Consider the following 55,014-nt stretch of genomic DNA (forward strand, 5'->3'; position numbering starts at 1 on the left):
ACCTCCGCCGGAGCCGCTATCGGGCCGAGCACTTCTCTGACATAGTTTATGAGCTCCTTCTTCAGCCCCTCAGTTGGGGCGTAGCCTTCCTTTAGTATGACGAAGGCCACCGGAACCTCACCCTTTATCTCGTCGGGCCTTCCTATTGCAGCCGCTTCCGCAACAGCTGGGTGAAGAACGAGGGCGTGCTCTATCTCGGCAGTTCCGATCCTGTGGCCAGAGACGTTGAGAACCTCGTCGGCCCTGCCGAATATCCAGAAATAGCCGTCCCCGTCCTTCATTGCATAGTCGGCCGGATAGTATACCCAGACTCCCTCTTCCGGCTTGCTGAAGCGCTTCCAGTAGGTTCTTATGTAGCGCTCGTCGTTGCCCCAGATGCCGAGGAGCATTCCCGGCCAGGGCTTCTTAGTGACGAGGTAGCCCCTCTCACCTGGCTTCGCTGGTTCGCCTTCCGACGTGAAAACATCTGCATCAACGCCGAGGCCGGGGAAGGTGGCTGAACCGGGCTTGAGCGGTGGAAGCTGTATTCCGGCAGATGTGTATATCATGTAGCCGCCCGTCTCGGTCTGCCACCATGTGTCTATTATCGGGCAGCGTCTTCCGCCGACGATCTCGTAGTACCACTTCCAAGCACCGGGGTTGATCGGCTCACCGACTGAACCGAGCAGGCGGAGGGAAGAGAGGTCGTGCTTTTTCACCCACTCGTCTCCGTAGCGCATGAGCATCCTTATCGCCGTCGGAGCCGTGTAGAATATCGTGACTCCGTGCTTCTCTATCAGTTCCCAAGGTTTATCGGGCTTGGGGTAGTTCAGAGCCCCCTCGTACATCATAACGGTTAATCCGAGGGTAAGCGGGCCGTAGACGAGGTAGCTGTGGCCGGTGATCCAGCCTACATCTGCAGTATTCCAGAAGAGGTCGCTCTCGGTTATTCCCCACGCCCACTGCATCGTCTTGGCAACATAGACGAGATAGCCGCCTGTGGAGTGGACGATACCCTTCGGCGTTCCGGTCGTTCCGCTCGTGTAAAGGATGAAGAGCGGGTGGTTGCTCTCGACCGGGACTGGTTCAACGTACCTCTCGGCCCCCTCAAGGAGGTTCTGCCAGTAGTAGTCCCTTTCCTCAACCATGTTGACATCGTTTTCAGAGCGCTTGAGCACCACAACGCTCTCGACGCTCGGGGTTTCAAGGAGGGCCTTGTCAACTATCTCCTTGAGGTTTAGGGTCTTTCCACGCCTGTAGAGGTAGTCGGCGGTTATGACAACCTTGGCCTTTGCGTCATTTATTCTAGTAGCCAACGCTTCAGCCGAGAAGCCAGAGAACACAACGCTGTGGATTGCTCCAATCCTCGCGCTGGCCAGCATCGCTATTACAACTTCAGGAACGAGGGGCATGTAGATGACTACCCTATCGCCCTTCTCAACGCTTAGGTTCTTGAGGACTGATGCAAAGCGGTTCACCTCGCGGTAGAGCTCGTAGTACGTGAGTGTCCTCGTTTCTCCCTTTTCGCTCTCCCAGATTATTGCCGCCCTGTTCCTCTTTCCCGCCTTGATGTGCCTGTCGAGGGCGTTGTAGCTGGCGTTGAGCTGGCCTCCAACGAACCAGCGGAAGAGAGGAGCCTTCGAGTCGTCAAGGACTTTCTCCCACGTCTTGAACCAGTCGAGAATTTTCGCCTGTTCCCCCCAGAACTCCTCGAGGTTCTCAATGGACCTCCTGTGCTCCTCCCTGAAGGACTGCAGTGGGATGTACTTCTCCTCTAGAAACCCTTCTCCTACCTGCACGGGTTATCACCTCCCCAGGTTAAGAGTTAGGTTTCCTTAAATTTCTTTCGGCATTCGTCAAAATGATAATCGACGAAAAACGGAAAAGAGTTAGGACTGGCTAATTAGCCAGAAAGCGAAAGTAGAATAGCCGTTTGTCGAAACAGGGGGCGATGAAGAACATTATTGCGTCAAAAAGGTCAAAAATTTGAAAAATTTTGCGGTAAGATAAGCAAGTGTCCGTAAAAATTTTGGAAGGAGGCGTCAGAACGTCAAAGCTAGGACAAATGGATTCATCCAACTATCGACTTCCAGAGCCTCTCAATCTGCTCGATGGGCTCAACCTCTCTGCCGCTGAGGCTGTCAACGATGAAGTTCTGGTCGAAGGGTATGATGACGTCGGGCTTAACCGGCAGTTTTTCCTCAACACCTGGAATGGCCTTGTTGAGGACAAGGATATGCTTCAGGCCGAGGCTCTCGCTGAGATCGGCTATCTTCTTCGACAGCTCAATGGACTCCAGGGATGGCTCGGCCACGTCAACTACCACATCAACGTGCTTGTCAACGCCCCTGCCGAAGTGCTCTATTCCCGCCTCTGTATCGACGATAATAACCTCGTTCTCCTTGAGCTTTATTCCCTCAAGGAGCTTTCTAGCGAGAAAGCCGTAGGGGCAGGCACAGCCCTCCTCGGCCTCCTCGATCTTCCCGATGGTCAGAACCGCAAGGTTGCCTTTCCTCGCAAGTATCTCCCCGGGAACCTCGTTAAGAGTCCATTTGAAAAGCTCCTCGTCGAGTTCTCCCTCTCCTTCAGCCGCCATGAGTATCTTGGCCCTCTTCTTTCCACCGAGGTGTTCTGCCAGAGTCTTGACCTTCGGGAGGCCGAGCATTCTGTAGAGACCCGGGTTTGACTCATCGGCGTCTATGATGAGGACGCGGTAGCCCTTTTCAGCTAGGTATTTGCCGAGCATGGCACTGATGGTGCTCTTCCCACAACCACCTTTTCCGGACACGAGGATCTTCATGCGTATCACCAGTTTGAAGAATGATAGCACGATTTATAAATTGTTGGGTTTCCGATTGTTTTCAACCTTTTGTTCAGAAAAGCCGTATAAGTCCCCTTTCCAACTTAAAAGTGGGGATAACATGATAATTTCAAAACCATGCGCCACAATGAGGGGAATCGTAATAAGTGGCTACTCCTGGGAGAAGCCGATAACGGTGGACCTAACGAAAACGGCCCAGTGCCTTAGGGAGAGAGGATACACTGTGAAGAAGCTTCTTCCGGCGATGATGCTCATCGTCGAGATGGAGGGCTACGAAGTCAGCGTTTATCCGAGCGGGAAGATAATAGTTAAGCTCCTTGACGATGCAGAGCTTGGGAAGAAGATGGCCGAAACGGTTTACGACTGTGCTGGGGTTCTGGAGGTGGTCGCATGAGGATTCCGGACGATGTTAGAAAGGACATCCCGCTCACGAAAGAGGTCATATACTTTGACAACACTGCAACTTCTCTCACTCCAAAGCCCGTTGTTGATGCAATGGACGAGTATTACCTGAAATACCGCGCAAACGTCCACAGGGGTGTCCACAGGCTCTCCCAGATAGCGACACACAAGTACGAGGAGAGCAGAAAAGCCGTTGCAGATTTCATAAACGCGAAGTTCGAGGAAGTAGTCTTCACGAAGAACACGAGCGAGAGCCTCAACCTCGTTGCCCTCGGACTGGAGCACCTCTTTAAGAAGGGGGACAAGATAGTGACGACACCCTACGAGCACCACTCGGATTTGCTCCCCTGGCAGAGGTTGGCGAGGGAGAAGGGCCTCCGGCTCGAATTCATTGAAGGCGATCTGGAGGGCAACCTTGATCTGGCAGATGCAGAGAAGAAAATCAAAGGCGCTAAACTCGTAGCCGTCCAGCACGTCTCGAACGCCCTTGGCGTCATCCACGAGATCGAGAGGCTGGGGAAGATGGCGAAGGAGGAAGGTGCGATATTCGTTGTTGACGCCGCTCAGAGTGCCGGTCACATGGAAGTGGACGTTAAAAAGCTCCACGCAGACTTTCTGGGCTTTTCCGGGCACAAGGGGCCGATGGGGCCGACTGGGATTGGGGTACTTTACATCAACAGTGAATTCTTTGACATCTTCGAGCCGCCACTCATAGGTGGGGGAACTATCGAGGACGTCGACCTCTATTCATACAAGCTGACGGAGCCTCCGGAGCGCTTTGAGGCTGGGACTCCAAACATAGGAGGAGCCATAGGACTTGCCGCAGGAGTACGGTACGTCGAGAAGGTTGGGGCGGACAAGGTCGAGAAACAGGAGGGCAAGCTTGTCAAGCGCATCACAGAGGGTCTTGACGAGCTTGAAATTCCCTGGTATGGACCGAGAGACTTAAAGAAGCATGCTGGCGTCGTCAGCTTCAACGTCCCACCATTGCACCCGCATGACGTTGCTGCAATCTTAGACGAACACAACATACTGGTAAGGAGCGGCCACCACTGTGCTCTCCCAGTTATGAAGAAGCTCGGAGTGGAGGGGACAGTTAGGGCCTCATTCCACGTCTACAACAGCGTTGAGGAGGTCGAGACGTTCCTCGGAGTTATGGAGGGGCTGGTAAAAGGTTTGAGGGGTTAAAGGGACATCCTGCCCCACTCAACGTTTATTGTTTCAGGGGTGCGGTAGATGAAGGCACCCTCTCCCTTGTGGACGTGCTTCCTCGTGGAACCCGGAGGAACACCACTGGTCTCGTAAACAAGGCTCTGGACGTCGGGGTCGTGGTAGAGGAGCAGAAGCGGACCGGCCAGGTTGAGGAGGGAATCGAGGGCGTACTCGCTGGCAACAACCGTGATCCTCTTCAGCATCGGCCTCGTGAGAAGCGGCAAACCTGCGCCACCTGCTGACGTGTAGGTCAAAACTGCCGCATCGTTCAGGCAGATCATTGTTTTCCTCCTCTTTTCGAGGGCAGCCGCAAGAACGAGGAAGGCGGTGCCGACGAGCGTTATGCTGTGGGGTTCCCAAGGTTTATAAGGACGCTTTCGCCGAGTTCCGGAACGTCACCGGAATAGAGGAGCTGATCTATGGCCGTGTAGCTCTCGGCTATTACTTCGGAGTACTCCTCACTGGCCTTAAGGGCCCCGGGGACGCTTTCGACCTTGCCGGAGAGGATGTCGGAGTAGAGCCTCTCCGTGAGCGCCCTGTCTAATCCGTAAACCGTCTGTACTATTGTGGTGGCCGTGTAGGGATCGAAATAACCCTCAATCGCAAACTTTATGGGGTCGAGGCCGCTAGGCTTAGTGTCTTCAACTTTCAAAACGGTGTCGAAGCCCTCTCTGGGAAAGGTGCCCTTCGTATCAAAGACTGTCACGGAGTAGTCTTTATCCCGGTAGGCTCTGGCAAAATAGCCCACAGCATTATCAGGGAAGTCATCCATTCCGAAGACCTTTAGAGTTCTTCCGTGATAAACGGGATCGTAGAAAACGTCCCCCCTTCTCTCTCAAAGAGCCTGACCGCTACCCGCTGTGCTTCATGGAACCACCGTGCAGAATTAGGAGGGCATCATATAAACGGCTTCCGGTGTGAAAAAAAGAGGAAGAGATCACTCCTCCGGCTTCGGGAGGTGGCCCCCTCATCAGATTCCCTGAGGACAGCATTCATTGAAGGTCTTAAGGTAGCTAACCTTCTGTTTGTGCTTTGAAGTACTCTTCCGCCCGCTTAATGAGGAACTCGTCCTCAACCTTTTCTCCAATGCGCTTGAAGACCACCTTACCTGGGCTGAACCAAGTCTTGTCCTCCAGCAAGTCCTGATAGCACTCCTCATCCACTAAGTCACTCCCCCTCACTGAAACGAGGATCTTGTACTCACCCAGGCTTTTTATTAGAACTTACTCCCTTTCATCATCCACATCAATCAACTCGTACAACCCATTCTCTAAGGTTAGAAAGTCGTTCCTGACAATGGTAACGCCTGAAGGGAGTATTCTCTTCCTCTCTTCAACGATGGAGACGAACTCCATGAGGAGGAGGTGCAAGTCATCCTCCTTCAAACCAACCATGGTGAGATCAGTAGTATCATTATATCCAGCAATCATGAGGACCCCCCACTTCAGGAAGGGTTTTAAAAACTCCAACAACTCGCTGGACTTCACAAACGTCCACGAGTACCGTGAGTGCGGGTTGAGTTCCAAGAGAGAATAACTCCCGACCTTGAACAGTTTTAGGTCAAAGTAATCCACGGATCTACGGTTCACGTCTGCAGCAGTTTTTAAGGGCTCGTTCGGCCATAATCCTCCTTTCTTGATTAGGATTACCGGGTATTTCAAGAGCCCAGCCTTTTGAAATTCCCGCCATTCTAACTTCATTCTCTCCCTGTCAAAATAGTCCGGTTCCCTAAGCCTGACTTTAAAATTCGAACTAACGAACCGCTCAACCTCCTCTGGAGTCTTGTCAAAAACAAAACAGAGAAAGTACTCCACCCCCATCAGCATCACCTCTAAGTAAATTCTGAATCATGGTACTCGATTGAAACTTCAACCCCGTATTTCATCTTCGCCTCTTTAACAGCTTTTTCGCGAGCTCTTTAATCCTATCCAGTCCCGTCAGGTAAGTCTCATCCTTCGTCCCCTTCAGGTACCCCTCAAGGAACTCTAGTGCAGCTTTCACGTATTCTCTGACTTCGACCCTCTCCCTGCCAACCAATCGGTCGTCCTCAAAGGCCTCAATGAGCAGGTAATCGCCCTCTTTCTTGAACACCACAGGAGAAATCGGCTCGTAAGTGCCGAAACTCACCCTGAGTTCCCTGTCCCTGCAGTTCTCCCATATTCCCCTTCTCTCATCCTCCTCAAACTTTTCAAGCACGTAGGGAATTCCATCACACGATGCCACCGCGAAGGTTGCTGTGGCGAGGATTGCCGCCAGAGCTTGCACAATGTAGCAGGCGGCCCACACAATCCGCTTTCCATTCACCTCTATAATGATCCAGGCCCCAAATCCTTCTGATTCCTTCAACTCTTCAAGAGGGAAATCAACTGAAAATCTAACTGGCACTAAGATCACCCCTGCCTGTTCTCTTTAAAAAATTTAAAGGTGTAGTCGATTAGTCCAAGTATGCTGTAATGAATTTGTAAATTCCACGCACCCTATCGTACGATAGGATGACTCTAACCTTTCTGCCTACCCATTTGCCCTTGAAATATCCAAACCTCTTTTCGATTACAAACTTTTGGGGAGTATGCTGAGGGTCACTACAGTCTATTTTTCCGTTCGTTACAGTCTCTGCAATCAAAGAAAGGATGAATTCTGCACTCCAGTCCGAGGGGAAGAGTGTGGGATCTCTTTCCCATGGCAGTTTTTTGCCTAGTATATGACGTCCTATAAAGTGCTTGGCTCCATATCTATCATTGCCTTTCTCGATTATGACATCCCCTTCTGGGAAGTAGCTAACTTTTTGCATTGACTTTTCACTTTAGGGCATATCTCATCATTATCTTTAACCACTGAACCCTGGGGCGTAAGACTCCTAGCACGGTGTGCATCTTCAAGATTTCTTCAACATTGTGGATTCCACTCAAGAGATCATTTTTAATGTTGTCCACGTATTCATTGGCATTTATATGGATGGTTGTCTTATTATCAGATGATTTTATTTCGAGAACGTTTCCTTGCTTGTGGAGGAAATATGTTCTTGTTGGCTCAAACGTCCCAAAGAGCAATTTGAGAGAACCATTTCTGAACATTGATCTCTCTATGTCAACAGTTTTTAACGGATTAATATCCAAAGGAAAAGCCGAGAGGCTTTTAATGCCGTTCTTTCCCTTTTTGACATACACTAAGGACAGGATAACGTCTTCGAAGAAGTGAAATAAATTCCCAATAGCAGGGGCTATAAGCTCGACATCCTCAATTTTCAGGCCGTATCTAACTCCATATTCAAATCCCCTTAAAATAATGTCTCCCAGGAGCTTGTTGAAATCTTCTTCGTCTCCTTCTTTTACGGACTTGCTATAAGTTTCAACGGTATCTAAAAGTGATGATAAAACAGCTTCCCTTAGATAGCTAGTATCTGGGAGAGTGTACCAGAGCTTAACTCTCGCCTTTGTCATGACAACACCTCTAAGATTTACTGTTCGGCCTCAATTCTGCTTTTCAGGTTTTTTAGAAGACTTTTGTAATCATTAATAAGTTCTCTGTACTCTTGAATGCCATTTCTATCAAATATATGGGCGCAAGACTCTAACTCTCTAATCGCATCATTGGCAACTTTAGTTGTAACATTTAAGAATTTCCCAAGGGAAGATTGCATACTTTCCTGTAGTCAATGTTCACAAAATAAACGTATCCATCTTTTTTAAACGCGTAGACAACTACCGTTGGATCGTAACTTCCAAGAAAAGATCTCAAAAACAATTTGGAAGTTAATTCAGTAAATTCTTGCCCTAATAACTGTTTTAACACTTTAATCTCCTCATAAAGCCAGTCTGGAAGCTCTTCTAAGCTGTTAAAGCTCCATCCATAGGATTTCATATTCTTGGGAACTTCTCCAGTTATAGTATAAAATGCAAATCTAAAAAGCTCGTAGAGGAATTCATTGAAGTTAACGGTTGCATTAAAGATCTCTTTCCCTTGGCAGTATATAAAAACATCGTACTCGCTAAGGGCCATCTCGATTATTGACTCATTTGGATATCCATATTCTTTTCCTTCTGTTATTGCTTCTTTCACCATCTTTTCTAATGGTCCAAAGGGTTCGTCAAGTCTGAAAGTGATTTTGAATTCTACCATCCGCATCATCCCTTGTGGTCGTGTAACAAAAATAAAAATTTTAGTAGTTTAGGTACCATTCAGTCCCAATCTACTGGATGTGCTGTCACTATCCTGTAAAGATTATCGGACACCTTTCTAATAACCACCCGTAGCTTGTTCTTAGCGCCGAGCCCATAGTAATACTTTTCGAGGACTACCTCATTTGGTGGATTGCTTCTGCCGCAGTTTATTTCGCTAGTTTCAATGGTCTCTTTGAGCATCTGAAGTAGCATGTCTGCGGTTAGGTACTTAAATTTTGACTTGTATTGCCATTTTTCTTCTAAGATGTGCCTTTCAATTATGTGCTTTGCTCCATTCTTGTCAATAATGACGTCCCCCCTGGGAAGTAGCCTCCGCAACTGTATCTTCCTTTGAAGCGGACCCTAAAACTTTTGTACTCCCTGTCAAACTCCTCTGCAAGCTTTTTAGCATTGTTAGCGTCCCAGCCATTTAAGTACGCTTGTGCCAAGAGCACTCCATATTCCTTCGGTGAAAACAAGTCTTCTACAGCCTTGACGTCGTCCCTGTTTATTTTTATAACGGGGACTACGATCACTGCCTCTTTTTTAAGACCCCACCATTCTTTCTTAATATACCCATAGCCGATTTCTGCTTCGCTTCCCCAGAAGTTTGTCTTAACGCCCTTTGCAAGCTCCTGCCCATTGTAATTAATCTTATCTGGGAGCTCACTTACAAAGCCTTCAGTGAACTCACTGACAGGTTTTGAGTACAGGTACTTGGCAATCATGGCCAAGATGCTCCCTACTGCAACTATCCAGCCTATGCCGGGTACAAAAGCACCCACAAACGGTTCTACTACGACTGTGGCTCCTCCAAACTGCAGTCTAATTTCCTCTCCCGGCTTTACCCCTGGTTAACTCCTGGCGGAATCCCAACGTCACCAGCTGGAGGTTTAACCGGCTGCACAACGCTCGCTACAACGCTCGCACTGCTGACCGTTAAGCCCAGGATCAAAAACCCAAAGAGGAGAGCAAGGGCTTTCTTCCACATTCCATACACCTCCAGACATGTGCATTGAATAATTATGCCAGGATCTTAAAAAGTTTACTGTGTAAAGTTTAACATAAAGATGGCAACAGAGTTTAAATCAAACTTCTAAAAGTTCAAAAAATACAACCCTCACAAACAGGATATTCCTGTGACATGGAAACTTGCTTAAAGAAACCCCTCAGTGAGACCTCAAGAAACTACGCGGTATTGAAAATTTCAGAAAAGGTCAAAAAGAGAAAATCACTCCTCCGGCTTCGGGAGGGTGACGTCAACACCGAGGGTCTTCCACATGGCCTTGATCTGCTCGCGCATCTCGTCTATCGCTTCCGGCCTCTTGAAGAGGTGCTTAAACCTGCCCTGCGGCTTGAGGTACTCCTCGATGGGCTTCTTGAACTCGATGGCGACTATTCTGCCCCCCTCGCGCTTGACCTTGGCGCCTCCTCCAGGCGGCTGGATCTTGATGTTGAAGAAGTCGCCGTTCTCGATCTCGAAGAGCGGCCAGATGCCGGTCTCGATGGCGAGCCTGGCTATCTCGACGCCCTTTTCGAGCGGGGTCTTCCATCCGGTCGGGCAGGTGCAGTGCATCTGGACGAACGCCGGCCCGTCAACCTTAGCGGCTTTCTTGACCTTCCTCACAAGGTCGAAGGGGTTGCCTATGCTCGCGGTGGCGACGTACGGAACCTGATGGGCGGCGGCGATAAGTGCCACCCACTTCTTGGGCTTGTCCTCACCGATTGAGTACTTTCCGGGCGGGGAGGTGGTTGTCCAGGCACCGTAGGGGGTCGAACTTGACCTCTGGATTCCAGTGTTCATGTAAGCCTCGTTGTCGTACATGACGTAAACGACGTTGTGCCTCCTCTCGAGCATACCGCTGAGAGCCTGCATACCGATGTCTGCGGTTCCACCATCTCCACCGAAGGCAAGAATCTTGCCCTTCCTGCCGAGCTTCTTCCAGGCTGCCTCAATACCACTGGCTGCAGCGGCTGCGTTCTCGAACGCCACGTGAACCCATGGAGCTCTCCAGGCGGTGTAGGGGAAGACCGCACTAACAACTTCCATACATCCGGTGGCGTGGGCTATGGCGAAGGCGTTCGGATCTCCAAACTTCTCCTCCATGGCCTCGCTGAAGGCCTTGGTGACGAGTTTCATACCAGTGGCACAGCCACAGCCCGCACAGGCGGCGTGACCCGGTGCCCAGTACTCGCGAGTGGTAATCGGGGGTTTCCTAACGGCCATTTTCCTCACCTCACAGTATCTCCTTCCTGAGGCCTATCCAGTTGACCTCATCAACCTTTTCACCGTTGAGGGCTTTTCTGCTTATCTCAAGGACTTCGTCAAGGTTCTGGAACGTGACGTCCCTTCCACCGAGTCCGAGTATAAAGTCGAGGATTATTGGCTTCTCCTTTTCGTTTATGAGGGCCCTGCTGAAGTCTTGGAAGAGTGCCCCGCCGACGCTGAAGGTTATGTTCTTCTCAAGGAGGGCGAGGACCTTCGCCTTCTTTGCCAGCTCTCTAACTTCCTCGGTCGGGAACGGCCTGTAAACGGTGAGCTTCGCGGCGCCGGCCTTGATTCCCTGCCCGCGGAGGCGGTCAACATAGTCCTTAACTGTCCCGGCGAGGGAACCCATCGTGACGAAGATTATCTCGGCGTCATCAGTGCGGTACTTCTCAATCTTCTGGTATTTCCTCCCGAAGGTCTTCTCAAACTCCGCGAAGACCTCGTCGATGACCTCCTTGGCGTTCTCGTTGGCCTGCCAGACTGTGTATCTCGCTTCCATGTAGTGGGCCGGGAAGGCGAGGGTGCCCTGCGTTATCGGCCTCTCCGGGTCGAGGTAGGCATACTTCGGCTCGTACTCGCCGAGGAACTCGTCAACGACCTCCTGGTCGGGTATCTCAACCGGCTCGACCGTGTGGGTGAGGATGAAGGCGTCGAAGCCGACCATGGCCGGTAGGAGAACGCGCTCGTCCTCAGCCACCTTGAAAGCCGCGAGGATCAGGTCAAGGGCCTCCTGGTTGTTCTCGGCGTAGAACTGGAGCCACCCAGTATCCCTCTGGCTAATGCTGTCCTGCCAGTCGTTCCAGATGTTGATTGGGGCGCTGAGTGAGCGGTTTCCAACTGCGACCACTATCGGAAGGCGCATTCCCGCCGCTATGAAGAGAACCTCGTGCATCAGGGCAAGACCCTGGGAAGCAGTTGCGGTGAATGTCCTAACTCCAGCAGCTGAGGCACCGACACAGGCGGAGATGGCGGAGTGCTCGCTCTCAACCTTAATGAACTCCGCATCGAGCTCTCCGTTGGCGACGAACTCACTTATCTTCTCGGGAACGAGGGTCGAAGGTGTAATCGGGAAGGCCGCTATGACCTTGGGCTTGGCGAGCTTTGCGGCCCAGGCGGCAGCCTCGTTCGCTTTCATAACGGTTCTTATCGGCATTTTCACCACCTCACTTGCTCTCCCTAACCATGACTATGGCATCAACCGGGCACTCGTTGGCGCAGATGCCACAGCCCTTACAGTAGTCGTAGTCGAAGACCGGGTAGTTCTCCTCGTCAAGGTATATAGCCGGCTCCGGGCAGTAGATGTAGCAGAGAAAGCACCTAGTGCACTTGTCCCTGTTGAACTCCGGCATGAAAACTCTCCAGGAGCCGGTCTTGTTGATTACGCTGCTTCCCGGGATGGTTGCTATCGCACCGGGCGTCATCTTTTCGCTGTACTCCTTAGCAACCCTCTCTATGTTCTCCTTAAACGGGCTCTCAGCCATATGTATCACCTCTAGTGAGTTATGGAACGGAAACTTAAACTTTACGTGGACACGAAAGTGTAACAATGAAAAGGCTCAGCCGAAGACCTCGGCGAGCTTCCTAAGCTTCTCCCACTCGTAGTTCACCCACGACTGGAGGGTCTCGATATCCTCCTTCGTCATGTACTTGAACCTGCCCTGATACTTGAGGAACTCCTCTATCGGCTTGGGCTCCCTCTTGGTCGATGGCATGTTGATCTTGTACTTGCCATCCTTGTACTCGAAGAGCGGGAAGTAGGCAGTCTGAACGGCAAGTCTGGCTATCTCGATGCTCTTGTCGGTTGGGCTCCTCCACCCGGTCGGGCACGGGCTGAAGAGCTGGATGAAGCTAGGGCCGGGGGTCTTCTGTGCTGTCTTGAGCTTCCTTATGAAGTCCTCCGGGTAGGCGACGCTAGCGGTCGCCGCGTAGGGCGGGTTGTGGGCTATGACTATGTCGATGACCTTCTTCTTCTGCCTCTTCTCGAGGAAGTGCCTCTTTCCGCCGGGCGTGTTTGTAGTCCAAGCTCCGAAGGGGGTTGAGCTCGACCTCTGGATTCCGGTGTTCATGTAAGCCTCGTTGTCGTACATGATGTAGACCGCGTCGTGGCCCCTCTCTAAGAATCCGGAGAGAGCCTGAAGGCCTATGTCGGCGGTTCCACCGTCACCGGCCCAGCCGACGACCATAACTCCATCTTCGCCCTTGACCGTATATCCCTGGGCCTTTAATCCAGCCTCTATACCACCCATGACCGCACCGGTGGTCTCAAAGGCGGTATGGAAGAGGTTGGCGTCGAGGGTGTTATAGGGCCAGGCTCCGGCTATGATGGTCGAACAGCAGGCTGGAATGGTGACTATCGTTTTCCTCCCGTATGCCTTGAGGACGTATCTGAGTCCGAGTGATGCACCGCATCCCTGGCAGGCGGTGTGTCCCGCATAGAAGTGCTCCTCAGCGGGGAGGGTGAGTTTTTTCTTAACGTTTTCAGGAATCTCCATCTTTCTCACCTCTTAAGGTGGTACCAGACCACCTCTTCCTCAACCTTGCCCTTTTCAAGGGTCTTCTTCATGTCCTTCGCTATAGCCTTGACGTCGTTCACCGTGAAGTCCCTTCCTCCTAGACCGACGATGTAATCCTTCATGAGAGGCCTCGCGTCGGTGTTGAAGAGCACTCCCTTGGACTCGTTGAATAGTACTCCCTCCTGCCCGAATGAGAAGTTCCTGTCAAGGACAGCTATGCCTTGGACGTTCCTGGCGAGCTCGTAGAGCTCCTCCTTCGGGAACGGCCTGAACCAGCGCACCTTAGCCGCTCCAACCTTGTAGCCCTCTTCCCTGAGGATGTCAACTGCCTGCTTAACGGTTCCCATAAGGGAACCCATGCCCATGAAGACTATCTCGGCATCGTCCGTCTTGTAGAGCTCTATCATGTCGCTGTAGTCCCTTCCAAACATCTCGCCGAACTCCCTGCCGACTTCCTTGATTACTTCCTTGGCCCTTTCCATTGCCATAGCCTCTTTGTAGCGGAACTCGTAGTAGTCGTTCGGAGTTGCAAGGGCACCGACGGAAATTGGGTTCTCAAAATCTGTCAAGGTGTAGAGCGGATCCCTCGGCGGGAGGAACTCATCAACGAGCTCCTGCGGAATCATGTTGACGACGTCGTAGGTGTGGCTCAGGATGAAGGCGCTCTCAACCACCATTGCAGGGAGGGAAACGCGCTTGTCCTCCGCTATTTTGAATGCCATGAGAACTCCGTCGTAGACCTCCTGGTTGTTCTCCGCGTAGAACTGCATCCATCCGGTGTCCCTCTGTGAGAGAGAATCGGTCTGCTCGTCCCATACACTCCATGGGGGGGCCATAGCCCTGTTCGCGTTCACCATGACTATCGGCAATCTCGCACCACTCGCCCAGTGGAGCATCTCGTGCATCAAAGCGAGACCCTGGGCAGCCGTGGCAGTGAATGCCCTTGCCCCGGTTGCGGAGGCACCTATGCTTGCCGCCATAGCTGAGTGCTCGCTCTCAACTGGAACGTACTGGATGTCAGCCTCTCCGTTGGCTATGAACTCTGCTATCTTCTCGATGATACTGGTCTGTGGGGTGATCGGGTAAGCTGCAACGACCTGAACTCTCGCGTGAAGGGCAGCGTAAGCGGCCGCGTAGTTCCCACTCACGACCTTCCTGATCGGCTTGTACTCCATCTCCACCACCTCACTTCTCCTCCTTCTCCATTGTTATAGCGTTCGTCGGGCACTCGTTAGCGCAGATACCGCAGCCCTTACAGTAGTCGTAGTCAATAGCGACGTACCCGTCTGGCTTGATGTATATTGCCGGCTCGGGGCAGAACTTCCAGCATATGTAGCACTTGACGCACTTGTCCTCGTTTATGACGGGAATGAACGTCCTCCAGTCGCCGGTGTGGTTGCTCAGGGTAGTGCCGAGCGTAACCGGAGCCTCGGGATACTGGTCAATTGAGGTAAAGACCAGTTTTTTGGCTTCCGCCTTTTTTTCTCCAAACAGCGTGTTCAATCTCCTCCCCTCCTTAAGGTAAGATGAAACAAGGAATCAAAGCAAAATTAGAGCTCATAGATAACGGTCTTGTTGAAGGACTCCTCGGCGGCCTTGGCGTTCTTCTCCCCGAGGGCTCCTGAGAAGGTCTCCTTGATGGCCTCCTGGACGTTTTCGAGCTTGACGAGGCCGGTGGCCTTGGCGACGGCACCGAGGATGGCCGTGTTGGTAATCGGGAGTCCAAGGACGTCGAGGGCTATGCCAGTGGCGTCGACGATAGCCAACTTGCCTGGCTTCTTCTTGAGCTTCTCAAGGACCTCTTCCTTGCTCTTCTCGGTGTTTATTATGACGATTCCACCGTCCTTGAGACCGGCGGTGACGTCGACCGTGTCGAGAAGGCTCGGGTCGAGGACGACAACGACGTCCGGCTCGTAAATCTGTGTCTTTATTCTGATTGGCTTCTCGTCAATCCTGGTGAAAGCCGTAACCGGTGCTCCACGTCTCTCAACGCCGAAGAACGGGAACGCCTGGACGTATTTTCCTTCCTTGAAGGCTGCTGAAGCTAGAATGTTGGCTGCAGTAACTGCACCCTGTCCACCTCTACCGTGAAAACGAATCTCAATCATCCTTCATGCCTCCTTGAGGTTTTTCAATTTTCATTCATCCAAAGCATTTATTTAGGTTTCGGTATTTCCTAAATCCCCTTCCGACGGGTGCCGGTGGGTAAAGGTGAACAGCCCCGGGCGTCGATGTTTTTTTGGGGGCAGAGTTCCCGAAGAATTTTCCATGCCAGGCAAAGTTTTTAAATAGACTATCCACCACAATATAGTCTATATAGTTAAGGGGAACGTGGAAGCAGTGGCAGTTGCATGATGGCAGTGGCTTTCTACATTGCATGGAACATATAGGTTCAAACGATTCAGCCAATGCAAATGGGCACTGCCGTGGGTGCTGGAATACTCAGCTTCCGCCAGGCAACGTTAACGATAGCTATTTCCACACTTCTTGGAGCTTACTTTTTTCTTTTGAAAGCCTCGTCCTTTAGGGCGGGGAGGAGGTCAACTCACTCCATCACCGCCACAACTCCTTTCCACCTCTTTCCAAAGCACTCTCTCGCTAAGACGTGCTTCCCGGTCAACTCTTCGAGGAACTTCACGGCAGAATCGCACTTCTTGAACCCCGTTGCTATGCCAACCATGATGCCATCTATCTCCCTTGCTCCCGCCCTCTTCTGGCCGTCAAGCTTCTCCCTTAATTTGTCTCCGTACTTCCAGAGTATTCTCCTTGGGTCAAGAAGGAGGTCTTCTTCGACACCATTTAGCACATCCTCAAAGTCCCAGATGAACCCCCCCTGTTTTTCCCCTTCCCCTTCAAAGAGAGTAAACCTCCCTGTCTGCCACTCCCTCAGGAACCAGCGAGCGGTCTCCGCGATATCGACCTCGCCACCGGCCTTTATGAAACCCCTCCTTTCACCTATCTTTCTCAGGATCTCCTCTTCGCTTTCGAACTCCTTGATTCCAAACTTCTCGGTTATTGCTTCCTTCCTTGTTTCTAGTATCCTCCCGATGAGCTTTAGGGCGGGTTTTACGGGCTCTTCAATCTTGTCCGCCGGAAAGCCGCCCCTGATAACCAGTTCGTCGAAGTCGTCTATCGGAATAACCCCTGGACTGTCGAGGAGCCATACCTTACTGCTCAGCTTTACCAGGTGTTTTCCCCTAGTGTAGCCCGGGATTGGGGCGGTTTTTACGGCTTTCCTTCCCTTCAGCGTGTTGATTATTGTGCTCTTGCCGACGTTGGGGTAGCCTATGAATACCACCTTAACCCGCTCTTTCTCATCCAGGAGGGGCTTTGCGAGCTTTTTTATTTCTTTTCTAAGTATTCCAGTCCCTTTCCTCTCCCTCGCGCTTATAAACACCATCTGGATCTCGCTCTTCATTTTGTATTCCTCGGCCCATTCCTTCGGGACAAGGTCGATCTTGTTCATCACTATGAGTAGGGGTTTTCCCTCCTCTTGAATTAACCTCTCAAGCGTTCTGTTTCTTGTCCCAATTGGGTCGCGAGCATCAACTACCTCTATGACAATATCAGCCTCATCGATTACTTCTCTCACAACTCTCCAAGCTTTTCTCGCCTTCATCATACCACCACCAATGGGTACCTCCAGAGGATTAATAACTTTCCGGAGCTATGCAGGAAAGAAAAACCAAAATTCTGAAAGGTAGAATGGCTGTATCGGGAGATTCCAATCCTCAAGGCATCAGTTTTAACTGTTCCGCAGGAGATACCGAAATCTAAATAAAGCTTGAAGTTCAAAGAGTAGCAGGTTTGAAAGAACGTTACAATAACGGTTATGGTGGTGTTCACGGTGGCCGAAGATATAGAAGCGAAGATTCGAAGGTTAAGGGAACTGGGCAAGGTGAGTGCCGAGCCCGAGTCTCCTCCAGCCCCCTCTCCCGCACCCTCCCCAAGGGCAAAGCCCCCCAAGCGGCCGAGGCGCATAGGAAGTATAAGGGAGCGCGAGAGGAGAAAGAGAATAATCATAGGCGCTTCTCTCATAGTCCTGATACTGCTCGGCGTTGCTTACGGCGTCTACGTGTGGCAGTCAAATAAGAGCAAGGAAGCACTGAGGAATGCAAAAATCCAAAAAATCCAGGAGCTCAACGCTCTCTTCAAAGGACCCGTTCTGAACACGAGCTACGGAAAAGCTGAGTACCAGAAGCTCTGGAACGAGATACAGGCCGCAAAGTCCATAAACGAGGTTAATAGCATAGATATCAAAGCCGCTTACAACCAAGTTTACCAGAAGTACCAGCAGGAACTGGCCGAGAAAGAACGCGAGAAACAACTTAAACTGCTAAACGAGGCAAAATCTCAGAAGAAAGCTGAGATAGAACTGGCGTTCCAGTCCATTCTCGCCCAGCCACTTCCTGATAATATAAGGCAGCATGTACTCCAGGTTGAGAACACCCTCCTTGAGACCGTTGACAACGCGACAATAACAGACCAAGTTAACGCCGTTAACCCCACGCCCTACCTCACCAGTCTCTGGAGGGAGTACTACACGTATAGGATAGACTCCATACCGGGGGACTACGTTGTCATTGAATACAACGGAGAAAAGGGAATCTACACAAAGGATGACGCAAAAGCCCTTATCTATACGATATCCAACTACACTGAGATTATGAAATACCGCGTGGAGAAGGTCGAGTTCGTAAAGGTGGCGCTTCTCCTGACGAGAGACAGGATAGTTGGCGGGTTTATCCAACCGAACTCTGAAATAATCATATACGCCCAAAACTCAACACAGGGCGGCTACAAGAAGATAGCCGAGTTTGGATACATAGATAAGGTTCTCCTTCCAGCGGAGGCAGGCATCATCAACCTTAACGAGCAGCAGGGTAGCAGCAGCTCAAGTAGCAGTTCCTCCAACAGCCAAGACTCCCAGAGCTACCAGAACTCAGCCAGCGCCGGAGGCACTACAGTATCGAACAGTGGAAGCTCCTCAACCTCCCAGAGTTCAAGCAGCAGCACCTCACAGTCCTCAGCAGCAAGCTACTCCTACTCAGTAGACCTAGGCCAGATAATGCGGGCCATCTCCTCCGGAAAGATAGCGGGCTCTGAAGAGGCCATTAAACAGCTTCAGAACTACGGTGACAAACTGCTCGCCCTCGAATCCTCCCTACAGTTAGAGAACGTTCCCAACAACGTTCCGTTCCTGGTTATAGTTAAGGTACCCTCCGTGTACGTCCCGGACATCCTCAGCCACATCAACACCGTGTACATCGGAGAGGTCGTTGGCAGCAGCTGAGGGGTGGTACCATGGTGTCAAGAAAGGCGCTCTCCCTTGCAATGGTTTCGTTGTTTCTTCTCTCCATTTCCCTCAACGCTTTAGCAGAGGACTACAGTCTCCCAGGAGGGGACTACAACAACATCGGGCTGAAGGGAGAGCTCGTGATGTGGGTGAACGTCACCCTGGTTAATCTCGCCCCGTATCCAAAGTTCGTTGTGGTGAATCCCCTCTATGACTTTCAGGTATACAGGTTCGGCGGAACGGAGGCCATGAGGGGGGTTAAAAACGAGACTACTGGAAGTACGGTTCACTACCTGCCCCCCGACCTCTCGAAGAACACCCTCAACTACCGCGTCGGCTTCTGGGTGTACGCATACGAGACCGTGAAGGTCGCCTTCAGAATAACCGAGGCCCGACACTACACCCTTCCGCTTAAGGACTACTCCGACGACTGCTCCGGCTCAGTCGGCATAAGCGTGCTCCGCTACGAGAACGGCACCCTCGTTGGCGGCAAGATAAACTCCGTCCATGACCTCAATCAGCCCGTGTGCGGCGTCATCTATCCCCAGCTCCTCAACTCACCCGTTGTTATCAGGTTAAATGATATACTGCCCTCCATGGATGGATACGTGAAGATGCTGAAATACGAGGGAAGTGTTGAGTTTAAGATAACGGACGTCCCGGACAGCGCGGGAGTTAACGACACGTCGGAGAAAGAGTTTCCCCTCCTCTTCGCAGTTTCGGAGCCCCTCCTGTTTGCAAACGCAACCTCCTACGAGTATGAACCACCGTACTCAATGAACTACACGGACTACATGGACTTTATCCTTAAGTACCGCGGCCTCTCCATGAAAAAAGAATCACATGCCATCCATCAAACAAGCGAAGGGAACGGACTGTTCCCGCTTACCAACAGCCTTATATCCGGCGTCAGCGTCCCAGAAGTTCAAAAGACGGAACCGACCATAAAACCCCTAGACTTCCCCATATGGATCGTTTACATGGGACCCGGAGTTAACACGCTTGAAATAAGATACCGCGTGAAGTGGGAGAACTATTCCGGGTGAGACGCGTGGCCGAGGAGAAGAAGAAAAAGGGCCTCTCCGGATCATGGATAGATGAAATACTCGGGGGAAAGAGCGATCCCCTAGCCAGCGTTTTTGATAAGGAGAAAAAAGGAGAGAAAAAGGAGGAGAAGCCTCTCCCGTTTTTGAGTGAAGAGAAGTCTCCACTGGAGAGCATTCTAAGCGAGGACAAGAAAAAGAAGGAAGGCGGCATTATAAGCACCGTCAAAAAGGAGGAGAGCCCAAAGCCCCCTCGGCGGGGACCTGGCCCCCTCCAGAACATCCTCGTGGCTGCCAAGGAAGAGGAAAAGAAAGAGGAAAAGGAGACAAAAGGGAAATCCGAAGAAAATCTGGGGCTCCCCAGCGTTGGGTCGCTCAGCAATATCCTCTCCAAACCAGCCGAGAAGAAACCCGAAAAAACCTCCAGCGGGGCGGACCTCCTCGGCCAACTGCTCGGCAGAGGAGCATCTTCGGCCGGAAGTAATCCGGCAGGGGCAGCGAGGCCAAGGCAACCGCTTCCGAAGCCCAAGGGGAAACCCTCTCTCGGTCTCCAGAACCTTTTAAGCGAGACCAGAACGGAAGAAATGTCCTACGCGGGGAGGGCAAAGGTTCTTGATGCTTACGGGAACGTTAGAGTTCTCAAAGTGAAAGGGGAGCCAGTGCCAATTTACGAGATACGGCTTCCAAAACTAAGCAAAGATGAAGAGAACCTAATAAAACAGGTTAGGGAGAGGGCCATAACTGAAATCCAGATAGATCCAACGCTTATACCTAATTATGAGGAAAGGAGGAAGATATTCTTAAGGGAAGTCAAGAGGATGCTGAAGGAAGCAGCGCCCACATACTCTGAGGGGAGGATAGAGCTCCTCGCCGAGCTTATAGTCCAGCACATGCTCGGATACGGTCTGCTAGACCCACTCGTCCGCGACGACAACCTCGAGGAAATCATGGTGATAGGAACAAACAAGCCCGTATACGTGTGGCACAGGCGCTTCTACATGTGCAAGACCAACATCGTGTTCAAGGAGGACAGGGACATACTGAACATAATAGAGCGCATAGCAAGGGAAGTCGGAAGGAGGATTGACCAGCAGAGCCCACTCTTGGACGCCCGCCTCCCAGATGGAAGCCGTGTGAACGCCACGATTCCGCCTATAAGCCTGGAAGGGCCTACGATAACAATCCGTAAGTTCAAGAAGGACCCACTGACGATCATAGACCTCATAAAGTACGGTACAATGAACACCGACGTTGCCGCGTTCCTATGGATACTGGTGGACGGACTGGGTGTCAAACCCGCCAACATACTGGTCGCAGGTGGAACGGGTTCGGGAAAAACCACCACCCTGAACTCACTGGCCATGTTCATCCCTCCAGGAGAGCGCGTTATATCAATAGAGGACACGGCAGAGCTTCAACTGCCTGTGGAGCACTGGATAAGGCTCGAAACGAGGCCCGCTAACCTAGAGGGAAAGGGCGAGGTTACGATGGACGACCTCGTAAAGAACACCCTCCGTATGCGCCCGGACAGGATCATCGTAGGTGAGGTCCGTGGGGCAGAGGCAAGAACTATGTTCACGGCAATGAACACTGGACATAATGGGGCCCTCTACGATTTCTCGGTAATACAGCTCTCAGACGGCCGATTCGCCCTGATAGGCGACGTCGTTGAGGATCTCTTCAACAAGTACTCAGACAGGATAAAGACATACAAGGATTTGGAGTACATAGAGTTAGATGAGAAAGACCGCTTCGATGTGGTTAGTGTCGGGCCTGATTTGAGGGCCGGAAAACACACGGTTACTGCAGTGTGGCGCAGGAAGGTGAGGAGAGGGGAGAAGCTAATGCGCATAAGGACGAGAACGGGCAACGAGGTTATCCTGACGAAAACCCACCCGTTCTTCGTTTTCAGCGATGGAGACGTTGTCAGAAAAGAGGCGGAGAAGGTTAAGCCCGGCGATAGAGTGGCCGTGATGATGAGACCTCCAAAGGCCCCGAAGAGTAGAGCCGCTATCCCTGAGGAAGTGTACGCAGGAATAAGCGATTACTACCTCGTTCCAAATGGCAACGGGATGAAGAGAGTTCTGAACGATGGACTACCCCCCGAGAACGCCGAATACCTCCTCTCCAGGAACTCAAAGCCGGTGAAACTCATCCGTGAGGTGAAGAACAACCTCGCATACGCCGCTGGGGTAATACTCGGCGACGGCTATCTCTCATCGAATGGTTACTACCTCTCCGCCACTTTCGATGACTCAGCATATATGAGCGCCTTCACATCCGCGGTCTCAGAGTTCCTGCCGGAGTCTGCACCGCGGATAAGGGACAACGGAACGAGCACTGTGGTAACGTACGGTTCCAGAATATTCAACGAGATGCTATTTAGGATATTTGGCATTCCAAAGGGCAAGAAGTCGGCAGTATGGGACGTCCCGGACATCGTCCTCACCAGCGACGACCTGATGAGATACTTCATAGCCGGCCTCTTCGACGCCGATGGCTCAGTTGACGAGAACGGGCCGGCGGTGATCCTGACCACGAAGAGTGAAAGCGCCGCCAGGAAGGTCTGGTACGCCCTCCAGAGGCTCGGAATAATAAGCACGGTTTCGCGGGTAAAGAACAGGGGCTTTAAGGAGAGCCCCATATTCAGGGTGATCGTCAGCGGCGTTGAAGACCTGAAGAAGTTCGATTCACTGATACCCATCTCTCACTCAAGGAAGAGGGAAAAGCTCAGGGTACTCCTAAAGGAGAAGAGGCCGTACCGCGGAAGGCACACTTACAGGGTTCCAATATCCCCGGGGATGGTAAAGCCTCTGCGCACCAGGTTGAACCTGACGGTTGCCGAGCTTTCAAAGCTGGCTTCAAACTACGCGGGGGAGAACATCAGCGAGAGCCTGATACGACACGTTGAGAAGGGCAGAACGAAGGAGATAAGGCGCTCGGCGCTCAGGGGAATAGCCATCGCTCTCCAGACGGTAGCTAAAGACGTTGGGAACGAGGACGCCTGGGTAAAGGCCAAGAGGCTTGAGCTGATAGCCAAGGGAGACGTTTACTGGGACAGGGTTGTTGAGGTCGAGGAGGTAGAACCGGAGGAAGCGGGGATAGAGTACCTGTATGACCTAACTGTCGACGAGGATCACAACTACGTCGCCAACGGCATACTCCTGTCAAACTGCATGGGCACAATCCACTCGAACAACGCCCGTGAGACCATAACAAGGCTTGAGAGCCCACCGATGAACGTTCCAAGGATAATGATACCCGCTCTGGATATAATACTCATGCAGGTCCGTTTCCACAGCAGGAAGAAGGGAACGGTTAGAAGAGTAACGGAGATAGCAGAAATCTCCGGAATGGAAGGGGAGAGCATACAGCTCAACAAACTGTACAAATACGACCCCGCCAAGGACGAGCTCCTCCCAACGGAGGTTCCGAGCAGGGTTATAAACGAACTCGCCAGGCACACTGGAATGAGCATAAGCGAACTGGAACTGGAGAGAGAGAAGAGGAAAATCGTCCTTGAATGGATGATAGAGAAGGGCATAAGGAGCATAGAGGACGTTGGGCACTACATAAAGCTGTTCTACGTGGATGAGGAGGCCCTTCTCGACAAAATAGAGAAGGACAGCTCTCCTCAGATTCAGGAGCAGGTTCGCAACGTGACGTGAGGGGATGAACGTGGGGGTCATGGAAGCATTCCTCAATTTCCTAGAGAACCTTGGAGGGAAGACAATAGAGGTAACTGAAAAGCCAATGCGCAGAATACCCCAGGGAAAGAGCATCCAGGAAAGACTTAAGGCTCTAAAGGAGGTTCAGAAGGAGACAGTAGAAAGCAGGGAGATCGAACGCGAGAGGGAAATGGAAGAACTCCTGGAGTGGCGCAGGAAAGAAATAGCGAGCTCCTTCGGGGATAGACTGGCGGAGGCGTTTTTGTCCCACTTCAAAGGGCCGGTTCAGTCATTGACCCACTCTATAAAAGGGCTCGACTACGACCTCTACCGCGCCAGCATCAGGATGGGGAAGGAGAAGTACGTGGCCCTTATGATAGTGACTTCCCTAATGGTAGGCGTCTTCACGTTTGCATTCGGTCTTTTGATGGAGATGGACCTGTTCACAACCACGATGATCAGTCTGCTTGGACTCATAGGTGGATTCCTCTATATGAGGAACTACCCCAAGATCGTGTGGAAGAGGAGGGTGGCAGAGGTCGAGAAGGCCCTCCCGTATATCCTCCGACATATAGCGTCCCTCCTAAGTGCTGGAGTTGGCATATCCGAGGCCCTCGTTTCCGTGTCAAAGGCCGATTATGGCGTTGCATCGGAGGAGTTTGATTTCATAGTGAGAGACATGAGAGCAGGAACATCGTTCGAGGATGCCCTTGAGAAGTTCGGAGAGAAGATGGGCTCGGAGAGCATCAACAGGGTCGTCAAACAGATACTCAGGGCGGTGAAGTTCGGAGGAAACCTGGCGGACATCCTATACAAGATGGCAGAGGATTTCGCGTTTGAATACAGGATGAAGCTCGTGGAGTACGTCCAGAAGGTGAACGGTATAGCCTTCGTCTACATGTTCATGACGATAGTGATGCCAACCCTCTTCATCGTGGCAGTACTGGCAGGTTCTGCATTCAGCGCCAGCGGGGGCGGAGGAGCCGCAATAGCACCAAGTGCACTGGCGGTAATCCTACTGTTCGCGTTCCCGTTTCTCTCTCTGATAATAGTCATGATGATCAAGCGCGGTGAGCCGAGGTAAGGGGTGATAAACGTTGCCGAAATCCAGAGGTGGAAGCATGACTTTCCTTATGACAAAAGTCCTTGAGAGGATACTCCCCCCGAAATGGCTTAAACGGTATGAACTATTCATATACTCAGCGGGGATAGAGTTCCTGGCTGTCGAATACCTTATGATATCTATACTGATGTCCGTAATCCTCGGCGCCGCCGTCCTGCTACTCCTGCCATTGAAGTACGCACTGTTCACCGCAATAACCGTGTTCCCGGCCATGGCCTTCGCCTATCCCTACTGGAGGATATCTAAGAGGCTTGAGGACATGGAGAAGAACCTGCCGGATGCTTTCTTCTACTTGGCCAGTTCCCTCAGAGCCGGAATTTCATTTTCCGAGGCAATGGAAGATCTGACAACTGCGAAGTTCGGGGCGCTAACAGACGAGTTCAAGAGGGCCGTGAACGAGATCAAGAAAGGCCGCTCAACCATCGAGGCTCTCAAGGTGCTGGCCCTTAGGAACAAGAAGTCCCCGGTCCTCTACCGCTCCCTCATGATTATCATCGAGGCCCTTGAGAGGGGTGCCCCTATGAGTGACGTCTTGGTTTACGTGGCAAACGACGTCAGGGAGATACTGAGGATAAGACAGGAGAGGAAGGCCTCCACTGGAATGCAGATGATGTTCTTCATAATCACCAGCGGGTTCATAGGTCCCGCCATTATTGGAATAGTCGGAAAGCTTATGGGGCAGATGATAACCGGCGCTGGAGCCGCCCAGATACCCACGATACTCAACATCCTGCTGGCGTTCGTCGTTATTCAGGCCATCATATCCGGCCTCGGAATAGGGGTCATCAGGGAGGGCAAGTTCTCAGCGGGCATGAAATACGGAATAATGCTGGCTGTAATGGGTGCCGCCGTGTTCAAAGGAATGATGTTCGTCCAGATTGGGTTCTGAGAAAAGAGGGAGATCAGGCCTCCTCGGCCTTTTTCTTAACTTCAACTATTTCGATGTCAAAGACAACCGTCTTCCCAGCGAGCGGGTGGTTAAAGTCGAGCATAACGTTCTCGCCCTTGATCGAGGCTATTTTGGCAAGGCCTGAGTCGGTCATGACGTACATCCCCTCAACCGGCTCAAGACCAGCGGAGGAGAACTGCTCCATGGGAACTGGGACAACGAGGTCTTCCCTCGGCATGCCGTAGCCCTTCTCTGGAGGCACGACGACGGTCTTCTTCTCACCGGCCTCCATCCCAAGCATGGCCTCCTCAAGGCCCGGAATGATTTCGCCGTTTCCGACGGTGATTCCGAGGGGACCGTACTCCCTCTCCTCAACGAAGATGTCGTTCTCCTTGGCGACATCCTCGTAGCTGGTGTCGAAAACCTCACCGTTCTCGTACCTGCCGGTGTAGTTGAACAGAACAAAATCTCCAGTTTCAATCTTCATTTCCTTCAACTCCAAAACTTTCTCGGTTGGGAGTTGCCCGGTCGCCTTATAAAGTTTTGGCCATCATGAAACATACGTGGGAAGAGCGGAAAAGTTAATATACTATGAAGTTCAACTTGATGTGGTGATAACATGGGATATTTTTCTGAGATGCTCCGAGGGGAGTATGGAAACCTCGATGTTAAGGAAGTTTACCGGTCGAAGCTCGGGGAAACGGACGTTGAGATAGTGGAAGTGTCAGCAGGGAAAAAGAGGTTCATAGCGATGTTCCAGAGTAGCCCGCTGAAGGACGACGTGTACCGGTGGTCGCTGATAATAACGAGCCCCAATAACACCCGGACGCTGAAGGGCATGGACAAGGAAAAGGGAATAAAGCTAGCCATACGGTCGAGCATAGACGCCATGATGGAAGGAATGGAGTGATCACTCCTCGGGTAGGAGGTAGTAAACGTAGTGGGGGCTGTTGGTCACCTCATCTATGAACACCACGGTTCCGCTAACCGGCGGCGTGAGGTAATGAACCTCACCTTTTCTCGTTGTTATTGCGGCAAAGGCATCACCCTTCCGCACCCTGTTACCAACGTCGGCTATCAGCGTCTTTGTAAAGCCCTCCACTGGAAGAAGGAGAAGCTTATCGCCTTTCTTGAGGTATATCCTAGTCCTGCCATCGGGGAGAACCAGAACAACATCGGCGAGCATTTCTCCAGTGATGCTGTCGACGTGATTGTAAAAGCGGTCGTAGACTTCGCAGGCTAGATACTTGGAGGATTCATCCTCAATGAAGTCAGGTATCTCATCGTTCTCCTTCAACCAGACCTCGATGTTGCCGGAGATCACAACACAGTCCCTTCTCGCCCTCCCATTCTCAACACACTCCCCAGCAGGCACCTCGACGTAGAGCCTCGGTATGTCAGACATGAGCATCACCTCTTTACATAATAGTAAAACTTTTATAAAAGTGTTCCCGTAGTAAGATGGGCCCTAAAATGAGAGATAGGTTAAAGCTCTCGATTATATTCACGGTCATCCTGCTAACGATGGCCGCCATGATGCAGTATGGAATAAGCGATAAACCCCTCCCACCAGAAAGAGGTTTCTCGTACTGGGGGATAGCAATAGTACTGGCGGCCGCCGTTGGACTGGTCGTGATAATCCTCGTGTTCCTTGGATGGGCCGACCCCTTCGACAAGCTGAAATATGAGATGAGAATTGGAAGCATCTTGGGTAATGCGATACTCATTATAGGTGCAGTTGGCTTTCTTGCGCTGGCCATGTTGATGAAGCCCAAAACGAACATGATGGCCTCCAACCAGACATCAAACGCAACCGCGAACGCAACGGCCAACCTAACTGCGAACGCAACTTCCCCGATAGGTCCCCTCATCAATCCCGGCAACGCCAGCGGTCTGAAAACAAGCGGTAATCCCACAGTGGCCGGACTGGACGTGGTTTTCTTGGCCCTTATAGTACTCTCGATTGTATTTTTTGCCGTTTTCGCCATCAGATACTACCGGGTTCTCGCTTTAAGGAGAAAGAGAAAGCAAATGATGGAAACGGCCAGGGAGTTCGACAGGAAGCTGGACGAGATTGGGCTGGAGCTCTTCAAAGACCCGCGCGAGGCAGTTGTGGGGATATATAAAAACGCCGTCCTGTGGCTTGAAGCACTAGGAATACCTTACCAAGAGAGCTGGACACACTGGGAGCATGCGGAGCATGTCAGGCTGATGCACGAGACGTTCGTGGCCCTGACAAGGCTCTTTGAGAAGGCCGAGTACGCACCGGAGAAAGTGACGTGGGAAGACGCTAAGACGGCCCTGGAGCTGTATTCAAAGATGAGGGGTGGTGTGAATGCAGCCCAGTAGGCTGGTTCTAATCCTGACAGGCATAACCGCGGGGATTATGTTCCTTGAGGGAAGGTACTTCCTCCACTGGCTGACAGTTCTGGCGTTCGGAGTCACGCTCGCTATAATCCTCTTCGGGATGGAGCTTGGCCTGCCCGCGGTTGGTCTCTTTAGAGAAGAAAACCGCGGAGAAAAGAGGAATGAAGTCAAGGCACTGGCAAAGATTATAAAGAGGGCCGAGAAGGGAAAAACGGCGCGCTCCATCATCGAGGAGAGGATAATTGAGGCCTACGCCAGTGCCTCAGATAATTATAATGAAACATTCTCATCCCTGCGCTCCAACCCAAACGAGGCCCTGAGGGCCCTGAGGCGCGGGGGAAATTTTATGGAGAACCTTGAGGAAGCACTGAGAATCATGGAGGATGATATGAATGAAGATTGAAGAAGTGGCTGAGAGAGGAAACGCAGTTTTAAACGAGGTTAAAAAGGTCATAGTGGGAAAGGACCAGGTGCTGAAGCTCATGCTGACGACCATGCTGGCGGACGGACACATCCTGCTCGAAGACCTGCCTGGATTGGCAAAGACACTTATGGCGAAGAGCTTCGCAAGGGCAATGGGCGTCCAGTTCACCCGCGTTCAGTTCACGCCCGACCTCCTCCCAAGCGACATACTCGGCGTCAGCGTGTTCAACCAGAAAACCCTCGAATTCGAGTTCAGGAAGGGGCCGGTGTTCACCAACATCCTCCTGGCGGACGAGATAAACCGTTCGCCCCCGAAGACGCAGTCGGCCCTTCTTGAGGCCATGCAGGAGAAGCAGGCAACGATAGAGGGAAAAACCTACGTCCTGCCAAAGCCCTTCATAGTCGTAGCCACGCAGAACCCCATTGAACAGGAGGGGACATATCCCCTCCCAGAGGCCCAGCTCGACCGTTTCCTGGTCAGACTTCGTGTTGGATACCCGAGCAGGGAGGAGGAGAAGGAGATCCTGCGCAGGAGAATGGAGAGGAAGAAGGAGGACGTCGACATAAGGCCAGTCCTGGGGGCGGAGGAAGTAGTTGAAATGCAGAGGGCTATAGAAGATGTGTACGTCAGCGAGGCGATACTGGACTACATAACTGCCATCGTCGAGGCCACGAGGAACGACAGGAGGGAGATAGAGATAGGCGCCTCACCAAGGGGCAGCCTGGCACTCCTGAAGCTTTCAAGGGCGTACGCGGCACTGGAGGGCAGGGACTACGTTATCCCCGACGACGTGAAGGCGGTCGCCGTTCCAGGGCTGAGCCATAGGCTCATCCTGAAGAGGGAGCTCTGGTACACCAACGTCAGCCCGGACGCTGTCATGGGGAAGCTCCTTGAGAAGGTTCCGGTACCCAAGTTTGAGTGAGGGTCAAACGTGCAGCGCATTCCGGTCCTGCCGCGGTGGGAGAGCGGGGGCTTTGAAGGGCCCAGAAAGAGTGGCCTGCTCACGGAGGAGGGTCAGGAAGTAATACTAGCCCTATGGGGGATACTGCTCATAGCGTTCCTCCTCCTCCAGTGGAACGCGGTCTATCTGACCCTCCCAATACTCTTGGCCCTCTTCATAGCGGGGGCGTTCTTCAGGCCGACCCTCAACGTCGAGGTAACCAGGGTCATCGGCCACGATCGCTTCATGGAGGGGCAGGAAGTAGAGGTAACCCTGAGGATAAAGGCGCTGGAGAGAATACCCAGCCTGAAGATATCCGATGAGGTTCCAGAGGGCCTGGAGGTTGTTGGAGGAACTCCCGAAGCCGTTCTATCCTTCAAACCAGGGGAGGAGAAGGTAATAAAGTACCGGGTCGGAGTGAGGAGGGGAATCCACGTATTCAACGGGGTGCGCCTGACCTACCGCGACCCATTCTCCTTCTTCATGATTGAAAAGGAGGTGGAGCACTACACGGAGCTCATCGGAGTCCCCAGAATCGAGGAAGTTCAAACTCCATATTCAACGAAGGGAACGAAGATAACCATCGGTCATCTCCCGAGTCCCCGCGTCGGTGAGGGCGTTGAGTTCTACGCCATAAGGGAGTACCAGCCCGGAGACCCGCTCAAGATAATCAACTGGAAGGCAACGGCCAGGACAGGGAAGGTCATGTCGAACGAGTACGAGAGCGAGAGGAAAGTGGACGTCATATTCATAGTCGATGCCGCCAAAAAAGGGGAGCGCGTTATGGACTACAGCATAAGGGCCGCCGCATCCCTAATGCTCAACAGCCTGAACGAGGGCACGAGTTTCGGACTCGTGCTCTCCGAGGCGGTTCCCCTCTGGGTTCGCGTGGACTACGGGAAGAGGCACTTCTTCAAGTGTGTAGACTTCCTCAGCACCGCGAGGCCCGACGAGAACAACATGATTGCATATCAGATAGAGCACCTAATCCGCTCCCGCTTCCCCCCTAGGGCCCAGCTGGTTTACGTTTCGCCCCTGATGACCGAGGAGAGCAGAAAAGCCCTGGAGATCATGTCGAGCTACGGTTACCGCGTTGTCGTTATAAGCCCCAACCCATACACAGCGATAACCCCTGAGGACCGTGAGGAAGAGCTGGCTTTAAAGCTCCTCAGCCTCCAGAGGAAGGCCCACCTAAAGAGGCTCAGAGGACACGGCATAATCGTGGACTGGGACGTTAGAAAGCCCCTCAAAGTCGCCATAGCGGAGGTGCTGAACGTATGAAGTTCAAATCCCCAAAAAGGGGGTTCTATTCGCTGGTTCCCCTTCTCTTTCTCATCCTTCTGTTGCTCCCGTTCGGAAAGGGGGGGTTGATAATGGGGGCCCTGGCCATACCAGGAGTTATATGGTTCCTCTCGGGAACGCTCTACCTTATTCTCCTGGCGGTGTTCCTAATCCACGCGAATGTTGAACCCCTCTACTCCCTCACCGTCTTCTCCCTGGCGTTTATGATACCTGTAATGGGAAAACTGGACAGGGAGAAGGCCACCCTTACCGACTACGCCGTGGTCGCCGCGGCAACCCTCCTCTCCCTCCCGACATACCTCATTCTGAGAGCCATCTCAGTAACGGTGAGCGGTATTGATGCCACGATTCTGGCCGTTCTTCTCCTGGCGGCACTGTACTTCTTCATAAAGGGAGTTGGGGATTAGATGCTCCAGCTCCCCCATTTCTTCAGGACTTCCCTGGCCCGCTCAAGGCCAGTTCTCACGCACTCCTCCAGGGGTTCCCCCCGGGAGTACCTGGCCAGAAAACCACCCGCGAAGGCATCCCCCGCCCCGGTTGGATCAACTATTTCTTCGGGATTTATCGAAAGGGCAGGGAACCCATAGAATAAACCGTCGTAAATGAGGACACCCTCCTCACCGCGAGTTATCACGACTATCTTAGTGCCCCAATCATGAAGAACCCTCGCGGCCTCTTTAACGTCCCCCGCTCCAGTTATCATGATGGCCTCCCTCTCGTTTGGAAAGACTATCTCTGTCCTTGAGACTATCTCTCGCAGAAGCTTCCTATTCTGTAGGTACTCCTCCTTGTATGTTGGATTGAAGTCAAGGGTCACCCTTTTCCCCTTCAGACGGTTGAGGAGCTTCAGCTGCTCTTCCGGTGGAATCGGAGATATATGAAAGACCTTCGCGTTGATGTACTCCTTTGGGATGGGAGTTTCTCCCATTCGCTGGGCAACCCCCATTTCAACGGGGGCATCCACGCTCCCGTCCTCGTGGTAAATCATGTGGATGTGGATCGTCTTCCCTGGCAGGATTTGGATTCCCCGAACATCCAGCACTGACGAGAGCTTCTGGAGCCACTCCCCAGGAAAGTCCTCTCCAACCTTCGTAACCAGCCCAACTTTCGCTCCAGCAAGAGCCGCTGCCGTTGCCACTCCTGAGGCGGCCCCTCCCGGCATGGTTACCCGTCTTCCATCAGGGAACACTAGTGTGTCGATTGAGATGTGACCGATGACTACGAGGTCTAACATAGAATCACCAAAGCCCCTTGGAAGTCCCCTTTAATACCGTTTCCCTAGATAGTAATCACGTTACCCCCTATCGTTCAGATGCTCATCGAAAAGGTTAAAAGTTTGATCACCCAAAAAGTGGCGGTGATAAAGATGGAGCCAGTTTTCCAGAACGAGACGATAAAGGCCATTCTTGAAAAGTACCGCAGGATATGGGCTATAAACCACGCCCAGAGTGTCCTCGGCTGGGACATGGAGGTCAACATGCCGAAGGAGGGAGTCCTTGAGCGCTCAGTGGCTCAGGGTGAGCTCAGTGTTCTATCCCAGGAGTTCCTGCTCAAGCCAGAGTTCGTTGAACTCGTCGAGAAGGCAAAGGGAATCGAAGACCTAAACGAGTACGAGCGCGGCGTTGTTCGCGTCCTTGACAGGGACATAAGGATAAGCAGATCATTCCCGCCAGAGTTCCTCAGGGAGATGAGCGAGGTAACGAGCCAGGCAACGAAGGCCTGGGAGGAGGCGAAGAAGAGCAACGACTACTCCAAGTTCGAGCCTTGGCTCGACAGGATCATTGATTTGGCCAAGCGCGCCGCCGACTACCTCGGCTATGAAGAGGAGCCTTACGATGCCCTTCTTGACATGTTTGAGGAAGGGACCACCACGAGGGACGTCGAGAGGATGTTTGAAAAGATAGAGAAGGAGCTCAAGCCCCTCGTGGAGAAGATCATGGAGGAGGGCAAGGTTCCCAGGGAGCACCCACTTGAGAAGGAGCGCTATGAGAAAGAGCAGATGGAGCGCGTTAACCGCTGGATTCTCGAAAAGTTCGGCTTCCCGCTCGGAGTCCGCTCAAGGCTCGACGTTTCGGCTCACCCCTTCACAACGGAGTTCGGAATAAGGGATGTGAGAATAACCACCCGCTATGAGGGCTACGACTTCAGGAGGACGATCCTCAGTACAGTCCACGAGTTTGGGCACTCTCTCTACGAGCTCCAGCAGGACGAGAGGTTCATGTTCAGCCCCATAGCAGGCGGCGTCTCCCTCGGAATCCACGAGAGCCAGAGTAGATTCTGGGAGAACATAATCGGCCGCTCAATGGAGTTCGCGAGGCTCATCTACCCGGTGCTCAAGGAGAACCTCCCGTTCATGGCCGGCTATACACCCGAAGACGTCTACCTCTACTTCAACATGGTCAGGCCCGACTTCATAAGGACCGAGGCCGACGTTGTTACTTACAATTTCCACATCCTCCTGCGCTTCAAGCTCGAGAGGATGATGCTCAACGAGGGAGTTAAGGCGAAGGACTTGCCAGAGCTCTGGAACGAGGAGATGGAGAGGCTCCTTGGAATAAGGCCGAAGACCTACGCCGAGGGAATCCTCCAGGATATTCACTGGGCGCACGGGACCATAGGCTACTTCCCGACCTACAGCATGGGAACCCTCCTATCGGCGCAGTACTACTACCACATCAGGCGTGACATCCCGGACTTCGAGGAGAAGGTCGCCAGAGCGGAGTTCGAGCCTATAAAGGACTGGCTCAGGGAGAGGATACACCGCTGGGGAAGCATCTACCCGCCGAAAGAGCTCCTCAAGAAGGCCATCGGCGAGGAGCTGAACCCGGACTACTTCGTCCGCTGGGTGAAGGAGAGGTATCTGTGATTTTACATCTTTCCTATCTTATTCTGTCTTCGCGGCAAGTATATCCTCTTTCGTTAGCTGAGGGTAGTTCTCCATGATGTCCTCGAAGCTCCATCCGTTTGCCAGGAGTTCGAGTATAAAGTAAACCGGGATTCGCGTGCCCTTAATGACGGGTTTTCCTCCCATCTTCCTGGGGTCAATTTCGATTCGTTCCACCATACTCATCAGGGAATATATGCCCAGTTTTATTTAAAGAAGCTTTCGGAGAGGGAGCACTACTTAAATATGATGCACGCATTCAATGCATGAGTGGTACCAGTGGTAAAGACCATCACAATATCCGTTTATAAAGAGCTCCTCCGCATCAAGGGCAATAAGCCATTCGACGAGCTCTTTAGGGAGCTTTTGAAGGAGAAAAGAGCAAACGCCGGTGCTCTGGGGCACATAGCTGGAATCTTGAATGAGGAGGAGTATAGAGAAGGTAAAAAGCGTGTAAACGAGCTTAATGAGATGCCATGGAGGAAAACTTAGAGACCCTCAACTGCTGTAACAGCTCATTCCTTCACTTCAAACTTCAGCATCTCCTCCCTTCCAAGGACACCAACGTAGACCCTCTTTCCAAAGACCTCAACCACCACCGTCCAGTCGGGATCGCTCAGGTTTACTGGAAGACCAAATGCCTCCACTATCTCCGAGCCCAGCTTTATCTCAAGCTCTCTCGCGCTAAGCCTCTTGTTGCCCCTCACCCTCGCCCTGACCGCGAACGTGCCTTCCCGTCCCTTCATCAGCTTAAGCACCGCGTCCCTGATGGCATCGTAGTCCGCGGGAATGGCTTCCTCCAACGGGATAACTTTCTGAATGGCTTGAGTCTCAAAGCTCCGAAGTCTGCTCAGGATTTCCTCTTTCGAAAGGGGCGTCTCAGCTATCAACACGCCTCTCCAGTCCGTTCCGTGGGCCCTAACATTCTCAAGGGCCCATTCCAGTTCAAGTATCACGTCCCCTTCCCTTCCCTGGGGACAGGTGACCACCAAAACCACCATCTCGGCTCACCAGTGGACAAACTTTTATATTCTCAAAGACAAACTAAGTCGGGTGGGTTAAATGGAGAACGAGGAACTTAAAGTTTATCCCCTTCAAACTTACGAGATTTACGGCCTCTCAAAAAACCCGTTCGAGCAGCTCGCAAGCGAGGGAATAAGTGACGTTGAAAGCATCCACGTCTATCAGGAAGTGGACATGAGACTGTCGATGATAATCTCCGAGGTAATCGGAAACAGGAGCTCAATGGCCATGGCCATAGTTGGCCCCCTCGGAATGGGAAAGACCCAGCGGCTCAAGAGCATAGCACGGGCCATCGAGAGGGAGGGCGGAAAGGCAATCTACGTCAAAGTCGACACCAACGACATACTAAAGCTCACCCGTGATATATTTTACGCCCTTAAGCCCCCCAGGAACAGAACGAACATCTTCCTCGAAAACCTCTCACGGAAGCTCGGCTTCATAGATAGGCTTGAGAAGATGCTCAGCAACACGAAGGAGTACAAGAGCAGGGACATAGCGGAGCTCCTGGTGGAGCAACTGAAGAAGTACCCCTACTCCGCTCTTCTCCTGGACGAGCTTGAGAACATGCAAGGGGCTGGAGAGCAGGAGAAGATACAGTTCTTCGAGATGCTGAGGCACGTGATAAGCACGATGCCTCCCGGCTGTATAGTGGCCTTTGCCTGCATCCCAGAGGCCTACGAGGAGTACTCAAGGATATTCCCGGCGTTCTTCATGCGCCTCCACTACGAGTTCAAGCTTAGGCCGATGAGCGTCGAGGAGACCTTTGAACTCGTGAAGAAGAGGCTCAATCGGGTCAGGACGAGGGACACCGACGACCCGATTTACCCCTTCACCGACGAGGCGATAAGACTTATTCACGACCTAGCAAAGGGTAACCCAAGGCAGATTCTCCGTCTGCTCCACTACGTCCTCAGCGAGGCCGCCAAGAGGGCCTTCGACCCGATAGATGAGCTCGTGATAACGACAATCCTAGAGGAGCCCAAGAGCCTTGAGGAGTACATAAGGAGGGTTCCGAAGGACTACCGTGACCTCGTGGAGGTCATAGTCAACAAGTTCAACGGCGGACCGGTCAGCTATATAGCCGTCGCCAAGGAGCTCAAGAAGCCCGCCAATCAGGTTTACGAGTCCCTGAACAGGCTCGTCACGATAGGCTTCCTCGTTGGAGACCCGGGAGGAAACTACAAGGTTCCACACTACGTCAGAAAATTCCTTGAAGAGAAGGGGGAAGGCAAGGGAGCGGAGGAGTGAATGCCCAACTACGACGTCCACGTGTTGAGCGGGATAGTAACTTACCCGCTCGCAGTCCTTACCGCGTTCCTGCTCAAGGTGTACGCCGGCGTTCCCTTTGAGATGACCAGCACCGCGATGGTTGTAGGTTATGGCCTCTACGTCCTGGGGGCGGATTTGCCAGACATGGACCACCCAAACGCACTCATTCACCGCGGAACGAAGCCGATAGTGGCGGTTCTCCTGGGAAGCGCCGTCTACCTGTGGGCCGCAGGGGAGATACACCTAAGCCAGCCGTGGATGAACCAAACCGCCGCGTGGGGGGTTGGAGCGATAGGGGCCGTTGTGGGATGGTACGGGTTCACCGCGGTGATGCCGCACCACAGGGGTGTGGTCCACTCCCTCCTCTTCGCAACGATATACGGCTTTCTGGCCTTCCTCCTGGGCCCGTATGGACTCCACATGAGCACGGGGGAGGGCCTGTTCCTTGGGTTCGCCGCGTTCAGCGGCTACACGCTCCACCTGATACTGGACGGCTCCCTCAAGCTCCTCTGACTACCCATTTTCTACCCACTCTTGGGCAACAATGCTTTTAAGGGGACCATATTAGGGAACCGCGGAGGTGGGAGAGATGTTCAGCCTGGGAGGCTTCTCAAAGGGAAGCGACTACGAGAACAAGACGTGGGATGTTCTCATCATAGGAGCCGGACCCGCAGGGTTCACGGCGGCAATATACGTTGCCCGTTACGGCCTTGAGACACTCATCATAAGCAAGGACCTGGGAGGGAACATGGCACTGACGGACCTTATAGAGAACTATCCCGGATTTCCAGACGGCATAAGCGGCTCTGAACTTACCAACAGGATGCACGAGCACGTCAAGAAGCTTGGAGTTGACGTTGTTTTCGACGAGGTTGAGAGAGTTGATCCAGCAGAGTGTGCCTACTACGAGGGACCGTGCAAGTTCACGGTGAAGACGGCAAACGGAAAGGAGTACAGGGGAAGGACAATAATCATAACCGTCGGCGCGGCACCGAGGAAGCTCCACGTACCGGGCGAGGAGGAGTTCACCGGAAGGGGCGTCAGTTACTGCGCAACCTGTGACGGCCCGCTTTTCAAGGGCAAGAGGGTCATAGTAGTCGGCGGAGGAAACACCGCCGTACAGGAAGCCCTTTACCTCAAGAGCATAGGCGTTGACGTTACCCTCGTCCATAGGCGCGACCAGTTCAGGGCGGACAAGATACTCCAGGACCGCTTTGCCGAGAGCGGCATTCCGACGATACTCAACACAGTCGTGATGGAGATTAAGGGGAACGGCAAGGTCGAGGCCGTTAAGCTCAAAAACCGCGTAACCGGCGAGGAGACTGAGATGGCCGTAGAGGGTGTCTTCATCTTCATAGGCTACGAGCCGAAGACCGACTTCGTCAAGCACCTCGGCATAACCGACGAGTACGGCTACATCCCGGTCGATATGTACATGCGCACCAAAGTTCCAGGAATCTTTGCAGCGGGAGACATAACCAACGTCTTCAAGCAGATAGCCGTTGCCGTCGGTCAGGGAGCGATAGCTGCAAACTCCGCCAAGGAGTTTCTCGATGAATGGAAGAGCAAGAACGGGGAGTGATTTCTGCTCCTCTATTAATTTTGTGGGGTTGAAATGCCGAGCCATAAACTTCATCGAAAATGGGCAGAACAATGCGGCATAGACGGTGAGATTGCCCACGAAGTTGATATACTCATAGATGACATGAGACATCATGACGCGGTAAAGATCATGATAACCAACATGATTGCCCTTGAAGCCACAGTGGGACTTCTCCGGGGCGAAAACCCAGAGGACGTAAAGAGACAGCTTGTGACCCTCTCAAAGTTCTTCCCGCGTGACGTTAGGAAATATGCGGAGAACCTCTTTACGCCCCTTGACCCTCCGGGGCTAATCGTCATCAGGGAGATTTATGAAAAGTACGGGACGGAAGGCCTGCAGGCGGCTGTACTTCATGTCGTTCTTGATTACATCGAACAGCTTTATCTCAGGGGATACGATGAGGAAAGAATAGCGGAGGCATTAAACTCTGGAAAGAGGGAAAGGATCAGATACCTCCTCGAAGAGGCAGGGCTTGAGGATTGCATCTACGACCATCTGGACGAAATACTCGGGGACATAAAAGCTTCAAAACCCCCGTCCAAGAATCTCACCAAGGATTTAGAGCAACACAGGGAAATCGTTAGGGCGCTGAGTGAGAACGGAGTTAAGGCCATCGTGGTCGAAGGAAAGCCCTATTCCCCCGCAACGGGTGTTAGAAAGGTGAAATCCCTCCTGCGTAAAAAGGGAATGATAGCGGTTGGTCTCGTGTATAAGGATGGAGTGTTCAGGGAAAGAACAATAGGGAGCCTCCCCACGGGGATTTTCCACAACGAGTATATTGGAGACGTGTCCCTATCTGAAATAGCAAGCTGGGGCATGGAAATCGCTCTGAAGACCGGCAGGGGTGGCAGGAAAACCCTCTACCTCTACAGAAAAAGGTGGATAAAAAGCCTTGAAGAGCTCCTCTGAGGTCATTCATCCATAGCCTCAAGTATCGTCTTCATCAGCTCCCTGTCGGGGTTGCCGTAAACGAAGGTTGAGAGGATGTAATTCATTTCATCCCTGCTCAGCCCGAAGGCGTCCCTCGCTATGGCCGCCTCAAGCTCCGCCCTCAGCTCCCTTCTCTTGTCTTCGTCGGTGATCTCCTTCGAGCTTATTCCGAGTTCCCTTGCCATATCGTCATAGTGGCCTTTTCTGTAGAGCAGTTTAAAAGCTGTCTCCCCTATCCTCTTCTTCAGCCCCGGCTCGACCTCGGGAATCGGAAGTTCGTAGATGTAGAACATGTTGAGGTTGGCCGAAACGCGCTGTCTTATGTAGTAGTCGAGGGTGAAGCTGTTGAGGAGAGCCATGAGATAGACCACGTCCTCGTATGGAATTCTCTCCTGGACTATCTTGCCGTCCCTGATGGCATAGCGGAAGGGCTTGAAGTAATTGAGCGAGTTTCCTGTGAAAACTTTCTTCGGCAGAACCGTGCTAATTAGGGTTCTCTCATTTGTTGAGCTTGCTATCGCCCTGTAGGCGAGCCTGTGCTCTTCATAATCGAGCTTGAAGTTTCCGTTCTCAAAGCCCTCTTTGGCCACCCCGTAGTTCTCGTTTATAAACTCCCTAAGCTCCCTACCCTTTAGTCCGAGTCTCCCTCCCTCGGCCTTCAGGAACTTCTTCACCCTGCTCAGTTCCTTGCTCAGGAGCCTCTCCCTTCCCTTCTCTTCCTCAACCCAGTAGCGTGGCTCGCTGAAAAACGGCTCGTACTGGTGTATCATCTTACCCTCGTAGAGGATGAGGCCCTTGCGGGAGGTGTTGAAGAGGTCGTTGTCGTTGGTCATATGGAACTCGCTCTTTATGTCCCAGCCGTGCTCTCTGAGGAGCTTCCAGTCCCCGCGTATCTTCTGAACAAGCCTAAAGTCCTCCTTTCTCCTGAACTCTGTGACGCCTAAGACACCTGGGGAGAGCTTCGGGATGAGTTCCAAGGGATATTCAAAGGCCGTCTCGTTAATGAAGTCCTCGAAGGTTCCGCCGTTCGTCTCGACCCATTCCTCATAATCTTTCCTCGTTACGTAGAACGCCGCCCCGAAGGGCTTATCGCACCTCTCCTTCGTGAAGAAGACGATGTCAAACTTGAAGCGGCTGTCAACGTCCTTAAACCACCCGTTACCGCGGTTCTCAAAGGAGACCAGCTCCCTGAGGCAGTACTTATCAAAAATCTCCTTCCTGAGGGGCATCGCACCCTCGTCCGTGTGGAAGTTCGAGGGGATAAGAAGGTTAACGGCTCCCTTTGAAAGCTCCATTGCCCTCTCAATGAAGACCTTCTGGTAGGAGAGGTCACCCTTGCCGTAGAGCCTGTATCTTGAGCGTATGAACTCGGAGAGTTTTTTGATGCTCTCCTCATACTCCTCCCAGAGCCTTTTAACGTTCGGGTCTTTGAGCTTCTCCTTAAAGAGTCTCTTGAACTTCGGTCCCTCTATGCTGAACTTGCTGACCTCTCCGAATATCTCCGGGTGCATTGCCGCGAACTCCTTGGACTGCGGCTTGATGTTCTCCCACGGAGGGTTTCCAATGACACCGTGGAAGCCCCGCTCCTCCTTTGGCAATGGGTTGCCGTTCTCATCGAAGTAGAGGAAGAAGAACTCCAGGGGATAGAAGAGAGGCTTCTCGAAGTCCCAGCCCCTCTCCTTCATAGCCTCAACGAGCCTCTCACGTATCCGGGTCTTGATGTCTTCTATCCCCTCAAGGACTTCGGGATTGAGCGGGTTTCCAAGGTATTCCTTTCTCTTCTCCCAAAGGGCCTTTATCTCATCCTTGAACTCACTCATCAGCTCGACGACTTCATCGTCTGGCAGGGAGACTATTGAGTTCCCGTTTACCAGGTTCATTTCAAGGTCTGGGAGGATGTGCCCGCTTTCCTTTAGGTTGGTGTAGCGGAAATCCACAGGGTAGAGCCTCACGGCCTCCTTCCACAGGTTCACTTTGGCGACGTCTATTGCCCTCTCGTCGAGGTCAACGCCGTAGATGTGGCGGAGAATTATGAGGGATATGAGCTTTCTCCTGTGCTCGTTTCTATCAAAGCCGAGGAAATCCCTTATCTTCCTTATGGCTTCCTTCCGCTTCTTTATGTCATCCGGCTCGCTCAGGATGTTGCTCATATCGGTGGCCCACCGCGTTTTCTCTTCGATCTCGTCGTAGACCCTGTAAATTTCGCGCAGAACCTTTATGAGGAACGAGCCGGAACCGCAGGCCGGGTCTATTACGGCTATCTCCGTCAGCCTCTTGGCAAGCTCCCAGGCCCTATTTTCATCAAAATCGGCCGATCCCAGAACCTCAAGCAATTCACCCTTTACAGAACTAAAGAGCTCTTCAACGAGCCTCTTCGCCATGTACTTTGTTATCTCCTTTGGGGTGTAGTATATACCCTGCTGCTTCCGTCTCTCGGCCAAAAACGTCTCGTAGGCTTTTCCGAATATGTCCTCGTCTATCTGCCTGAAGTTGTAGTAGAGAAGTCCGCGCTGGAACATCCCACCCCAGCCTTTGAGGCCGAGGATGAGTTTGAGCCGCTTATCAAAGCTCTTTATGCTCTCCTCATCCCCCTCAAGGTAATCAAAAACGGACTTCTGGAAAAGCTCGGTGTCGTAATAGAGGTAGAACCACTCGTCCACGTCATCAAAGAAAACCTCAAGGACTTTAATCGGGCCTTTGGGAGACCACTTCCTCTCGGCCTCCTCGTAGGCGTCCCTGACAAAGCGGAACGGTATCAGCCCGTAGTCCTCAAGGGTTCGTATGAAAATGAACTTGTTTATGAGGTGAACTATGGCTTCACTTGGGTTTTCGGTCTTCCATTTAAGCTTCAGGAGCGCCCTGTGCCACCCCCTTAAATCCTCAAAGAACTCCTTATCGAGATTCTGCTTCGGAACTTTGTCTTCCTTTCTCCTCGCCACTTCCCAGAGGTCTTCAATGTTTATCAGGTCAGCTATGAACTCCTCAAAGCTCTCCCTGTGAAAGGGCTCAAAGTCTATGACCGCCTCCCTGTTAAAGTAGTAGACCTCCTCAAGATTGGTGAGAACAACGTAATCCACAACGCCGGAGCGGAGATATTTAACTATCTGGTTCTCTTTGGTCAGTTCAAACTCCTCTCGCAGTTTTCTGTATATCTCCTCCATTCTAACCCTTTTTCCGCTCACCTTGTGCATCGCCTTCAGCTCTACGGCAACAGGATTGGTAGCACCTTTTTTGAAGACGTAATCCACCCATCCCCTATCGTCCAGCCTAATCTCCGGCCCCCATTCAGCCCCCGCAATGTCCAAAATTGGTTTGAACAGGAACTCCGAGAGAAGAACCTCCGGCTTACTATGTGGTAACAGCTCCAAATATTTCTTTGCGTTTGATGTCCGCAGCTTCTCGGAGACCTCAGAGATAACCATGGGGGTTAATTTTACATCAACTGAAGTCAGAACCTTTAAGTCGTGAAGATAATCATGAATAGCCCTTTTGTCTATCCCAACCAAAGTCACCACCCTTAAATGCTCAACCTTGGCTCTTAAAAGGCCATCGGATTGCACAGCGGCTCCATTCTGAACATCGAAAGGGGTTAACAAAATCTACTCGAAAAATCTTCGGTCAAAAATGTTCATTGATGAACACAGGCTTATATAGGTAAAGGACGAGCTTTTCCCGGTGATGTGTATGGTCGTTAAACCGAGTGTTAAGGAACTCCCCGGACCCAAGGCCAAGGAGGTTATTGAGAGGAACTTCAAATACCTCGCGACGACAACCCAGGACCCGGAGAACCTCCCGATAGTCATCGACCACGGAGAGGGCATAAAGGTCTACGACGTCGATGGAAACGTCTTCTACGACTTCGCGAGCGGCGTCGGCGTCATAAACGTCGGACACGCCCACCCGAAGGTCGTCGAGGCCATAAAGAAGCAGGCTGAGAAGTTCACCCACTACTCCCTAACAGACTTCTTCTACGAGAACGCCGTCGTCCTCGCCGAGAAGCTCATCGAGCTCGCGCCGGGTGACTTTGAGAAGAAGGTCGTCTACGGCAACAGCGGTGCAGAAGCTAACGAGGCAGCTATGAAGCTCGTCAAGTACAGCACCGGAAGGAAGCAGTTCCTGGCATTCTACCACGCCTTCCACGGCAGGACGCAGGCCGTTCTCTCCTTGACGGCCAGCAAGTGGGTTCAGCAGGACGGCTTCTTCCCGACGATGCCAGGGGTTACCCACATACCCTACCCGAACCCATACAGGAACCCCTGGGACATAAACGGTTACGAGGAGCCGGACGAGCTCACCAGCAGGGTTCTCGACTTCATAGAGGAGTACGTCTTCAAGCACGTTCCGCCCCACGAGGTCGGGGCCATCTTCCTTGAACCGATACAGGGCGAAGGGGGCTACGTCGTTCCCCCGAGAGGCTTCTTCAAGGAACTCAAGAAGTTCGCCGACGAGTATGGAATCCTCCTCGCCGATGATGAGGTTCAGATGGGCATGGGAAGAACTGGAAGGTTCTGGGCCATCGAGAACTTCGGCGTTGCACCGGACCTCATTCAGTTCGGAAAGGCCATAGGCGGCGGCCTCCCGCTGGCCGGAGTAGTCCACAGGAAGGAGATAAGCTTCGACAAGCCGGGCAGGCACGCGACCACCTTCGGAGGAAACCCCGTTGCCATCGCTGCGGGAATAGAAGTCGTTGAAATCGTCAAGGACCTCCTCCCGCACGTTCAGGAGGTCGGGGACTACCTCCACAAGTACCTTGAGGAGTTCAAGGAGAAGTACGAGGTCGTCGGCGACGCCCGCGGTATAGGACTTGCTCAGGCCGTTGAGATCGTCAAGACAAAGGAAGGCAAGGAGAAGAACCCGGAGCTCAGAAACAGAATCGTTAAAGAGGCGGCAAAGCGCGGTCTCGTCCTCCTCGGCTGCGGCGACAACAGCATACGCTTCATCCCGCCGTTAGTCGTCACGAAGGAAGAGATAGACGTTGCCATGGAGATATTCGAGGGGGCCCTCAAGGCCGCTCTCAAATGATTCCAGCGTTTCATTTATTCCTTCTCTCTTTCTCCGGAAAAGATTTTAAGGATGTGAACAAAGTCCCGTGGGGATAAAATGGGGGCTACGGCGGGGAACGCAGAGCTCATTATACTGGTAACCGCATTGGGATACGCTGTATACCTGCTGAAAAGGAGGAGGGCATTCACCCTTCCGGGCGGGATAGTTCTCTCAATCCTTTTGGGTTCGCTGGCTGTGACCCTGCTCCTGGAGGATGTAGCCGTGCTCAAAACAGAAACAGGCCCAATGACCCTCGGATACGCTGGATTGCTCTTCTTTGCCCTCGCCTTCGGGGAGACCGCCGGCATAACCGCTGGCATCGGGCTGGGAGCTGGAGAATACCTTCTGAGGGGAGACCCAAACTGGGCGGCAGCCTCATTGATTGCCTCAATGGCCGCTGGAGGATTGGCGGGCTTCATTGGAAGAGGGGGAGAAGAGTTCTCAACGGCCCTTCTTGGGGCAGTCCTCGGCGGAAGCGTCTACGTGATCTTTATGTACACATACCTTAGAATTGTCACAGGTGTGGGATATTCGGACGCCCTCTCCATGCTCGCACCGGTCGTTAGCTCAGTGACAACGGCAGTGATACTCGGTGTGGGACTACTACTTACAGTTAGAAAATGGGAAAAATGGCCGGGCCCATTGGAGGGTTCTTAAAGTTCATCGAGCTCCTCCCACATGTTCTCCTCGACGAGAAGCGGTTCGATGGAGACTCTCTTCGATGCCCTCCTTATCTGGCCGAGATACCTAGAGTCAGCGACAACGGCATCATACTCAAGCTCTTTAACTATATAAGTTGATAGGTTGAGAACGTCGAGGGCTTCACCAGCCTGCTCTACGAAGCCCTCACCTGCAAGAAGTATATCCGGCTGGAGACCCTCCTTCTTGAGCTCTTCTATGGCATTCTCAACTATGTCGAGGATCTCCTCTTTCAGGCTCACTTTCCAACCCCCCGGGCGCTCTCTATAATCTGGACGCCACGAGAGGCACCGATTCTTGTGGCCCCCGCCTCAATCATGGCCAGCGCCTGCTCATAGGCGTGTATCCCCCCTGCCGCTTTGACGCCCATCTCCGGGCCAACGACCTTCCTCATGAGTTTGACGTCTTCTACCGTTGCCCCGCCAGTCCCAAAGCCGGTTGAGGTCTTGACGAAGTCCGCGCTGGCCTCCTTCGCCAGCTCGCAGGCCTTCACCTTCTCTTCCTCGGTTAGGTAGCAGGTCTCGATGATGACCTTAACCTTGGCGCCCTTCTCGTGGGCAGCCTTCACAACCTCGGCTATGTCGTTCTTCACGTATTCGTAGTCTTTATCCTTGAGGGCGCCAAGGTTAATGACCATGTCCAGCTCGTCGGCGCCGTCTTCCAAAGCCTTCTTCGCCTCGAAGACCTTAACCTCGGTGGAAGTTGCCCCGAGGGGGAAGCCTATAACGCTCGCAACCTTTATGTCGGACCCTTTCTCACTCAGATACCCCTTAGCCAGCCTGACCCTGTACGGGTTGACGCAGACCGCGTAGAATCCATACTCAATCGCCTCGTCGCAGAGCTTCTTTATGTCCTCCGCCGAGGCGTAGGGCTTAAGGTTCGTGTGGTCTATGTACTTCGCGATGTCCAACTCCCCCACCCATTATGAGTTGAAGTAGAGGTATATAGCAATTTTGCTCATCGTGGCCATCAAAGCTGGAACGATGCCTGGATTGAATTCACGAAGGCCCGTTCAAGGACTTCATCATCGAATCTCGGCCACTCTTCACCCCGAAGGATGGCCTCCAAGAGGTTAACCGCATTTATCCATCCTTCCTTTAGGGTCTTTCCCTTCGGAATGGGGTTCCTGAGCACGTGCCACCTTCCGTCGACATCCCAGTAAACCGCCACTCTGGGAATGTAGTCAAGCTCCATAAACGTGTTGTCGAGGGTGAGTTCAACCCTGAAGGGACCAAATTCTATGAAACCCTCCTCAAGCAACGTTTTTCTTGCATCTATCCACTTCATTTCTCATCCCAGAGGGTTGGGAGTCACGCCTGAAAACCTTTGCGATAGACAAGGATTTAACCTTCCACGAGAAAATCCCACGGTGGGAACATGCTGAGCGAGGAGGAGATGGTTCGTTACGACAGGCAGATAATGCTCTGGGGAGAGGCAACCCAAGAGAAGCTGAAGTCCTCAAAGGTGGCGGTGGTAGGTGCTGGTGGCCTGGGCTCGCCGGTTTTGTACTACCTGACCGCCACGGGTGTTGGAAAGATAATCGTTGTTGACTCCGACTACCCCGAAATGAGCAACCTGAACAGGCAGATAATCCACTGGGAGGAGGACGTGGGGAAACTGCCAAAGGTAAAATCAGCAGAGTGGAAGCTCAAACGGTTCAATGGGAACGTCGAGATAGTGGCCATCTTCACGGAGCTGAACGAGGAAAACGTGGACGAAATCCTTGGGGAGGCCGACGTTGTAGTGGACTGCCTCGACAGCTTCAAGGCGAGATTAATCCTAGACGACTTCGCGAGGCGGAAAGGAGTACCCTTAGTCCACGGAGCGGTGGAGGGAACGTACGGCCAGGTGACCACCATCATACCCAGGAAGACAATGGGATTAAGAGAACTGTTTGGACGGGCGGGGGCAAGGGAGAAGAAGGGAAAGTTCCCGATAGTGGGGGCCGTGGCCGGGGTTGTCGGCTCGATTCAGGCCATGGAGGTGATAAAGCTCATAACAGGATTTGGAGAACCCCTCGCAAATAAGCTCCTCATCGTTGACCTGGCCCACAACTCCTTCGAGGTCATAGACCTCAGCCGGTAAAGGGAGGCTCAATCTTCTCCCCCTCGTTTATCATTCCTATTGTGAACTCCTGGTGAAGAACGCCTTCCTGGGTCAGCCGCACACTGCCAGAGGAGGAAATCCTGAACGAGACCTCTAGATAACCCCCGGTCGGTTTTCCGTTCAGGAAGTTCAGCTCAATCTCGCCGGAGTGAACTTCAACGCTGGAACCATCGGGAGCACCGACGGCCAGGAGTACGACCTGGGAGAGAACTCCCTCACCAGTGCACACAACGCTACCGTTCTCAGGTGTGCCTCCAAAAGTGCAGGAGCCGCTCTGAATTGCATCCAAAACAAGATCTATCGGGTTGTGCTCAAAAGTGTTGAATATCGGCGAAAACCCTTCCTCTCCCCTGTGAAGAACGCTCCAGTTCCCAAAAGAGTGGACGTAGGCGGTATCCCCCACGAGAACTATCCTCGTGAAAGACCTGCCTCCAGCGGGAAACGTGTACGCACTGATGTTCATCTCCATCTCGCGGGAGGGAATATCAAAGGCCGCCGAGGTGTTGGAGACCAGGGAGACGTTCTCCATCCGGACGACGCCAGACGATTCTACAACGGCGGACACGTTAAGATATGTTCTCATGGCGAGAGTGTAATTCGATATTGCCTCGAGGGAACTCAAAAACGGCTCCACCGGGGAGGGTGTGGTCTCGTGAGTTGAGTGAGTGGTGGAAGTGGAGCTGGGAATATAATTGGACGAGGAGGTGGTCATGAGAGATGTGGATGGGGTGGAATGAGATGAAGATCGAGATGTCGTTGTCTCATCCAATATGGGTGGAGAAGAAGTTGAAGGAGTTTTATTGGAACCCCCCGTAATGCAAGCGGATGAGATCACCAACACCGTAAGCATAAATACAACGACCAGCGAAGTTCCCCTTCTCATTTTCTCACCGCCAATTGTTGGGCGGCAGTTTCAAAAACCTTCCGGGAAAAAATAGAACGGTGAAGGACATGGTAGATAAGGGGAGAAAAGTGGAAGTGGTGAGGGAGCCATTCGATCTCAACGCGGCGGTTGAGCTTGTTTCAACTCCCTATGCCGGCGGCTACGTGGTGTTCCTGGGGCGAGTGAGAAAGAGGAGCGAGGGAAAGGAGGTAATAAAACTAAACTACGAGACATATGAGGAAATGGCCGTTGCGGAGATGGAGAGGATTAGAAAAGAGGCCATGGAGAGGTTTCCAATACTCGACATGTTGATATGGCATAGGGTTGGAGAACTCGAGGTCGGGGAGGACACCATCCTGATAATCGCAAGCGGCGAGCACAGGGGAGAGGCCTTCGACGCGTGCAGGTGGGCAATAGACGAGGTAAAGCACCGTGTCCCAGTATGGAAAAAAGAGGTGCGGGAGGATGGAAACTTCTGGATTGAGGGGGACAAATGGATACCCGAGGATTACCACGGAGGCTAGTTTTACAGATTTTGATAACTATTTATAGTGGTGTGCAAAATAAGAATAGAAAAAGTATATATACAAAGCCTCCTGACTCATTAACGGTGGTTGCATGGCTGAGGCAATAAGGGTTGATGTTGGGGACGATGAAATAGGGTTCTACGGAGTAGAAAAGGCAATAACCCTAGCAAAGCCGCCCTGGAGTGAAATCCCACACACGGGAAAGCTTGAGAGATTGATACTCAACCTCGGCGCCGGAAAGGGGCGCTTTGACGAGGTTTATGGAATCCCTCGCTCAATAGGGTGCATCGGTAACAATCACTTCATAATGAGAAGGGAAAAGATGAGCGAGGCCGAGATCAGGAAGGTTCTGGCTGACTTCAGGAGGCTGGGAGGAGAAGAAGTGTGGATAACCAACTACGACGAGCCAGAAGAGCTGGTCAGGGCGGCGAGGCTGGCGAAAGAAATGGGCGTGAAAGAAGTCCACACGACGGTTCTCCTGGAAGACGTTGATAGCGTGGGCCCGATAGATGGTGTCAAAATCATCGTGGAGACAGAGTATGAGCCGGATAAGGTCATAAAAGCCGCGTCCATTCCATGGATATCAGGAATTCTCGTCACGGTTGACCAAGAGAAAATGAAGGAAGTGGAGGAGCTCCTGTCAAAGCTGGACGGTGATGGGGAACTGGAACTCTACCTCGACGTTCTGTATGCGCCGTCCATCAGAGAAACCACGGTGAACCTCTTTGAACTCAGACGGAGCCGCAATCCCACCAACAAAAATTACCATGATTGCCTGGCAGGAACCGTGGCGGTTACTGGGGATGGGTACATCCTCCCATGCCCCCTCATGAGGAACTACATCATTGGTGACGCCAGGAAGGGGGGCCTGAAGTACATAACGAGAAAGAAGAAACTGAAGGAGCTGTGGAAGCTGACGAAAGACAAAATAGACGCCTGCAGCACCTGCCCATTTAAATACATGTGCCACGACCCCAGGGCCGTTGAGTACCAGGTAACGGGTCAGGTAGAGGGAGTTGAGTACTGCCCGCTCCTCACATAAATTAAAAGTCAAGGATGGAGCGGTAACCGCTCCCGTCTTTTTTAACCATTCCTGAGAATCTCCAGAGCTTGTACTTCTCCTCTATGTCTCGGAGCATATCCAGATACATTATGGCAACTTTTTCAGCGTATTTTCCAAACTCAAATATCTTCTCGGCCAAATCTTCATTCGAGGAAAAGTACCATTCAAGATAATAGCCAGCTCCCTTGAGGACTCCAACATGAATCTCATACTCTTTGAAGCGCTCAAAAACATCCTCATTCAACGTGGATGCTATCCCCACAACGCTCCTGTCAGCCATGTCGTTGTCGAGAGCCGCTCCGTAGCCCAGAAGAATATCCTCCTTCTTGAGTCTATCTATCATGTACCTCACAGTCGGTCTACTCTTCCCAAGTTTCTTTGATATCTCGGAGAGGGGCGTTCTGGCGTCCCACTTGAGTATGTCCATCAGAACGGCGTAGCTGTAGCTAAGATCCCATTCACCAAAGTTATCGTCGCCGGATGGGGGATAGGCCCTGACCTCGTAGTACTCAAAATCATCCGAGAACCTGCTGAGGTACTCCCCCATGAGATCCTGCTGCTCCGTGGGGATATGCATGATCACGTTGATGCCGTTTTTAAACCCAAACATCGCGCTTACACTGAGGACAAACGGATTTGCCTTAAGCTTCTCAGCCGTCTCACGGAGATTTTCCCTTGGAACCGAGAGAAACGCTAGATAGCTGTGGAGACCGAGCCTCTTTATGTTGTAAATAGCATAAACGGAGATGTGGTCGTAGTATTTATCATAAAGCCTCTTCAAATAATAGTAATCTATCCCCTCAGACTGTGCTATCTTTCTGATGCTCTCGATTGGATACTTATTCAACAGTTCCACTAGGAATATCATTTCATCGAGCTCTGATTCTGGCATGGCTGCCCACGAAAAGGTTAAAGCGTCCAAAGTTATATCTTTATCGGTGATGCAGATGGTCAAGATTGAGGTTGTTGACATTGAAAAGCCCGACGGAGCGGAAGTAGTAATCGGGCAGGGAAACTTCTCAATATTCACCGTGGACGACCTCGCCAGGGCCCTACTTACAGCAGTTCCAGGAATAAAATTCGGAATAGCCATGAACGAGGCCAAACCGCAGCTGACGCGCTACACGGGGAACGACGAAGAGCTGGAGAAGTTCGCAGCGAAGAACGCAGTTAAAATAGGCGCCGGACACGTCTTTGTCATAATGATGAAGGATGCGTTCCCAATAAACGTTCTCAACACCGTAAAGAACCATCCAGCTGTTGCCATGGTGTATGGAGCAAGTGAGAACCCGTTCCAGGTCATCGTGGCTGAGACAGACCTCGGGAGAAGCGTTCTCGGTGTCGTGGACGGCAAAGCCGCCAACAAAATAGAAACGGACGAACAGAAGGCGGAGAGACGCGAGCTTGTCGAGAAGATAGGGTACAAGATAGACTGAACGACATCTTTTTTACCTCCGTTTTCTCTTTCAACATGGTGGTAACATGGAGCTCTCGTTCATAACATCCAACCCCGGAAAGGTCAAAGAAGCCAGAAAGTACTTGGAACCCCTTGGTGTGAACGTTAGACAGGTGAACTTCGGGTATCCTGAGATACAGGCGGATACTCTCGAAGAGGTAGCGGAGTACGGAGTGAAATGGCTCAGTGAGCGCATTGAGGGACCGTTTTTCCTCGATGATTCCGGCCTTTTCATAGAGTCTCTAATGGGATTCCCCGGCGTTTATTCAGCGTACGTCTACAAGACCTTGGGCATAGAGGGGATTCTAAAACTCCTCGAGGGCGTGACGGACAGGAGGGCGTATTTCAAGAGCGTCATTGCATACTGGGATGGGAAGGTTCACATCTTCACAGGAACGGTTGAAGGAGAGATAACCACTGAACCCATTGGGAGTGACGGGTTTGGGTTCGACCCCATATTCAGACCGTCAGGTTTCGAGAAAACTTTCGCCGAGATGACAACTGAAGAGAAGAACAGGATATCCCACCGGGGACGGGCTCTTGAGGCCTTCGCTAAATGGCTAAAAGAAAACCTTAAATAATGTACAATCATCAAACTCAGATATCAGTTCTGTATATCTGACGACACTGTGGGGGACGAAGAAGATGCAGGGGCAGCTGGATGATATAGACCTCCGTCTGCTTGAGGAGCTCCGTGAGAACTCGAGGGAGAACATAGCGACGCTGAGCAAAAAGCTCGGGATACCGAGGACTACCGTTCACTACAGGATAAAAAAACTGGTGGACGAGGGGATTATAGAGAAATTCACGATAAAACCTGACTACAAAAAGCTCGACCTTGGAACCACAGCATTTATTCTGGCAAGGTACGACCCAGAGTCGGGCATAAACCAGCGTGAGGTGGCAAAAAAAGTCGCGGCCCTGGATGGAGTTTACGAGGTTCACATAATAACGGGTGAATGGGACCTCCTGATAAAGGTCAGGGCAAGTAACTCTGAGGAGATTGGTCACATTGTCATAGACAAGCTGAGGGAGATAAAGGGACTGGGGCAGACCGTGACAATGGTGTCGTTCGTGTCCGTGAAGGAAGAGATCTGACGAATTTGGGCGATGATTGGCGTTCTCCTTTCTGATGGATGATGATGCGAGGTTAGATGAGCCCACATTCGAAAGATTTATAAGCTCTCCACTGGAACGCTCAGCAGTGGCCGGAAAAAACCGCCTTTCTTGGAGGTGTTTGCAGTGGAGATGAAGTTTGAGGTACCGGTATGCACATCATGCGGAAAGGAGATAACCCCAAGGGAGCACGCAACCCACTTCGTCTGCCCGAACTGCGGGGAGGAGGTCATCTGGCGCTGCGAATCCTGCAGGGTCTTAGCGGTCCCGTACAAGTGCCCCAAGTGCGGATGGGAAGGGCCGTGAACTGGAGGTGAAGGATATGAGCGACTTCAACCTAGTTGGTGTTATCAAGGTCATGCCGACGGATCCGGACGTCAACCTCGATGAGCTCGAGGAGAAGCTCAAGGCAGCCATCCCTGAGAAGTACGGCCTGGCAAAGGTCGAGAGGGAGCCGATTGCCTTCGGTCTCGTCGCCCTCAAGTTCTACGTCCTCGGAAGGGACGAGGAGGGCTACTCCTACGACGCCGTTGCCGACCTCTTCCGCGGGGTCGAGAACGTCGAGAGCGCCGAAGTAGAGACCGTTTCGAGGATTTGAGGATCCCGTCAATTCTCTTCCATTTTTGTCAGCAAGGATCGAAAAATTTTTCTAACTTTTTGACTACGGCCATTAGCCATGAGAGTCGTTGAAGTTCTCAACCTCCGAAAAAGCTACCCCAAAAAGATCCCGCTTCCCTTCAGAAGGGTCGAATGGGTGGAGGCGGTAAAGGGGATAACCTTCAGCGTCAAGAGGGGAGAACTCTTCGGCCTTCTCGGACCCAATGGGGCAGGGAAAACAACCACTATAAAGATACTAACCACCCTCCTCGAACCCAGTGGCGGGGAGGCGAGAGTACTCGGACACGACGTCGTAAAAGAGGCCAGGGAAGTGAGGAGACACATAAACCTGGTCGCCGAGGGGGAGAGAACCCTCTACTGGCGGTTATCGGCCTACGAAAACCTCAAGTACTTCGCCAGTATCTACCACGTCCCCAAGGGGGAGGCCGAGAATAGAATAAACGAACTCCTCAAACTGGTCGGCCTCTGGGAGCGAAGGAACGATCTCGTGATGGGCTTTTCAAGGGGAATGAAGCAGAGACTGGCCATAGCGAAGGCCCTCATAAACGACCCGGAGGTTCTCTTTCTCGATGAACCAACGCTAGGCCTCGACGTCCAGAGCACCATCTTCGTCAGGGACTTCGTTAAAAGCCTCGTCAAGGAAGAGGGCAAAACAGTAATGCTGACCACCCACTACATGGTCGAGGCGGAAAAGCTCTGCGACAGGATAGCGATAATCGACCACGGGAAGATAATCGCAATGGACACTCCCCAGAACCTTAAAAAGCTCGTCAGGGACGAAGAGGCCGTTGAGATCAGGGTCAAGGATTTCAGGCCTGAGAAAGTCAAGGAGGTAGACGAGAGGCTCGCAGTGGTGGAGGAGGAGTCAGAGAAAGGGACGCTGATCCTGAGGGGAAGTATCGGCGAGGAAGACCTTCCAAAGGTGGTGGAGCGCCTGATAAGGGCCGGGGCCAGGATCCTCTCGGTTAAGAAGGAGGAACCGACCCTAGAGGACGTTTTCATAAAACTCACAGGAAGGGCGCTGAGGGATTGATATGGCCCTGATGGCTGTGGTTGGAAAGGAGTTCAGGATGTTCTTCAGGTATCCCCTCAGAGTGGTGAGCTCGCTGATAGTCGGCCTCGTCTTTCTCCTCCAGTTCATCTACTTCGGGCAGGCCGTCCTAGGGGGTAGGTACTCGGCCCTTCTCCAGAGCTCGACCGGCGTCGGGGACTACCCGACCTACGCCCTCATCGGCTACGTCCTCTGGTGGGTCTCCGTCTCCCCAATGGAGGCGTCGGTGTGGGGCGTAAGGAGGGAGCTCCAGAGGGACACCCTTGAGAGCAACGTGGTCTCTCCGATGAGCCTGGTGGAGATGATCCTGGCGCTCTCCCTCAGCTGGATGCTCATGGATTCCGTGATAATGGCAATAGTGTTCGTTATGGGAACAGTTATCTTTGAGATACCCCTCTCCGGAGCCGTCGTTGTCAAGTCCCTGCCCGTTATCGGACTCTCCTTCCTCGCGTTCCTCGGCTTTGGTCTGGTCTTTGCGGGACTCGTGATGGTACTAAAGAACATAGGACCCTTCGCCCAGATATTCGAGTTCCTCATCCTGTTCCTTTCGGGGGCCTTCTTCCCGCTCTCAACGCTTCCGGAATGGGTAGTTGACCTCTCAAAAGCCCTCCCCCTCACCCACGCGGCCAGCGCCGTCAGAAAGGTCTTCGTGGGGATGCCCTATTCAGCAATAAAAGGCGAAATAGCGTGGTTACTCATCCTTTTACCCCTCTACTGGGCGGTGAGCTACCTCTCCTTCAGATGGGCTGAAAAAACGTCGAGGATGATAGGCTATGGCGGTTACTGAGGAGCTTGGGGCCCTCATGGGGGTTGCCAGGAAGAGCTGGAAGGTGTTCCTCAGCTACAAGGTCTGGTTCATCAGCGACATACTTACCGGTTTCTTCTTCGTGGGCAACGCCCTCCTGATTGGAATCGGCCTCACGGGAAGGAGGTACTCTCAGTCCCTAGCTGAGATGACCGGCTATTCCGACTACATCCTCTTTGCAGTTCTGGGCTTCATGGTTCTCGGCTTCGCGATGAGTTTCCTCAGCGGCTTTGTGTGGAGTGTGGTGGATGAACTCTACACCGGAACCCTTGAGTATTCCTTCGCCGCGCCCATGAGGAGGATAACATTCTTCCTCGGCAACATAATGGTCAGGCTGATCCTCAATGGCCTGTATTTGGTGGTTTACATCCCCCTCTTCGTCCTGATCTTCGGGATAAAGCTCGATGCCCTCGCGTTTTTGAAGGGCCTGCTGGTTCTCCTCTTGGGCGTTCCGGGAATGATAGGCCTTGGTTTAGCCGCCGCAGGACTGGTGCTCTACCTCAAGGACCCCCGGCCCCTTCATAAGCATACTCGAGATGCTCCTCTTCGCCCTCAGCGGGGCGATGTACCCAGTAGGCATACTCCCAAGGCCCCTTCAGATCATGGCAGAGGGCCTTCCGTACGCCCCAACCACCGAGGCCCTGAGAAAGGTCGTCGCATCGGGCTTTTCTGGGGCAGAAAGCCAGCTGCTATATCTCGCCTTCGTGTCGCTTTCCTACGTCCTCATAGGATACGCAGGCTACAGATGGAGCGAAAAGCAGGCTAGAACCGTCGGGCTCAAGAGTTACTGAAAAATCATAAGAAGGGAGAGGATCCTTCAGAGGCCTAGACCAAGGGTCAGCTTCGGCCTCTTCCACTCGTCGAGTATAGCCTTTAAGTCCTCGTTCTCAACTTTGGAGTAGAGCTCGTCAAAGCGCTTCTTGGCCTCCTCATCTCCAGCCTTCCATTTGGCGAGTTCCGCGATGGCCCTGAAAAAGTGGGCGGTGTCATCTTCGAAGAGCTCTGCAAAGGCCTCCATGTTCTTCGCTACGGTCTCGTAGGAGCCCTCGTTGAAGAGTCCCTCTATGAAGTCGGTGAGGGTCTCGAAGACGAGCTCGAATATCTCGTCGTTGACATCTATCGCCTTAACCAGGGCATCGCGGAGGGCCTTGAATGCTTTTCCGTAATCGTTCCTTCCAGCCCAGATTTCAGCCTCTATTAGTCTGGCGTTTATCTCTATCTCGTCGTCCCGTGGGTTCCTGAGGACTTCCTTTATGAGTGTTTCTGCCTCGTCGTATTCGCCCAGCTCGTACTTGAAGTGAGCCAAATCAAGGAGGCTTATGAGACCGTTCTTCTCGTCTTTTATCCTCTCAAAAATCTCTCTGGCCCGGGTCATGAGCTCTATTGCCTTTTCCGTCTCTCCAAGCTCGTCGTAGTTAACCGCGAGGTTGGCCAGAGTCAGACCTATCTCCTTCTCGTTCTTCAGGACGTTCTCCTCGTGCTCAAGAAGCTTCTCATAGGTCTCAACTGCCTTATCAGCCATTCCGTAGC

At 52.4% G+C, this 55,014-nt stretch carries 64 protein-coding genes and 2 pseudogenes (2 of these 66 running past the window's edge); 33 read left to right on the forward strand and 33 right to left on the reverse strand.

Going from position 1 to position 55,014, the window contains the following annotated elements:
- Positions 1-1,778 carry the 5' portion of an acetate--CoA ligase gene (gene acs / locus E3E29_RS09325; RefSeq protein WP_167910707.1) on the reverse strand. The gene continues 163 nt to the left of window position 1, outside the view, so the window shows 1,778 of its 1,941 coding nt (coding positions 1-1,778); the start codon lies at positions 1,776-1,778; its stop codon lies beyond the left edge, outside the window.
- Between the two features lie 272 nt (positions 1,779-2,050).
- Positions 2,051-2,779, reverse strand: a complete 729-nt coding sequence (locus E3E29_RS09330; RefSeq protein WP_167910788.1) for a P-loop NTPase — start codon at positions 2,777-2,779, stop codon at positions 2,051-2,053.
- A 121-nt stretch (positions 2,780-2,900) separates the two neighbouring features.
- Here E3E29_RS09330 and E3E29_RS09335 point away from each other — a divergent pair, with 121 nt between their 5' ends.
- Positions 2,901-3,194 carry a hypothetical protein gene (locus tag E3E29_RS09335; RefSeq protein ID WP_167910708.1) on the forward strand — a complete coding sequence of 98 codons (294 nt, stop codon included), beginning with the start codon at positions 2,901-2,903 and terminating at the stop codon, positions 3,192-3,194.
- The gene (locus E3E29_RS09340; protein ID WP_167910709.1) at positions 3,191-4,390 is read left to right on the forward strand and encodes a cysteine desulfurase; all 1,200 of its coding nucleotides are present in this window, start codon (positions 3,191-3,193) and stop codon (positions 4,388-4,390) included. Before E3E29_RS09335 ends, E3E29_RS09340 begins: the two co-directional genes overlap by 4 nt.
- Here E3E29_RS09340 and E3E29_RS12065 read toward each other — a convergent pair.
- The 18 genes from E3E29_RS12065 to E3E29_RS09425 all read right to left on the reverse strand — a co-directional run bounded on the left by E3E29_RS12065 (position 4,387) and on the right by E3E29_RS09425 (position 15,464).
- Positions 4,387-4,695 carry a hypothetical protein gene (locus E3E29_RS12065; RefSeq protein WP_342764706.1) on the reverse strand — a complete coding sequence of 103 codons (309 nt, stop codon included), beginning with the start codon at positions 4,693-4,695 and terminating at the stop codon, positions 4,387-4,389. The genes E3E29_RS09340 and E3E29_RS12065 overlap by 4 nt on opposite strands.
- A 59-nt stretch (positions 4,696-4,754) precedes the next feature.
- On the reverse strand, positions 4,755-5,186 hold the full coding sequence (locus E3E29_RS12070; RefSeq protein WP_342764707.1) for a hypothetical protein: 432 nt from the start codon (positions 5,184-5,186) through the stop codon (positions 4,755-4,757).
- 241 nt (positions 5,187-5,427) lie between these two features.
- Positions 5,428-5,577, reverse strand: coding sequence for a hypothetical protein (locus tag E3E29_RS09350; protein ID WP_167910710.1), 150 nt, complete (start codon positions 5,575-5,577; stop codon positions 5,428-5,430).
- A 60-nt stretch (positions 5,578-5,637) separates the two neighbouring features.
- Positions 5,638-6,234, reverse strand: coding sequence for a hypothetical protein (locus E3E29_RS09355; RefSeq protein ID WP_167910711.1), 597 nt, complete (start codon positions 6,232-6,234; stop codon positions 5,638-5,640).
- 61 nt (positions 6,235-6,295) lie between these two features.
- On the reverse strand, positions 6,296-6,799 hold the full coding sequence (locus E3E29_RS09360; protein WP_167910712.1) for a hypothetical protein: 504 nt from the start codon (positions 6,797-6,799) through the stop codon (positions 6,296-6,298).
- A gap of 49 nt (positions 6,800-6,848) precedes the next feature.
- Positions 6,849-7,205, reverse strand: coding sequence for a hypothetical protein (locus tag E3E29_RS09365; protein ID WP_167910713.1), 357 nt, complete (start codon positions 7,203-7,205; stop codon positions 6,849-6,851).
- 7 nt (positions 7,206-7,212) lie between these two features.
- Complete coding sequence (locus E3E29_RS09370) at positions 7,213-7,854, reverse strand: hypothetical protein (RefSeq protein ID WP_167910714.1); 642 nt, start codon at positions 7,852-7,854, stop codon at positions 7,213-7,215.
- A gap of 172 nt (positions 7,855-8,026) precedes the next feature.
- Positions 8,027-8,542, reverse strand: a complete 516-nt coding sequence (locus E3E29_RS09375) for a hypothetical protein (protein WP_240922840.1) — start codon at positions 8,540-8,542, stop codon at positions 8,027-8,029.
- A 50-nt stretch (positions 8,543-8,592) separates the two neighbouring features.
- Positions 8,593-8,913 carry a hypothetical protein gene (locus tag E3E29_RS09380; RefSeq protein WP_167910715.1) on the reverse strand — a complete coding sequence of 107 codons (321 nt, stop codon included), beginning with the start codon at positions 8,911-8,913 and terminating at the stop codon, positions 8,593-8,595.
- Positions 8,853-9,308 (reverse strand): hypothetical protein, encoded by a 456-nt coding sequence (locus E3E29_RS09385; RefSeq protein WP_167910716.1) that lies wholly within the window; start codon positions 9,306-9,308, stop codon positions 8,853-8,855. Before E3E29_RS09385 ends, E3E29_RS09380 begins: the two co-directional genes overlap by 61 nt.
- A gap of 110 nt (positions 9,309-9,418) precedes the next feature.
- A complete protein-coding gene (locus E3E29_RS09390; RefSeq protein WP_167910717.1) occupies positions 9,419-9,565 on the reverse strand; it encodes a hypothetical protein in 147 nt (48 codons plus the stop codon).
- A 240-nt stretch (positions 9,566-9,805) separates the two neighbouring features.
- The gene (gene porB, locus E3E29_RS09395; protein ID WP_167910718.1) at positions 9,806-10,801 is read right to left on the reverse strand and encodes a pyruvate synthase subunit PorB; all 996 of its coding nucleotides are present in this window, start codon (positions 10,799-10,801) and stop codon (positions 9,806-9,808) included.
- A gap of 10 nt (positions 10,802-10,811) precedes the next feature.
- Positions 10,812-11,996, reverse strand: a complete 1,185-nt coding sequence (gene porA, locus E3E29_RS09400) for a pyruvate synthase subunit PorA (RefSeq protein WP_167910719.1) — start codon at positions 11,994-11,996, stop codon at positions 10,812-10,814.
- A 10-nt stretch (positions 11,997-12,006) separates the two neighbouring features.
- Positions 12,007-12,324 carry a pyruvate synthase subunit PorD gene (gene porD / locus E3E29_RS09405; RefSeq protein WP_167910720.1) on the reverse strand — a complete coding sequence of 106 codons (318 nt, stop codon included), beginning with the start codon at positions 12,322-12,324 and terminating at the stop codon, positions 12,007-12,009.
- 75 nt (positions 12,325-12,399) lie between these two features.
- Positions 12,400-13,335: a 3-methyl-2-oxobutanoate dehydrogenase subunit beta gene (locus tag E3E29_RS09410; protein WP_167910721.1), complete on the reverse strand. Its 936-nt coding sequence runs from the start codon at positions 13,333-13,335 to the stop codon at positions 12,400-12,402.
- A gap of 5 nt (positions 13,336-13,340) precedes the next feature.
- Positions 13,341-14,531 (reverse strand): pyruvate ferredoxin oxidoreductase, encoded by a 1,191-nt coding sequence (porA, locus tag E3E29_RS09415; RefSeq protein WP_167910789.1) that lies wholly within the window; start codon positions 14,529-14,531, stop codon positions 13,341-13,343.
- Positions 14,532-14,541: 10 nt separating this feature from the next.
- Entirely contained in the window at positions 14,542-14,859 is a 318-nt protein-coding gene (locus E3E29_RS09420) for a 3-methyl-2-oxobutanoate dehydrogenase subunit delta (RefSeq protein ID WP_167910722.1), read from the reverse strand.
- Between the two features lie 47 nt (positions 14,860-14,906).
- Positions 14,907-15,464, reverse strand: a complete 558-nt coding sequence (locus tag E3E29_RS09425) for a pyruvate/ketoisovalerate ferredoxin oxidoreductase subunit gamma (protein WP_167910723.1) — start codon at positions 15,462-15,464, stop codon at positions 14,907-14,909.
- A 223-nt stretch (positions 15,465-15,687) separates the two neighbouring features.
- On the opposite strand from E3E29_RS09425, the pseudogene E3E29_RS11885 reads away from it, so the two are divergent.
- Positions 15,688-15,854 (forward strand): annotated as a pseudogene (locus E3E29_RS11885) (inorganic phosphate transporter); the annotation flags it as partial.
- Between the two features lie 47 nt (positions 15,855-15,901).
- Here E3E29_RS11885 and E3E29_RS09435 read toward each other — a convergent pair.
- Positions 15,902-16,975 (reverse strand): GTPase, encoded by a 1,074-nt coding sequence (locus E3E29_RS09435; RefSeq protein WP_167910724.1) that lies wholly within the window; start codon positions 16,973-16,975, stop codon positions 15,902-15,904.
- A 228-nt stretch (positions 16,976-17,203) separates the two neighbouring features.
- On the opposite strand from E3E29_RS09435, the gene E3E29_RS09440 reads away from it, so the two are divergent.
- Genes E3E29_RS09440 through E3E29_RS09460 form a run of 5 tightly spaced genes read left to right on the forward strand, consistent with a single transcriptional unit; the run spans position 17,204 to position 25,375 of the window.
- Positions 17,204-18,649 (forward strand): DUF515 domain-containing protein, encoded by a 1,446-nt coding sequence (locus E3E29_RS09440; protein WP_167910725.1) that lies wholly within the window; start codon positions 17,204-17,206, stop codon positions 18,647-18,649.
- 11 nt (positions 18,650-18,660) lie between these two features.
- A complete protein-coding gene (locus E3E29_RS09445; RefSeq protein WP_167910726.1) occupies positions 18,661-19,698 on the forward strand; it encodes a hypothetical protein in 1,038 nt (345 codons plus the stop codon).
- Positions 19,699-19,703: 5 nt separating this feature from the next.
- Positions 19,704-23,363, forward strand: a complete 3,660-nt coding sequence (locus E3E29_RS09450) for an ATPase, T2SS/T4P/T4SS family (protein ID WP_167910727.1) — start codon at positions 19,704-19,706, stop codon at positions 23,361-23,363.
- A 10-nt stretch (positions 23,364-23,373) separates the two neighbouring features.
- A complete protein-coding gene (locus tag E3E29_RS09455) occupies positions 23,374-24,447 on the forward strand; it encodes a type II secretion system F family protein (RefSeq protein ID WP_167910728.1) in 1,074 nt (357 codons plus the stop codon).
- 37 nt (positions 24,448-24,484) lie between these two features.
- Positions 24,485-25,375, forward strand: coding sequence for a type II secretion system F family protein (locus tag E3E29_RS09460; RefSeq protein WP_206205859.1), 891 nt, complete (start codon positions 24,485-24,487; stop codon positions 25,373-25,375).
- 13 nt (positions 25,376-25,388) lie between these two features.
- On the opposite strand, the gene E3E29_RS09465 is transcribed toward E3E29_RS09460, so the two are convergent.
- Positions 25,389-25,862: a peptidylprolyl isomerase gene (locus tag E3E29_RS09465; protein ID WP_167910730.1), complete on the reverse strand. Its 474-nt coding sequence runs from the start codon at positions 25,860-25,862 to the stop codon at positions 25,389-25,391.
- A 132-nt stretch (positions 25,863-25,994) separates the two neighbouring features.
- On the opposite strand from E3E29_RS09465, the gene E3E29_RS09470 reads away from it, so the two are divergent.
- The gene (locus E3E29_RS09470) at positions 25,995-26,285 is read left to right on the forward strand and encodes a hypothetical protein (RefSeq protein WP_167910731.1); all 291 of its coding nucleotides are present in this window, start codon (positions 25,995-25,997) and stop codon (positions 26,283-26,285) included.
- Here the strand turns inward: E3E29_RS09470 and E3E29_RS09475 are convergent, their stop codons facing one another.
- The gene (locus E3E29_RS09475; protein ID WP_167910790.1) at positions 26,286-26,780 is read right to left on the reverse strand and encodes a DUF2118 domain-containing protein; all 495 of its coding nucleotides are present in this window, start codon (positions 26,778-26,780) and stop codon (positions 26,286-26,288) included. It lies immediately after the preceding gene.
- A gap of 56 nt (positions 26,781-26,836) precedes the next feature.
- On the opposite strand from E3E29_RS09475, the gene E3E29_RS09480 reads away from it, so the two are divergent.
- The 5 genes from E3E29_RS09480 (at position 26,837) to E3E29_RS09500 (ending at position 30,815) form a co-directional block, all read left to right on the forward strand.
- A complete protein-coding gene (locus E3E29_RS09480; RefSeq protein WP_240922841.1) occupies positions 26,837-27,724 on the forward strand; it encodes a DUF4129 domain-containing protein in 888 nt (295 codons plus the stop codon).
- Entirely contained in the window at positions 27,711-28,145 is a 435-nt protein-coding gene (locus E3E29_RS09485; RefSeq protein WP_167910732.1) for a hypothetical protein, read from the forward strand. Before E3E29_RS09480 ends, E3E29_RS09485 begins: the two co-directional genes overlap by 14 nt.
- Positions 28,135-29,088 carry a MoxR family ATPase gene (locus tag E3E29_RS09490; RefSeq protein ID WP_167910733.1) on the forward strand — a complete coding sequence of 318 codons (954 nt, stop codon included), beginning with the start codon at positions 28,135-28,137 and terminating at the stop codon, positions 29,086-29,088. Before E3E29_RS09485 ends, E3E29_RS09490 begins: the two co-directional genes overlap by 11 nt.
- A 75-nt stretch (positions 29,089-29,163) precedes the next feature.
- Positions 29,164-30,387 (forward strand): DUF58 domain-containing protein, encoded by a 1,224-nt coding sequence (locus E3E29_RS09495; protein WP_167910792.1) that lies wholly within the window; start codon positions 29,164-29,166, stop codon positions 30,385-30,387.
- On the forward strand, positions 30,384-30,815 hold the full coding sequence (locus E3E29_RS09500) for a hypothetical protein (protein ID WP_167910734.1): 432 nt from the start codon (positions 30,384-30,386) through the stop codon (positions 30,813-30,815). The genes E3E29_RS09495 and E3E29_RS09500 overlap by 4 nt, the downstream gene beginning before the upstream one ends.
- Here the strand turns inward: E3E29_RS09500 and E3E29_RS09505 are convergent.
- Positions 30,812-31,642 carry a carbohydrate kinase family protein gene (locus E3E29_RS09505; RefSeq protein WP_167910735.1) on the reverse strand — a complete coding sequence of 277 codons (831 nt, stop codon included), beginning with the start codon at positions 31,640-31,642 and terminating at the stop codon, positions 30,812-30,814. The two genes, E3E29_RS09500 and E3E29_RS09505, sit on opposite strands and share 4 nt — an antisense overlap.
- Before the next feature lie 132 nt (positions 31,643-31,774).
- Here E3E29_RS09505 and E3E29_RS09510 point away from each other — a divergent pair, with 132 nt between their 5' ends.
- Positions 31,775-33,274, forward strand: a complete 1,500-nt coding sequence (locus E3E29_RS09510; protein WP_167910793.1) for a carboxypeptidase M32 — start codon at positions 31,775-31,777, stop codon at positions 33,272-33,274.
- Positions 33,275-33,292: 18 nt separating this feature from the next.
- On the opposite strand, the gene E3E29_RS09515 is transcribed toward E3E29_RS09510, so the two are convergent.
- Positions 33,293-33,478, reverse strand: a complete 186-nt coding sequence (locus E3E29_RS09515) for a DUF433 domain-containing protein (protein WP_167910736.1) — start codon at positions 33,476-33,478, stop codon at positions 33,293-33,295.
- Positions 33,479-33,562: 84 nt separating this feature from the next.
- Between E3E29_RS09515 and E3E29_RS09520 the strand changes: the two genes are divergently transcribed.
- A complete protein-coding gene (locus E3E29_RS09520; RefSeq protein ID WP_342764708.1) occupies positions 33,563-33,784 on the forward strand; it encodes an antitoxin VapB family protein in 222 nt (73 codons plus the stop codon).
- A 23-nt stretch (positions 33,785-33,807) separates the two neighbouring features.
- Here the strand turns inward: E3E29_RS09520 and E3E29_RS09525 are convergent, their stop codons facing one another.
- A complete protein-coding gene (locus E3E29_RS09525; RefSeq protein WP_167910737.1) occupies positions 33,808-34,293 on the reverse strand; it encodes a THUMP domain-containing protein in 486 nt (161 codons plus the stop codon).
- Between the two features lie 61 nt (positions 34,294-34,354).
- Here E3E29_RS09525 and E3E29_RS09530 point away from each other — a divergent pair, with 61 nt between their 5' ends.
- The 4 genes from E3E29_RS09530 (at position 34,355) to E3E29_RS09545 (ending at position 38,096) form a co-directional block, all read left to right on the forward strand.
- Positions 34,355-35,563 (forward strand): ATP-binding protein, encoded by a 1,209-nt coding sequence (locus E3E29_RS09530; protein WP_167910738.1) that lies wholly within the window; start codon positions 34,355-34,357, stop codon positions 35,561-35,563.
- On the forward strand, positions 35,564-36,097 hold the full coding sequence (locus E3E29_RS09535) for a metal-dependent hydrolase (RefSeq protein ID WP_167910739.1): 534 nt from the start codon (positions 35,564-35,566) through the stop codon (positions 36,095-36,097).
- 76 nt (positions 36,098-36,173) lie between these two features.
- Positions 36,174-37,166: a thioredoxin-disulfide reductase gene (trxB, locus tag E3E29_RS09540; RefSeq protein WP_167910740.1), complete on the forward strand. Its 993-nt coding sequence runs from the start codon at positions 36,174-36,176 to the stop codon at positions 37,164-37,166.
- Positions 37,167-37,199: 33 nt separating this feature from the next.
- Positions 37,200-38,096, forward strand: coding sequence for a hypothetical protein (locus E3E29_RS09545; protein WP_167910741.1), 897 nt, complete (start codon positions 37,200-37,202; stop codon positions 38,094-38,096).
- A gap of 2 nt (positions 38,097-38,098) precedes the next feature.
- On the opposite strand, the gene E3E29_RS09550 is transcribed toward E3E29_RS09545, so the two are convergent.
- Positions 38,099-41,632, reverse strand: coding sequence for an Eco57I restriction-modification methylase domain-containing protein (locus E3E29_RS09550; RefSeq protein WP_167910742.1), 3,534 nt, complete (start codon positions 41,630-41,632; stop codon positions 38,099-38,101).
- 169 nt (positions 41,633-41,801) lie between these two features.
- Here E3E29_RS09550 and E3E29_RS09555 point away from each other — a divergent pair, with 169 nt between their 5' ends.
- Both E3E29_RS09555 and E3E29_RS09560 read left to right on the forward strand, forming a co-directional pair.
- Positions 41,802-43,139 (forward strand): ornithine aminotransferase, encoded by a 1,338-nt coding sequence (locus E3E29_RS09555; RefSeq protein ID WP_167910795.1) that lies wholly within the window; start codon positions 41,802-41,804, stop codon positions 43,137-43,139.
- Positions 43,140-43,217: 78 nt separating this feature from the next.
- Entirely contained in the window at positions 43,218-43,817 is a 600-nt protein-coding gene (locus tag E3E29_RS09560; protein ID WP_167910743.1) for a hypothetical protein, read from the forward strand.
- Here the strand turns inward: E3E29_RS09560 and E3E29_RS09565 are convergent.
- Genes E3E29_RS09565 through E3E29_RS09575 form a run of 3 tightly spaced genes read right to left on the reverse strand, consistent with a single transcriptional unit; the run spans position 43,814 to position 45,146 of the window.
- Positions 43,814-44,101 carry a family 4B encapsulin nanocompartment shell protein gene (locus E3E29_RS09565; RefSeq protein ID WP_167910744.1) on the reverse strand — a complete coding sequence of 96 codons (288 nt, stop codon included), beginning with the start codon at positions 44,099-44,101 and terminating at the stop codon, positions 43,814-43,816. The genes E3E29_RS09560 and E3E29_RS09565 overlap by 4 nt on opposite strands.
- Positions 44,098-44,769, reverse strand: coding sequence for a deoxyribose-phosphate aldolase (gene deoC / locus E3E29_RS09570; protein ID WP_167910796.1), 672 nt, complete (start codon positions 44,767-44,769; stop codon positions 44,098-44,100). The genes E3E29_RS09565 and deoC overlap by 4 nt, the downstream gene beginning before the upstream one ends.
- A gap of 59 nt (positions 44,770-44,828) precedes the next feature.
- Entirely contained in the window at positions 44,829-45,146 is a 318-nt protein-coding gene (locus E3E29_RS09575) for a hypothetical protein (protein WP_206205860.1), read from the reverse strand.
- A 90-nt stretch (positions 45,147-45,236) separates the two neighbouring features.
- On the opposite strand from E3E29_RS09575, the gene E3E29_RS09580 reads away from it, so the two are divergent.
- Positions 45,237-45,944, forward strand: coding sequence for a ThiF family adenylyltransferase (locus E3E29_RS09580; protein WP_167910745.1), 708 nt, complete (start codon positions 45,237-45,239; stop codon positions 45,942-45,944).
- On the opposite strand, the gene E3E29_RS09585 is transcribed toward E3E29_RS09580, so the two are convergent.
- Positions 45,934-46,587 (reverse strand): hypothetical protein, encoded by a 654-nt coding sequence (locus tag E3E29_RS09585; protein ID WP_167910746.1) that lies wholly within the window; start codon positions 46,585-46,587, stop codon positions 45,934-45,936. The genes E3E29_RS09580 and E3E29_RS09585 overlap by 11 nt on opposite strands.
- Before the next feature lie 329 nt (positions 46,588-46,916).
- Here E3E29_RS09585 and E3E29_RS09590 point away from each other — a divergent pair, with 329 nt between their 5' ends.
- Positions 46,917-47,372, forward strand: a complete 456-nt coding sequence (locus E3E29_RS09590) for a molybdenum cofactor biosynthesis protein MoaE (RefSeq protein WP_167910798.1) — start codon at positions 46,917-46,919, stop codon at positions 47,370-47,372.
- A 94-nt stretch (positions 47,373-47,466) separates the two neighbouring features.
- Complete coding sequence (locus tag E3E29_RS09595) at positions 47,467-48,417, forward strand: SPASM domain-containing protein (protein ID WP_167910747.1); 951 nt, start codon at positions 47,467-47,469, stop codon at positions 48,415-48,417.
- Position 48,418: 1 nt separating this feature from the next.
- On the opposite strand, the gene E3E29_RS09600 is transcribed toward E3E29_RS09595, so the two are convergent.
- Entirely contained in the window at positions 48,419-49,330 is a 912-nt protein-coding gene (locus tag E3E29_RS09600; protein ID WP_167910748.1) for an Lrp/AsnC family transcriptional regulator, read from the reverse strand.
- Between the two features lie 55 nt (positions 49,331-49,385).
- Between E3E29_RS09600 and E3E29_RS09605 the strand changes: the two genes are divergently transcribed.
- The 8 genes and pseudogenes from E3E29_RS09605 to E3E29_RS09640 all read left to right on the forward strand — a co-directional run bounded on the left by E3E29_RS09605 (position 49,386) and on the right by E3E29_RS09640 (position 54,275).
- Positions 49,386-49,874: an adenosine-specific kinase gene (locus E3E29_RS09605; RefSeq protein WP_167910799.1), complete on the forward strand. Its 489-nt coding sequence runs from the start codon at positions 49,386-49,388 to the stop codon at positions 49,872-49,874.
- 46 nt (positions 49,875-49,920) lie between these two features.
- Positions 49,921-50,475, forward strand: coding sequence for an XTP/dITP diphosphatase (locus tag E3E29_RS09610; protein ID WP_167910749.1), 555 nt, complete (start codon positions 49,921-49,923; stop codon positions 50,473-50,475).
- Positions 50,476-50,539: 64 nt separating this feature from the next.
- Positions 50,540-50,992 carry an Lrp/AsnC family transcriptional regulator gene (locus E3E29_RS09615; RefSeq protein WP_167910750.1) on the forward strand — a complete coding sequence of 151 codons (453 nt, stop codon included), beginning with the start codon at positions 50,540-50,542 and terminating at the stop codon, positions 50,990-50,992.
- Positions 50,993-51,142: 150 nt separating this feature from the next.
- The gene (locus tag E3E29_RS09620) at positions 51,143-51,316 is read left to right on the forward strand and encodes a zinc finger domain-containing protein (protein ID WP_206205871.1); all 174 of its coding nucleotides are present in this window, start codon (positions 51,143-51,145) and stop codon (positions 51,314-51,316) included.
- A 16-nt stretch (positions 51,317-51,332) separates the two neighbouring features.
- Positions 51,333-51,608: an elongation factor 1-beta gene (locus tag E3E29_RS09625; RefSeq protein ID WP_167910752.1), complete on the forward strand. Its 276-nt coding sequence runs from the start codon at positions 51,333-51,335 to the stop codon at positions 51,606-51,608.
- A gap of 78 nt (positions 51,609-51,686) precedes the next feature.
- A complete protein-coding gene (locus tag E3E29_RS09630; RefSeq protein WP_167910753.1) occupies positions 51,687-52,661 on the forward strand; it encodes an ATP-binding cassette domain-containing protein in 975 nt (324 codons plus the stop codon).
- A gap of 1 nt (position 52,662) precedes the next feature.
- Positions 52,663-53,466, forward strand: coding sequence for an ABC transporter permease (locus tag E3E29_RS09635; RefSeq protein WP_167910754.1), 804 nt, complete (start codon positions 52,663-52,665; stop codon positions 53,464-53,466).
- A pseudogene (locus E3E29_RS09640) lies at positions 53,453-54,275 on the forward strand (ABC transporter permease). Before E3E29_RS09635 ends, E3E29_RS09640 begins: the two are co-directional and overlap by 14 nt.
- A gap of 26 nt (positions 54,276-54,301) precedes the next feature.
- On the opposite strand, the gene E3E29_RS09645 reads toward E3E29_RS09640, so the two are convergent.
- Positions 54,302-55,014, reverse strand: the 3' portion of a protein-coding gene (locus E3E29_RS09645) for a lipopolysaccharide assembly protein LapB (RefSeq protein WP_167910755.1). Its footprint extends 313 nt past the window's final position; the window shows 713 of its 1,026 coding nt (coding positions 314-1,026); its start codon lies off the right edge, out of view — the gene reads right to left on this strand; it ends in the stop codon at positions 54,302-54,304.

Origin of the sequence: Thermococcus sp. Bubb.Bath (assembly GCF_012027595.1) — an archaeon.
In the GTDB taxonomy this organism is placed as follows: Archaea; Methanobacteriota_B; Thermococci; order Thermococcales; family Thermococcaceae; genus Thermococcus.

Coding starts and splice junctions, on each gene's coding strand:
- E3E29_RS09545 (WP_167910741.1), top strand. CDS start 37,200: ATGCCGAGCCATAAACTTCATCGAAAATGGGCAGAACAATGCGGCATA.
- porA (WP_167910789.1), bottom strand. CDS start 14,531: ATGGAGTACAAGCCGATCAGGAAGGTCGTGAGTGGGAACTACGCGGCC.
- E3E29_RS09590 (WP_167910798.1), top strand. CDS start 46,917: ATGGTAGATAAGGGGAGAAAAGTGGAAGTGGTGAGGGAGCCATTCGAT.
- E3E29_RS09610 (WP_167910749.1), top strand. CDS start 49,921: ATGGAGCTCTCGTTCATAACATCCAACCCCGGAAAGGTCAAAGAAGCC.
- E3E29_RS09535 (WP_167910739.1), top strand. CDS start 35,564: ATGCCCAACTACGACGTCCACGTGTTGAGCGGGATAGTAACTTACCCG.
- E3E29_RS09365 (WP_167910713.1), bottom strand. CDS start 7,205: ATGCAAAAAGTTAGCTACTTCCCAGAAGGGGATGTCATAATCGAGAAA.
- E3E29_RS09595 (WP_167910747.1), top strand. CDS start 47,467: ATGGCTGAGGCAATAAGGGTTGATGTTGGGGACGATGAAATAGGGTTC.
- E3E29_RS09600 (WP_167910748.1), bottom strand. CDS start 49,330: ATGCCAGAATCAGAGCTCGATGAAATGATATTCCTAGTGGAACTGTTG.
- E3E29_RS09485 (WP_167910732.1), top strand. CDS start 27,711: ATGCAGCCCAGTAGGCTGGTTCTAATCCTGACAGGCATAACCGCGGGG.
- E3E29_RS09560 (WP_167910743.1), top strand. CDS start 43,218: ATGGGGGCTACGGCGGGGAACGCAGAGCTCATTATACTGGTAACCGCA.
- E3E29_RS09425 (WP_167910723.1), bottom strand. CDS start 15,464: ATGATTGAGATTCGTTTTCACGGTAGAGGTGGACAGGGTGCAGTTACT.
- E3E29_RS12065 (WP_342764706.1), bottom strand. CDS start 4,695: ATGATCTGCCTGAACGATGCGGCAGTTTTGACCTACACGTCAGCAGGT.
- E3E29_RS09375 (WP_240922840.1), bottom strand. CDS start 8,542: ATGATGCGGATGGTAGAATTCAAAATCACTTTCAGACTTGACGAACCC.
- E3E29_RS09355 (WP_167910711.1), bottom strand. CDS start 6,234: ATGGGGGTGGAGTACTTTCTCTGTTTTGTTTTTGACAAGACTCCAGAG.
- E3E29_RS09615 (WP_167910750.1), top strand. CDS start 50,540: ATGCAGGGGCAGCTGGATGATATAGACCTCCGTCTGCTTGAGGAGCTC.
- E3E29_RS09630 (WP_167910753.1), top strand. CDS start 51,687: ATGAGAGTCGTTGAAGTTCTCAACCTCCGAAAAAGCTACCCCAAAAAG.
- E3E29_RS09475 (WP_167910790.1), bottom strand. CDS start 26,780: ATGTCTGACATACCGAGGCTCTACGTCGAGGTGCCTGCTGGGGAGTGT.
- E3E29_RS09465 (WP_167910730.1), bottom strand. CDS start 25,862: ATGAAGATTGAAACTGGAGATTTTGTTCTGTTCAACTACACCGGCAGG.
- E3E29_RS09445 (WP_167910726.1), top strand. CDS start 18,661: ATGGTGTCAAGAAAGGCGCTCTCCCTTGCAATGGTTTCGTTGTTTCTT.
- E3E29_RS09490 (WP_167910733.1), top strand. CDS start 28,135: ATGAAGATTGAAGAAGTGGCTGAGAGAGGAAACGCAGTTTTAAACGAG.
- E3E29_RS09555 (WP_167910795.1), top strand. CDS start 41,802: ATGGTCGTTAAACCGAGTGTTAAGGAACTCCCCGGACCCAAGGCCAAG.
- porB (WP_167910718.1), bottom strand. CDS start 10,801: ATGGCCGTTAGGAAACCCCCGATTACCACTCGCGAGTACTGGGCACCG.
- E3E29_RS09580 (WP_167910745.1), top strand. CDS start 45,237: ATGCTGAGCGAGGAGGAGATGGTTCGTTACGACAGGCAGATAATGCTC.
- E3E29_RS09510 (WP_167910793.1), top strand. CDS start 31,775: ATGGAGCCAGTTTTCCAGAACGAGACGATAAAGGCCATTCTTGAAAAG.
- E3E29_RS09525 (WP_167910737.1), bottom strand. CDS start 34,293: ATGGTGGTTTTGGTGGTCACCTGTCCCCAGGGAAGGGAAGGGGACGTG.
- E3E29_RS09575 (WP_206205860.1), bottom strand. CDS start 45,146: ATGAAGTGGATAGATGCAAGAAAAACGTTGCTTGAGGAGGGTTTCATA.
- E3E29_RS09530 (WP_167910738.1), top strand. CDS start 34,355: ATGGAGAACGAGGAACTTAAAGTTTATCCCCTTCAAACTTACGAGATT.
- E3E29_RS09390 (WP_167910717.1), bottom strand. CDS start 9,565: ATGTGGAAGAAAGCCCTTGCTCTCCTCTTTGGGTTTTTGATCCTGGGC.
- E3E29_RS09625 (WP_167910752.1), top strand. CDS start 51,333: ATGAGCGACTTCAACCTAGTTGGTGTTATCAAGGTCATGCCGACGGAT.
- E3E29_RS09605 (WP_167910799.1), top strand. CDS start 49,386: ATGGTCAAGATTGAGGTTGTTGACATTGAAAAGCCCGACGGAGCGGAA.
- E3E29_RS09620 (WP_206205871.1), top strand. CDS start 51,143: ATGAAGTTTGAGGTACCGGTATGCACATCATGCGGAAAGGAGATAACC.
- E3E29_RS09460 (WP_206205859.1), top strand. CDS start 24,485: ATGACTTTCCTTATGACAAAAGTCCTTGAGAGGATACTCCCCCCGAAA.
- E3E29_RS09335 (WP_167910708.1), top strand. CDS start 2,901: ATGATAATTTCAAAACCATGCGCCACAATGAGGGGAATCGTAATAAGT.
- E3E29_RS09330 (WP_167910788.1), bottom strand. CDS start 2,779: ATGAAGATCCTCGTGTCCGGAAAAGGTGGTTGTGGGAAGAGCACCATC.
- porD (WP_167910720.1), bottom strand. CDS start 12,324: ATGGCTGAGAGCCCGTTTAAGGAGAACATAGAGAGGGTTGCTAAGGAG.
- E3E29_RS12070 (WP_342764707.1), bottom strand. CDS start 5,186: ATGGATGACTTCCCTGATAATGCTGTGGGCTATTTTGCCAGAGCCTAC.
- trxB (WP_167910740.1), top strand. CDS start 36,174: ATGTTCAGCCTGGGAGGCTTCTCAAAGGGAAGCGACTACGAGAACAAG.
- E3E29_RS09370 (WP_167910714.1), bottom strand. CDS start 7,854: ATGACAAAGGCGAGAGTTAAGCTCTGGTACACTCTCCCAGATACTAGC.
- E3E29_RS09435 (WP_167910724.1), bottom strand. CDS start 16,975: ATGAAGGCGAGAAAAGCTTGGAGAGTTGTGAGAGAAGTAATCGATGAG.
- E3E29_RS09480 (WP_240922841.1), top strand. CDS start 26,837: ATGGGCCCTAAAATGAGAGATAGGTTAAAGCTCTCGATTATATTCACG.
- E3E29_RS09410 (WP_167910721.1), bottom strand. CDS start 13,335: ATGGAGATTCCTGAAAACGTTAAGAAAAAACTCACCCTCCCCGCTGAG.
- E3E29_RS09470 (WP_167910731.1), top strand. CDS start 25,995: ATGGGATATTTTTCTGAGATGCTCCGAGGGGAGTATGGAAACCTCGAT.
- E3E29_RS09500 (WP_167910734.1), top strand. CDS start 30,384: ATGAAGTTCAAATCCCCAAAAAGGGGGTTCTATTCGCTGGTTCCCCTT.
- E3E29_RS09505 (WP_167910735.1), bottom strand. CDS start 31,642: ATGTTAGACCTCGTAGTCATCGGTCACATCTCAATCGACACACTAGTG.
- porA (WP_167910719.1), bottom strand. CDS start 11,996: ATGCCGATAAGAACCGTTATGAAAGCGAACGAGGCTGCCGCCTGGGCC.
- E3E29_RS09340 (WP_167910709.1), top strand. CDS start 3,191: ATGAGGATTCCGGACGATGTTAGAAAGGACATCCCGCTCACGAAAGAG.
- E3E29_RS09635 (WP_167910754.1), top strand. CDS start 52,663: ATGGCCCTGATGGCTGTGGTTGGAAAGGAGTTCAGGATGTTCTTCAGG.
- E3E29_RS09515 (WP_167910736.1), bottom strand. CDS start 33,478: ATGAGTATGGTGGAACGAATCGAAATTGACCCCAGGAAGATGGGAGGA.